Raw genomic sequence first — 56,128 nt, forward strand, 5'->3', positions numbered from 1 at the left:
GCGCCGGACGCCGCGACGCTGGGCGGCTGGATCGTCTACTGGGCGTCGGTCGCAGGTATCCTGCGCTGGCAGAGCCGAAGCCTGCAGGCCCGTCTGGCCTGAGGCCCATCTTACAATTCGCATTTTTTTTGCCCCGGCCGGGATTATTCCCGCGCCGGGGTCGTCTTCTTCCCTACAGGACCCAAACCCGAGAGGAGAGGAAGATGAAACGTTTTCTGCTGACCACTGCCGTTTTGCTGGCCGCGAGCATTGCGCAAGCCGATCCCGCCAGTGTCACCGACACCGCAAAGGGGCCGACGCTCGTCGATTCCGCGGGCATGACGCTCTACACCTTCGCCAAGGACAGTGAGGGGATGTCCGCCTGCACCGGGCCCTGCGCCACGAACTGGCCGCCGCTGATGGCCACCGCCGAAGATCAGGCGATGGGCGACTGGAGCGTGATCACCCGCGACGACGGCACGAAGCAATGGGCTTACAAGGGCCAACCACTCTATACTTGGAAGAATGACACGAAGCCGGGCGACGTAACCGGTGACGGCGTCGCCAACGGCGCGTGGAAAGTCGCTCAGCCCTGACACAATCCCCGGGCGGTATCGCATTGACGCCGCCCGGTCGAACAAGGCCCGCCCATGTGACCCGTCGCACCCGCCACCTGATCGAGGCGCAGATTCCCGCGCTGCGCCGCTTCGCCTTCGCGCTGACCCGCGAGCGCGACGCGGCGGACGATCTTGTGCAGGACTGTCTCGCGCGAGCGCTGACGCGCTGGCACCTGCTGCGTTCGGAAGACCAGTTGCGGGCCTGGCTGTTTCGCATCCTGCGGAACCTTTACCACGATGCGCATCGCCGTCGCATCCGCCGCCCCGAGGGCGGGGCGCTCGATCCCGACGGGCTCGCTGGGCGCGATGCGGATGCCGAAACGGTCGTCTTTCTCGGCGACGTGTTCAGTGCGCTCGCTCGCCTGCCGATCGAGCAGCAGGAGGTACTTCTCTTGGTCGGAGTCGAGGATTTCAGCTACGAGGCGGTCGCCCGGATTCTTGGCCTGCCGAAGGGTACGGTGATGTCGCGCCTCGCCCGGGGACGCGAGGCGCTGCGCGAGATGACTGGCCATGACCGCCCCGATCGCACGCGCCACCCCCATCTGCGGAGGCTCAAATGACCGATCCCCATGCAGATCCCATCATGCGAAACGAGGCGGAGGTGCACGCCTATCTCGATGGCCGGCTCGCTCCCAAAGATCGCGCCCGGATGCAGGCCAAGCTCGCGGCGGATCCGGCCCTGGCGCAGCGGCTGTCCGCGATGCGCGCCGATCGCGACGCGCTGCGCGCAGCCCTCGCGCCGGTCCACGCCGCGCCTATCCCTGCGCGGCTGCGCCTCGCTGCGCCCGTGGGGGCAGGCTGGGTTCCAAGGGTAGCGGCGGCTATCGCGCTCTTCGCAGCGGGGCTTGGCGCCGGTTGGGGACTGGCGCGGCAGGGCGGCGGATCCCCCCGCGCTCCGCTGACCGAACTCGCCCGCGAGGCGCAGGTCGCCCACGCGGTCTATTCGGTGGAGGTCGTCCACCCGGTCGAGGTCGCAGCACAGGAGCGCGCGCACCTGATGGCGTGGTTGTCGAAACGGCTCGACCGCAAGCTGGTCGCCCCGGACCTGTCGGCGCAGGGCTACACACTCGTGGGCGGACGCCTGTTGCCTGCCGATCAGGGTCCCGCCGCGCAGCTGATGTATGAAACCCAAGCAGGCGCGCGCCTGACGCTCTATGTCACCGCGCTTTCCACTGGAGAGACCGCATTTCGCCTGACCGAAGGGGATGGTGTCGCGAGTCTCGTCTGGGTCGACGGCGGCTACGGCTTCGCCCTCTCCGCGCCGCTGAGCAGCGCTGCACTCTGGCCGATGGCCAAGGCCGCCTACCGACAGCTCGCCTTCACCGGATGAACCAACCGTGCGCAAGGGACCGTCCGAGCGCGCCGTTGATCTGCCTCAATGTCGCGAACTCGTCAGAGGTGTATCGAGGCGGAAACGAACCCGTGGAGGCGATTATGACGAAACTTTCTCTTTTCACTGCATTTCTCGCACCCCTTGCCCCGGCCGTGGCTTTCGCCGACGCCCCGAGCGGCTATGGAGAGGGATATTATGGTCATCCCATGATGTGGGGCGACGGTTACGGCTTCTTCGGTGTCGGCATGATGGTGGTATTCTGGGGGGTACTCATTCTCCTTGCCGTACTTGCCGTGCGCTGGTTCACGGAACGCGGACCGGGCCGGAGCCAGAACACCGCGCTCGACATTCTCAAGGAACGTCTTGCGAAGGGGGAAATCGACCCCGAGGAATATCAGGCCCGCCGTAAGGCGCTCGAAGAATGACCGGGCTGCGCGCGGGGATCGCGACGGATCGCATGGAACGCAGGACCGTTTCACGCTATTCCTGAGCCCATGCTCGCCATCCTCGCTGACAGAACTTATCGCCATCTCTTCGCCGCGCAGATCGTTGCGCTTCTGGGCACCGGGCTCGCCACGGTTGCGCTCGGGCTGCTGGCCTATGATCTGGCGGGGGACAAAGCGGGGATGGTGCTGGGCACGGTCTTCACGATCAAGATGGTCGCCTATGTCGGGATCGCGCCGGTGGCAGGCGCCTTCGCCGACAGGGTAAACCGACGGGCGCTTCTGGTCACGCTCGACCTCATCCGGGCCTGCGCGGCGCTGGCGCTGCCGTTCGTGACCGAGGTCTGGCAAGTCTATGTGCTGATCTTCCTTCTCCAATCGGCCTCCGCCGCCTTCACCCCGACATTTCAGGCGACGCTGCCGGATGTGCTGCCGGAAGAAGAGCGCTACACCCGCGCGCTGTCGCTGTCGCGCCTGGCCTATGACCTCGAGAATATCGTCAGCCCAACGCTCGCGGCGCTGCTGCTTGCGGTGATGAGCTATAACAGCCTGTTTCTCGGCACGGTCGCGGGGTTTGCGGGCTCGGCGCTGCTGGTGGTGTCGGTGATCCTGCCGAGCCCGCAGGCAGCAACCCGGCGCGGCATCTATGACCGGACCACGCGCGGCATTCGGATCTACCTTGCGACGCCACGGCTGCGGGGACTTCTGGCGGTGAATCTCGCCGCCGCTGCGGCGGGTGCGATGGTGCTGGTGAACTCGGTTGTGCTCGTACGCGGCGGGCTCCACCTGTCGGACAGCGATCTGGCCTGGACGATGTTCGCCTTTGGGGCGGGGTCGATGCTGGCGGCCCTCGGCCTGCCCCATATCCTTGAAAGCATAGCGGACCGCCCGGTGATGCTGTCGGGCGCAGGCGTGATGATCGGCGCGCTTCTCGGCCTTGCCTTGGCAATCTCGACGGTCGGGCTGAGCTGGCCCCTGCTTCTCGCAGCATGGCTGGCGACGGGCTTGGGCTATTCGGCCGTGCTCACTCCGTCGGGCCGATTGCTGCGACGCTCCGCGCATCCCGAGGACCGCCCGGCCCTCTTTGCGGCGCAATTCGCGCTGAGCCATGCCTGCTGGCTGGTGACCTATCCGCTCTCCGGCTGGCTGATGACGGAGTTCGGCGCGGTCCCGGCATTGCTCGGTCTCTCGGGCGTGGCGATGCTCGGGCTGGCCGTCGCGCTGCGCGTCTGGCCCTCCGGCGATCCGGTCTCGCTGGAGCATCGCCACGACAATCTCGCGCCGGATCACCCGCATCTGCGGGGCCAACGCACCCATCGCCATCCGCTGGTGATCGACGACCTCCACCCGCATTGGGGCAACCGGTTCTGAGGCTCAATCGGCCAGCTTGATCGGCCCGCGCTCGGGATAGAGATCGCCGGGTCCGGGGTTTTCCTCGGAGCTGCGTCCGCCGAGATGCGTCATGATCCCCCACACCGCATTGAGCGATGTCTGCACCGCGCCCTCGACCCAGGCGGGAGTCCAGCTGACACCGTCCCCGGCGAGGAAGACGCCCCTCTGGCTCGCCGCCATGCCTTGTTGCATGAAGTGGCCGTAAATGCGGTGGTTGTAGCGGTAGTGACCCGGCAGCGCGCCCTTGAAAGCCCCGAGGAAGTTTTCGTCCGCTTCCCAGCTCACGCAGATCGGCTGGCCGCGGATATGCGAGGCAATGTCGACGCCGGGGTAGATTTTGCCAAGCGCCTGCAGCGACAGCTCGACCCGGCGCTCCGCACTGAGCGGCAGCACCTTGAGCGCGTCGCTCATCCAGGCGTAGCTGAGGCAGATCACGCCGGGGCGGTCGGGCCCGTTATCAAAGAAATAGGTGCCGCGCGTCAGCCTGTCGGTCAGCGTCATCGACATCAGCGGTTCGCCGGTTTCCGGGTCGATGTCGTTCCAGAACGGCCGGTCGACCATGACGAAGGTCTTCGCGGCCTGCATGTAGCGGGTCCGGTCAAGCGCCATCCACATCTTCTGATCGAACAGGTCCTCTTCGGTCTCGATCGCCGTCGTCAGCAAGTGCGTCTGGCACGTCGCGAGCACCGCGGCATAGTCGTCCTCGTTGCCCCACTGGTCGCGCAGCCGGATCATCTCTCCGGCGCGGCTCAGCGCGGTCGCCCGGCTGCGCGTCGCGCCGCCATGCAGGCTCGCGAGCGTCGTACCCTCGGGCCAATGCGCGCAGGCCGGTGCCGCGTTCCACAGGCGATGCAGGACAGACTCCACCCCTCCCACGATGTAGCGCTGGTCATCGTCGAGCCCGAGCAGATTTACCCGCAGGATCTCCAGCATTGAGTTCGGGAAGTCCGAATCCCAGCCGCCGGTGCCGAACCCGACCTGACCGAAAATCTCACGATGCGAGAAATCGAGCTTTTGGAACGCCTCCGAATGGGCCACGAAATCGTAGAAGGTGCGCTCGTCCCAATCTTTGACAAGCGGATCCCAGATCGCCTTGATCGCGGCCACATCCTTGGCGCGCACCGCGGCTTGCAGGTCGGGGAAGGCCGCCTGACTGCGCAGCGCTTCGTCATAGGCTTGCGCGATCTGGTGGAACCCCTCGGGCAGGTCGTCGAGGCTGCGTGCGAAATGCCGTTCGCCTTCAAGCTCGATGACGGTCGATCCGGCGGCGGGCGTCAGCGGGTTCGGAAAGGGGCGGCTCTCGCATCCGACAAGATCGACGTAATGGTAGAACCCCCGCGAGGACACGGGAAAGCGCATCCCGCCAAGCTCCGCGACGACCCCGTCCGTCCCTTCGAAGCTCTGCGAACGCAACCGCCCGCCGAATTGCGAGGACTCGTAGACCACTGGCCGCAGACCGAGCTTCATCAATTCGTAGGCCGCGATGACCCCGGCCGCCCCGGCGCCGATGATGGCGACCGGCGCGCCCAGCACATCCTTGGGCAGCGTACCGAGACCCGCGGGGTGACTGATCCAGTCCTCGTAGGAAAAGGGAAAATCCGGGCCGAAGGCTGTCAGTTCCTGCATCGCTGTCTCCTGTTGCGCCAAACCTCACCGTCGCCGACCGCAGCGGTAGAGAACACCTCCACGAGAATATCGGCCTGTGCAAGCGAGTAGCAGTTTTTCCGCCGCCCTTGCGAGGACTTCTCGGGGCAGACCTTCAACATCCTGAGATCGGTCGTGCGCGCTCAACCCGGATCGCAGTGTTGCGCCCGGCACAAGATGAAGGGCAGCGCGAGAGGCGTCGCGCTGCCCTATTTCGCATGAGTGGATCGGGGCTGCCCGGAGTGTCAGCCGGGCGGTGCCATTGGGCCTGCGGCCTTGACGGCGGCGATATAGCCGGGCTGCGCCTGCAAGGCGCTCCAGTAGGCGCCGACCTTGGGATGCTCTCCCAGCAGATCGAGCCGCGCCAGCAAGGCGATGACATAGGACATCTGGATATCGGCCAGCATCGCCCTCTCGCCGAAGAGCATTGGCCCGGTACCAATCGTCCGCCCGATGAAATTGAGATGGGAATTGAGCGCCGCCTGCGCCTCTGCGGGCACCGGCTTGCCCCGGAAGGCGGGCAGGACCGCCCGCAGCGCAACCTCGGCAAACGAGCTTTCGACATAATCCAGCAGTTCTTCGTGCTGCCAGAATTCCGGCGTACCACGCGGCGGCGTATGGGTCTCGTCACCGTATTTCGCGACGAGGTAACGCAGGATCGTCGCGGATTCCGCGAGTATCCGGTTGCCGTCCTCGATCACCGGCGACTTGCCCAGCGGGTGAACCCGCGACAGGGCCTCCGGCGCGCGAAAATTCTCGGTGCGCTGATAATCGACCCGGTGGCAGGGCTCGCCCAGATCGGCGAGCAGCCACAGCACCCGGGTCGCGCGGGAATAGTGCAGGGCGTGAAGGGTGATCATGGCAGGAACACCGCTTTTGCGTTGACGAATTCCTTCATGCCGAAGCCGCCATGCTCGCGGCCGTAGCCCGAATCCTTGACGCCTCCGAAGGGCATGTTCGGATCGGCAGTCCCGAAAGAGTTGATCCGCACCATCCCGGTGTCGAAGTGATCGCGAGCGAGCTTGAGCGCACGGTCTTCGTCCTTGCTGAAGATCCCGCCGCCAAGGCCATATCGGCTGTCATTGGCGATGCGCATCGCGTCCTCGTCATCCTTGGCGCGGATCACCGCTGCGACGGGGCCGAATATCTCGTCGTCATAGGCGGGCATCCCGGGAGCCACATCGACCAGCACCGTCGCGGGGTAGTAGGCGCCGGTGATATCCGGGGCCTCGCCGCCGCAAAGCGCCTTCGCCCCTTTGGCGAGGCTCTGTTCCACCTGCTCCTTGACCATCGCGAACTGGTCGTCGCTCGAAAGCGGACCAAGCTGGACGTCGTCCTTGGTGGGATCGCCCATCTTGATCGCCTTCATCTGCTCCACGAAGGCCTCGACAAACGCGTCATAGACCTTGTCCGCGACGATGAACCGTTTCGCCGAGACGCAGGTTTCGCCGTTATTGTACAGCCGCCCCATCACGGAGAATTTCACCGCCGTTTCGATATCGGCATCTTCCAGCACGAGGTAGGCATCGTTGGAGCCCAGCTCCAGCACGGTCTTCTTCAGTGACTTCGAGGCGACGCTTCCGACGTGGCGGCCCGCGTCGTCGCTACCGGTCAGGGTCACGCCGCGCACCTTGGGATGCGCGATCAATTTGTCGCTGGTGTCGTGGTCGATCAAAATGACCTGGAAGAGGTCCTCGGGCAGCCCTGCCTCGATACACAAGTCGCGCAGGCGCAGGCCCGAGCCTGTGCAGATACTGGCATGTTTGAGTACGCAGGCATTGCCCGCCATCAGGTTCGCCGCGAGCACCCGGATCGGCTGGTAAAGCGGGAAGTTCCACGGCTGGATCGAGTAGATCACGCCGATCGGCTGGTAGGTCACGACACCGCGCGATCCCTCTGTGCCGTGGGTACGCTCCTCGTCGGCCAGCGCGTCGGGGCCGGTCTTCGCCGTATAGTCGAGGATCGCGGCACAGATCTCGACTTCGGCCTTGCCGTCCTTCAGCAGCTTGCCGGTCTCGCGCGTCATCAGCGCGGCCAGCTCATCCGCGTTCTCGCGGAGCTTTTCTGCGATCTTGGTCAGGTAGGGCGCGCGCTCGGCGGGCGTCCGCGCGCGCCAATCCAGAAAGGCGGAGTGCGCGGCCTCGACCTTCTCGAAGGCCTCGGCCTCGCTCATCAGAGGATAGGTCTTGATCGTCTCGCCCGTTGCGGGGTTGGTGGTGGTGATCGTTGACATGGGGACTCCTTCGATTTCAAAGGGGCCAACTTTCGCCGCGGGCAGGAGTTCCAGCGCCCGTCGCGGCAGCGCAGGCTTTCGCGGGCCTCACCGGTCAAATCCCCCCGCACAAATGTGCGGGCCACCGATATTCGCCAGTCGCTCGCGGCGATGCCGGACACGCGAACCGACAAGACGTCGCGTCGCACGCGGTCGCCGCGCGGGCGCCCCGCTCTATCTGGCAAGGCAAGCGCGGACGGTGCGGGCGCAATCTCCCGGAGCTCCGTTCGCGACCCGACCCGAGTTTTCACCCCAAATCAGGCATCTGGAGATCGACATGGCGACCACTGGCAAACAACTGTTCACGACGCTGGAGGCGGACGGCACACTCACCGTCGCGATCGAGGACGTGGATTTCCCCGACCCAACCGGCAATCAGGTCCTCGTCAAAATGGAGGCGGCTCCGATCAACCCCTCAGACCTCGCCATCCTCGTGGGCGCGGCGGATATGGAGAACGCCGCGTATTCCCCCGGCAAATTCGTGGCCAAGATGCCCGAGCCGTTCAACGCGGGCTCGAAAGCGCGGCACGGTCTGAAGCTGCCCGCGGGCAACGAGGGCGCAGGCACGGTCGTCGCAACCGGTGACAGCGACGCGGCGAAAGCGCTTATGGGGCAGCGCGTCTCCTGCGTGCCGGGCAACGCCTATAGCCAGTATTGCATCGCCGATGCGGAGATGTGCCTGCCGCTGGGCGATCATTCCTCCGAAGATGGCGCGAGCGCCTTCGTCAATCCGATGACCGCGCTCGGCTTCGTCGAGAACGCCAAGATGGACGGGCAGGATGCGATCCTGCACACGGTTGGCGCGTCGAACCTCGGGCAGATGTTGACGCGCATCTGTCAGGAAGACGGTCTCGGTCTGGTGAATATCGTTCGCAAGGACGATCAGGTCGATCTGCTCAAGAAGATCGGCTCCACCCATGTCGTAAACTCCTCGGATGACGATTTCATGGAACGGCTTCGCGATGCGATCGACGACACCGGAGCCTTCTACGGCTTCGATCCGATCGGCGGCGGCCATGCGGTCGACAACGCCTTCAAGGCGATGGAGCAGGTCGCGGTGAGCCGGATGACGGAATATCCGCGCTACGGCTCGAACCAGCCGAAGCGGATGTTCATTTACGGACGTCTCGACACCGGCCCGACGACCCTCTCGCCGAGCTACGGCTTCGGTTGGACGCTCTCGGGCTGGCTGCTGTTTCCGTTCCTGCAATCGGCCGGGCAAGAGACCGTCGCGCGGATGCGCAAGCGAGTGCGCGACAATCTCACGACCACCTTCGCAAGCCATTACAAGACCCGCGTCAACCTCGACGAGATGCTGACGAAAGAGGCCGTGACCGATTACCGGAAAATGAAGACCGGCGAGAAATACCTCGTGACCCCCTGGTCCTGAGCCTCTAATCCTGACGATGCGTCGCCGGAGTAGCCCTGATCCGATCGGGGTCGCTTCGGCGTCGAACAAATGAGGGTTAGATCGTAATCTGCCTTGCCGCGCGCTCCGCATCAGCTCGAATTGTCTAGAATGTCGCGAGGCAATCCGAGCACGAGCGCGATCGCCGCCAGTTTCAGCGCGCAGGGCACGAGCGCATAGCTGACATTGAGCGCCGAGAGCGCCGCGCCGGTGTTGCCTGAGCCGGGCTCGTATCCGAAATATTGAAGCAGCGGCAACACGGTTCCGGCGGCGATCGCCAAAGTCGCCTTGGCGCTGAAATTCCAGATCCCGAACGCCTGCCCCGCTTGCAGCCCCGCACGCGACAGCGCTGACGCGAAAAGCGCCGATAGGATCACCATATCCGCTCCGAGCGCGACACCGGACCCGATACAGATCGCCGCGAACGGTAAAGCGGCCCCGGTCGGCAGGCTGAAGGCGCCGACGAAGCTCACGATTGCAAGAACCATCGCGACCAGCAGCACCCGGCGGGCGCCGAACCGTCTGGCGAGACGTCCCCATAGAGGGGCACTCGCCCCGGCGGCTATGAAGAACAGGATAAGAAATGGTCCTGCCAAGTCCGGCAAGCCAAGCCGGTCCCCCACGAAGAACAGAAACAGCGTCGATGTCACGGCCACCGGCAGGCTGTTGACGAAGGCCAGCAGCAAGAGCCAACCCGCGCCTGATCCGATGAGTCCCCGCCAGTTCAACCGCGTCGAGGCGAGTTGCGTCTTGCGCCAAAGCGGCCGCGCCAACGCGACCGCGATCAACGACAACAGCGCGATCAGCCAGCCGAAAGGCCGGTAGCCATCCGATTGATCGTGGAGCGTCGAAAGCAGCGCCGGCGCGATCGCGCCGAGCGTCACCCCGATCAGAACGCCGGTTTCGCGCCAGCCGGCGAGGCTCAGCTGCGACTGGGTCCGCCCCGATCCGGCGAAAGCGGCGCTCTGGCCGTAGATCAGGATCGTCCCGAGGCTATACCCCGTGAACGCGACGACAAGCCCCCCGGTCACCCAAAGCGCGGGACTTCCCTGCACGGGCAGAGAAAAGACCGCGACACAGCCCGCCGCCAGCAGCGCCATCGCGAGGGCCGCGAACCCCGAGCGGTACTGCGCCCAGCGGTCTGTCATCCACCCCAAGAGCGGATCCTGCAGAAAATCCACGATACGGATCAGCAGCAGGATCGCCCCGACCTGACCGAGCGACAGGCCAAGTCGCGTGGCCGCAAAACTCGGCAGGTGGATGTAGATCGGGATGCTCGCCGTCGCGAGCGCCATCGCGAGAAACCCCACGCGCCAAAAGTCCCTTGGCTGATCCACCGGCATCACGCTCATCGGGCGCGCGGCCCCGTCAGCCTGACGAAGAGCCAGACGATACCGGGGCGCAGCATCAGAAAGATACGGTAGGCCAGTTCGAGGAGAGTCCTGACAATCGGCCATCTCGCGATGCGCGCCAGACCACGCCAGCGCGGAAGTTGCGCCCAGAGCTCTGCAAACGCGGTGACCCCCGAGACGAGACGCCCATCCCGCGTCCGCACGTGAAACCGCGCCAGCGCGTCGTCCCGGTTCAGAGCGTTGGGCAGAGTCGCGCCCGGGTCGGAGAGATCGACGAACTCCAAAGCGTCCGCCTCCGGCGCTTCGCGATAGAGCCCGATTTCGGCACGACAAAGCGGGCACGCCCCGTCATAGAAGACGGTCGCCTTGCTTGTCGTATTCGTCGCGGATCGGCGCACGTTTCCCTCATCTTCAGCTTCGATGAGTGTTACGCGCCCAGACAGTTCAAGGATCTTTCGCAGCAGGCTCGTTGGTTCCGCGAACGCGCAGGTCCAGCCGAAAGCGCCTCGAGGCAATTCATCGCCCCGCAGCAGAGCCGCCAACGCTCGAAATACGCTCGAAATGCATCCGCCTGCTCAGGTTGCGACGGTCGCGCCCTGAGAACTAAGCTCGAAGGTTATCAGGCGAAGGCCGCGGACCGCGCGTAAAATTGGATCGCGAAGCGACGGCCTGAACGACCTGGAGGACCGCGAACCAACGGTTCTCATTTTGCGCCACACCCGTCGGAAGCCCCGCTTATTCGGCGGGCCTCTCCTCCAGATCCAACCGCATCGTCGCCATGCCCTGACGGCGGGACAGTTCCTCGTAGCCGGCCGAGAGATAGGCGTTGAAGGCCGGCGCGTTATCGAGCTCCACCTTCAGGGTCAGCGACAGCGCGCCGAGGTCTCGCGCCGCCTGTTCCACGTGCCCCGTCAGCTCTGCAGCCGCCCCGCCACGCGCCTCTTCGACGAGATAGACGTAGGTCAGGTGCCGCACCTCCGGCCCGATACCCTCGCGCAGCGCGAAGAAACCGACATCCCGCCCCGTCTCATCCTGAAGGTAGAACGAGACGTCCTGACGTTCTCCAAGCCACTTGCGATGCCATTCCATCTCGTCGAACGGAACTTTCGCATTGGGATTGAGCAGGGGAATTTCGGCGTCCGACAGCATCGCTGCCAAGGGGGCCAGATCGCGGTCGCGGTTGCGGCGCAGGGTGAGTGCCATATGTCCTTCCTTAGGCTGGGCCCGGCGCGCGCGCCGAGGTGGATCATGAAAGGTCGCGTGCCTGACACAGAAGCCCCTTGCGGGTCAACCGCAGCGCTCGCTGGACTAATCGCCGCGGTCACGACCCACGCCACGCAACAGCCGGCACGCGGTCGCCAGTATTCACCGCCATCCAGGTCTCGTCCATCGGCCAGGCTCTCGAGAGCCACGGCACGCCTATATGGCCGTAGAGAAACGAGAGCTGCCAACCCGCCTCGGAAGGCGAACGCTTCTTCTGATGATAAAGGTAAAGCGCGGCAGCGAGCCCGGTGCGATCCGCCCCCGCCTTGCAGTGAACCAGAACGGGCTTGGGCGCCCGCGCCATCGCCACTTCGAGCGCCGCGAGGCGGATCGGGCTGAGGGTTTGATGGTCGGACATCTTGAAGTCGATCAATTCCAATCCAAGCCGTTCTGCCGCAGCCTTCTCCTGATCGTACCACGCCTGTCCCGGATGCGCTCCGCGCAGGTTCAGGACCGATCGTATGCCGTCCTTTTTCTTGTAGGTCTTCAGCCTCGCGGCGGTCGGTTGGTTCGAACGATAGAACTCTCCAGCCACCACGGTGTGGAAATTTCCGGTCACCTGCAAATACCCGAAATAAAGCACCAGCGCCGCGAGCGTCCCGACCAATACGGTGCCCACGATCCGCGCGATTTCGCGAAGTTTCATCGCCTCTGTCTCCGTTGCGGCCCCGGATGCGGGGCCGCTCTGCGATGGTTGGCGATCAATCCGCCTGCTCGGCGCCGCCGGCGTCTTTCTTGACACCCTGCGTCACCGCGGCAGTGCCCGGAAGCTGCAGGCTCACCTCGACCTGTTTCGCGGATTGCGCAGTGGTGTAGATCGAGTTCGGGTTCGCCCGCAGATGCCCCGGCTTGCCGCTGTCATCGACATGGATGCGGGCCGAGCCATTGGCGGGAACGGTCACGTCGGGGTGCAGGATATAGGCCTCCTTCGCGCCGCTATCGGCGTCGGTGATGGTGTAGAAGAGGGTGAAGCCCCTCAGCGGTTTGGCACTGTCATTGACCAGCTGGATCTCGAGGTGATCGGGCGCGTCCGTATGGGTCGCGGGATCGACGTTGTTCTCGACCAGCAACTCTCCGATATGGAACGGCGCGGCAGTGCCACTGGGCTGGATCGGGCTTTGCGCGACCACCGGGTCCTTGTCGGCCAGATCGTTCTGCCCGTCACCATCGGTATCGGGGTTTTGCGGATCGGTGTGCAGCAGCGGTTCGGCCATGTCGGGCACGCCATCCTTGTCGGTATCGGTCTGCGCGGCCTGGGCGCCGCCAGCGGCGAGCATCAGCAGCACGGTGAGGGTGGAAAGCGTCTTGTTCATCGTCAGGTCTCCTTGGTCAGACGGTCGGCACGGATCGGACGCAGCAGGACGAGCCCGCCGAGACCGAGGGTGAAGAGAATGAGGAACCAGGCATCGCCCTTCTTGTCGGCCCAGATCGGCCCGAGCGCTTTGCCGGTGTAGATGTCCTTGATTCCGAGCACCGCGAAGGTGAAGCGCTCGTAATGCTTGGTCACGGACGAGACCTCGATCCCGTTGCGGATGGTTTCGTAGGTGGCGAAGCCCTGCTTGATCTTGGTCTGCTCGGCCTTCGGGATCGAAAGCTGCGCGAAGACGCCGCCTGCGACCTGGTTATCGGGGTCCATAGTATCGCCGATCTGCGGCGCGACGAGGACCACCAGCAGCCACAGCGCGAAGGCGTAGAGCAGCCCGCTCGCCGGGCTTTTCAGCCAGAGGCTCAGCCCGAAGCCCACCGCAAAGATCGCGCTAAGATAGAGCGTCGAAGCCCCCCAGGTGATCGCAAGGCGCAAGAGGTCATTCGCCCCGATCCCGATGCCCGAACCGAGCGCGAGCACCACTGCGCAGAGCGCGAAGACGCAAGCCAGCGCCGCCCCCATCAGCCCGGCCCCGCCCAGCAGCTTCGCGGCGAGGAACTGCCAGTTCGAGAGCGGCCGCGTCAGGATCAGCGCCAACGTCTGGCGTCCGCGCTCTTCGACGGCGGCGCGGTAGCCCGCGATCAGCGCGATCACGGCGCCCATGATCTCAATCTGCTCGATCGTCCCGCGCATCAGCTTCAGCGGATAGAACTCGGGCGCCGCGATCGAACCGAGGCTTTTGCCGAGCGCCAGCAGCTGCTGTTTCGCGGCCATGTAGGTGGCGACATCGGTGCGCATCGCGACCGTCCCGGTGATCAGCGAGATCAGCGCGGCGGCGACGAGCGCCAGAGTCGCGGCGAGCAGGAAACGGTCGCGCAGCGCGATCCGCGCGTCCTTGAGCGCAATGGTGGAGATTGCGGAGAGATCAGGCATCGGGGCCTCCCTTCGTCATGTCGAGCTTGAGGCAGCCGCGCAGCGCATAGAGGCCGGAGCCCGCAGCGAAGAGCATCATCACGACCAGCGGCGGCACGGGACCGCGCGGCGGCAGACCGTCGGGCAGGTAACCCATCAGCTCCGCTCCGAGATACTTGTAGGCTTCGGCCAGCGAGAACGGCCCGAGCAGGTTTGCGGAGAGGTCGAAGATCGCGGATTGCGGGGCGGGTGCGAGGGCCGAGATCGGGTTGATCGCAGCGGTGGGCAGGATGTTTCCGGTCAGCGCAGGCCAGACGAAGGTCAGCACCAGCCACACCACCGTCGGCACCATCAGACCCACGGTTTCGCTGCGCGCCCGCGCCGAAGCACCGATCGCGATCAGCCCGAAGGTCATCATGTAGAGCCAGCCCAGAGAGAAGAACGCAGCCAGCCGCGCCCAATCCCCTGAGGCGAGATGCACCGAAGGCAGGATGACGAGGGTCGCGGCGCCCACTACGCCCGCAAGCGCGGCCAGTCCGCCGACGGCCAGAGCGAGTGCCGAGACCTTGCCTCGCGCGTAATCGAGCCGCTCCAGCGGGCGCGCGCCGATCAGCGGCAGCACGCCGGCCCGGCGGTCGGTCTCGACCATCCGGTAGCCGATCACGATGGCCGAAAAGGCGCCGATCAGGCTGATATAGATCGTGAGGTTGCGCAGCAGCGCCAGCGGTGAGCCTTGCGTAACCGGGTTTGGCGGTACCGGCTTGCCATTGGCTTCGAACCAATGCGTGGCGCTGGCATAAATCGCGTCGACCGTCGAGGTCGCGGACCAGCCGAGATAGGCCGAGACCAGCACCAGCGCGGCGAACAGCGCGGCCACCAGCGCGATCGTCCGCTCGCGTGCAAGCGCGGCAAGCGCGTGGCGGCGCAGGATCGTGGAAGGTGTCATGCCGCGACCTCGCGATCCGGCACCACCGAGAGGTAAAGCTCCTCGAGGGCCTCTTCCGAGCCGTAGCGCGCGTTCACCGTCTCGATCGTGTCGTGGAAGACCAGCTGCCCATGCGAGAGCACGCCGATGGAGGAACACGACCGCGCCACCTCGCTCAGCAGGTGGGTGTTCATGAAGATCGTCATGCCCTGCGCGTTCAGCCGCTCGAGCACCTCGCGCAGCTGGCGCACCCCCATCGGGTCGAGCCCCGAGGTCGGCTCGTCGAGGAACAGGACCTGCGGGCGGTGCACGATGGCCTGGGCCAGTCCGACCCGCTGGCGCATCCCCTTGGAGAAGGTCGCGATCCGGCGGTCGGCGAGATCGGTGATGCCAAGGAACTCCATCACCTCCTCGACGCGGTCGCGGGCATCCTCGATCCGCGAGAGCGCCGCGAAGAAGCGCAGGTTCTCGCGCGTGGTGAGCGTGTCGTAGAGGCGGACGTTCTCGGGCAGGTAGCCGATGGCGCGGCGCAGCGCGATGCGGTTATGCGCGAGGTCACACCCGGCAACGCTCGCCGTGCCGCCGCTGGGCTCCATGAGCGTCGTCAGTAGCCGGATCGTCGTGGTCTTGCCCGCGCCGTTATGGCCGAGAAATCCGAAGATCTCGCCACGTCCGATATCGAGATCGAGCGGCTGGAGCGCGGTGAAATCGCCGTAGCGCAGGGTAAGTCCCCGCGTGCTCACGGCCAGTGTGTCTGTTTGCATCTCTGGGCACCTCCTTTTGATGTTGAGAGGAAATTGCCCGTCGCGATCCGGATCGACTTCGACAGTTTCTTACAAATCGGTGAGAAGCTGGATTACCGGCTTGGCCCAGACGAAAAACCCTCCGCCCCGGACGGACGGGACGGAGGGCCACGCGGCGTACGATCTGGAAAGGGAATCAGATGCGCCTGCGTTTCACGGTCATCGCGGCGACGGTGATTGCGATGACGGCAAGGAAACCGAGGCTGGTGGGAATGGTGCCGAAGCCCAGCCCGCCATAATCGGTCGGTTGCGAGAGAAGATCGCCGAAGGACGCACCCAGCGGGCGGGTGAAGATATAGCAGAGCCAGAACGCCCAGAGCCCGCCCAGATTGAAGGTGACATACCCCACGGTGAGCGACGCGATGATCAACCCGAAGAGGATGCCGGTCGCGAGATAGCCTATCCCGAACTGCTCGGAGATCAGATCGCCGACCGCCGTGCCGAGCGCGAAGGTGAACAGGATCGCGAGCCAGTAGAACCCTTCGCGCCGGGCCGTGTAGATTTGGTGGATCGAGAGCGTGCGCTCGGAGGCGAACCACGCCGCGAAGGTCGCGCCCAGCAGGATCGTGAACCCGATCGTCGAGTCGATCAGCGGAATCCCGAGATTGTCGGTCATGTTGTCGGTGATCAGCGTCCCCACGATCGAGATCAGCACCACCGCCGACCAGTAGACTGCAGGCACGTAGCGGCGCTGCGCGAATTGCCAGCGGATCACCAAGGCGAGGATCGCAGTCATAAGGATCGTCGTCGCGGTCAGGCCGAGACCGAGATTGACGGCCAGAAAGTCGGCCGCCGTCTCGCCCATCGTCACCGCCATCAGTTTGATGAGCCAAAAGCCCGGCGTGACCTCGGGAACGCGGCTGACCGGGTTGGTCAACTCTTCGTCGGGGTAGATGAAAGTCTGTTGATAGCTCATGTTGCGCCTCAGTCGTTCAGCATTGCCAACGCCTGCGCCGAGAACGCATCGGCGCGGGTATCGTCGTCGGCGTTGCAGCGCTCGAGCGCTTTCGCCTGAAGATCGGAGACCGCTTGCGGCGCGGTTTTGCCGCCGAGCGTGTCGCGCAACTGCCCGATCATCGCCTCGCAGGGCAGCGCATGGCCGGTCTTGTCGGTCACCGCGATGCCCGCGACTTTCTGCACAGCCCCGACTTCCGAGGGCACCGGATCGGCAAGCGCGGTCTGCAAGCCGTTAAGGCTCTCCATCACGGTTTTCGAATCTGGCGACTTCGTGCGCAGCGCGGCGAAAGCCTTGTCCGCCGCACCGTCGATCACGCCCCAAGCGGAAGGATCGGCCTTGCGCAGCTTGGCCGCGTTCTTGTCCCAAAGGGTCTCCAGATCGGTGATGCGTTTCTCCGCAGCGGTGAACTCGCCTTTCTTGGCAAGCGTCTGTGTATCGCTCACGATCGTCTCGTAAGGGCTCATATCGCCGAGGCTTGCAGCTTGCGCCGCGGAAGCGCCCGGCCCTCCCGTATTCATGGCCATTTCGACCATTGAAAATGACGCGACCGGCACCGCGATGAGCGCGGCGGAAAGAAGCAGGTTTCGCATAAGGTCCTCATTGCTTGCGATGCATCCGCACCGATGCCGCCAGCAATCGCCTGCAGAAGGACGAAGCGTTTTGCTCCCGTCTTACGAATTTGTAAGAAATCGCACAGGCGTAGCGGGGCCGACCGTGACAATGCCGGTCCGTTATCGAAAGATGGTGCGATGAAGATCCTGATTGCCGAAGACGATGCCGAGACCGGCGACTACCTGCGCAAGGGGCTGACCGGTGAAGGTCATGCCGTCGACCTGCTCCGCGACGGGCGCGAAGCGCTGACCCAAGCCACCGCGCAGAGCTACGACCTGTTCATCTTCGACCGGATGATGCCGGGGCTCGATGGGCTGGCCCTGCTCAAGGCGTTGCGCGCCGCGCAGATCGCCACGCCCGCGATTCTGCTCACCGCGATGGGCAGCGTCGAAGATCGCGTCGCCGGGCTGCGCGCAGGGGCCGATGACTACATGGTCAAGCCTTTCGCTTTCGTCGAACTGCTCGCGCGGATCGACACGATCGCGCGCCGCCCTGCCCTCAAGGCAGAGGTGACCGAACTGGTGCAGGGCGATCTGCGCCTCGACCTGCTCGCCCGGGAGGCGTGGCGCGAAGGCCAGTGCATCGAATTGCAGCCGCGGGAATTCATGCTTCTGAAGCACTTCATGGAACGTCCCGGCCGGGTGCAGACCAAGACGATCCTGCTGGAGGCGATCTGGGACATTCATTTCGACCCGAAAAGCAGCGTCGTCGAGACTCATATCAGCCGTCTGCGCGGCAAGATCGACAAGCCTTTCGCGACCCCCTACCTAACGACGCTGCATGGGATCGGTTACGTGTTCGAGGCCTCGTGATGCGTGCATTCACTTGGTCGATGCGCTTCGCCATCGCGATCTCGACGGTCTTCGCTTTTGCCGCACTGGTCGCGGGCGGGGTCTCCTACACGCTACAATCCAAGGAAATGAGCCGCCGCCTCGAAGGCGAGGTGCGCGCCGATACCGAGGCGCTCGCCCTCTCTGCCCGCGGCGCCGACTTGCAGGACCTGAGCGAGCAGATCTCGGCGCGGATGACGACGAGTCGCGACGGCGCGAATATCGTGACCTTCGTGCCGGCCGATGGCTCCGAACCGCTTGGCAATGTCCGCGTCGCAAGCCAGTTCGAAGGGGCGCGCCATCTCGAACCGGGATCCGACCTAACGCTCCTCGATCCGCCCGGCGCGAATGTCCCGGAGGGCTATGTCACCTTCGGGATGCGGCTCCCCTCGGGCTGGCTGATGACGGGGCGCGACGATGCGTGGCTCCGCGAGCAGGGCGAAATCCTCGCCACCAGTTTCGGCTGGGGCCTCGGGCTCGCGCTTCTGCTGTCGATCAGCTTCGCGGTCTTCATCGCGCGCCGCAACGAGGTGCGCATCGACCGGATGGAGCAGGTCCTGCACGCGGTGGGCGAAGGTCGCCAAGGGTTGCGTATCCGCGACGAAGGCGATGACGACGTGGCGCGTCTTGCGCAAAGCGTGGATCAGGCGCTCGATCAACTGGAGGCGGGGATCGCGTCGATCCGGCAGGTCTCGACCGATGTCGCCCATGACCTGCGCGCGCCGCTCGCCCGACTGCGGCTGCGGCTGGAGCCGGTGGCGCTGGATTCGTCGCTGCCGCTGGCGCAGCGCGGCGAAATCGGAAAAGCGCTGAGCGATCTCGATCAGGTCTCGGAAACCTTCGACGCGATCCTGCGCCTGTCCCGGATGCAAGCCGGAATGGTCGAGATCACGCGCGCCTCGATCGACCTCACGCAGCTCTGTCAGGATGTGGCGGAGATGCTCGGCGCTGGCGCGGAGGATGCAGGGCAGGAACTGGCGCTCGATCTGCCCGAAGACGTCCGGATCGAAGGCGACCGCGAGCTTCTGTTCCAGGCGCTCGTGAACCTCGTGGACAACGCGCTTCGCTACAGCCCGTCCCCGGCACGGGTCTCGATCGGCGTGCATGAGACCCGCCATCACATCACATTGAGCGTCACCGATAACGGCCCCGGTATCCCGGATCGAGATCTGGCACGGGTGCGCGAACGTTTCGTGCGCCTCGACCGGAGCCGAAACACGCAGGGCAGCGGATTGGGCCTGAGCCTCGTCGACGCCATCGCCCAGATTCATGGCGGTGAGCTGCGCCTGCAGAACCTCGAGCGCGGTCTGCGAGTGGACATACGCTTTCCGAAACCTTGATGCCTCTCGCTGCGAGCAAGCTCCGGCCCCCCGGGCAGGCGAAAGGGGCGATCAATCACCCGCTCTCTCGGGCCTCTGAGCGATGAGCGCGCGTGGTTCTGGGAATGGGGTCACGCTCCTATCGCAACTTTATGCCTGCCCGGCAGGACACATATTCAATTTTTGGAACATGAACCGCCCCCCGCGCATTCCTTCCGCAATCCCGAACTGACGGAAATTCGGAGGCAGATGACATGACCATGCGTTTTGAACAGATTCTCGCGGAAGGGATCGCCCAGTGCTCCTACCTGTTGGGCGACACTGGCAGCGGCACCGCCGCCGTCGTCGATCCCCGCCCCGATTGCGATATCTATATCGAGCGCGCGAAGGCGCTCGGACTGACGATCACCCATGTATTCGAGACCCATATCCACGCCGACTTCCTGTCAGGCGCGCGCGAATTGGTGGCGCGGCTGGATGGAGAACCCAAGCTTTGCGTCAGCGTCGAGGGCGGCGCCGAATATGATTTCGAGCATGAGGGCATCCGCGACGGCGACAAGTTCAGCTTCGGGCAACTCACGCTCGAGACGCGGCACACCCCGGGTCACACGCCCGAACACGTCTCCTTCCTGCTCTACGAGAAGGACAATGACGACCCATGGGGCGTGCTCAGCGGGGATTCCTTCTTTGTGGATTCGGTCGGCCGCCCCGACCTCCTGGGCGACGACAAGACCGAGGAACTGACCGAGGCGCTGTTCCGCACCACGCAGGATTTCTACATGCAGCTGCCCGAGGGCGTTCTGGTCTATCCCTGCCACGGCGCGGGCTCGGCCTGCGGGCCGAATATCGGCGACCGGATGTCTACGAGCATCGCCTATGAGAAAGCCCATAACCAATATGCCCGGATCACCGATCTCGAGGCCTTCAAGGAGGCGATGACGAAGGACGCTCCGCCGGTGCCCACGCATTACCCGCGCCTCAAGAAGGTCAATGCGGCGGGCCCCGAGGTAATGCACGGTTTGCCGCGCTGCATCGGCAAGACCCCGGAGGAGTTCGAGGCGCTTATCGCCGACAAGGACGTGCAACTGGTCGATATCCGCGACATGCTCGCCTTTGGCGGCGGCTTCATCGAAGGCTCGCTCAATATCGGGCTGCAGCCGATCCTGTCGGTCTGGGCCGGATGGATGCTCGATCCCGACAAGCCGATTGCGCTTGTTAGCGAAACGAGTGCCGAGATCGACGAGGCCGTGCTGCGGCTCTGGCGCGTCGGCTTCACGAAATTCGCGGGCTATCTAAATGGCGGCATTTCGGCATGGCGCACCTCCGGACGACCGCTCGCGCATATCCCGCAGGTCACCGTGCAGGAACTGAAGGGCAGCGATCTGACCCCGCTCGACGTGCGCAAGGACGAGGAATGGGACGGCGGCCGTATCCCCGGCGCGCTCCACCATTTCCTCGGCACGCTCGAAGACGAGATGGACGAACTCGACCGTTCCACCGACTATGCGGTGTATTGTCAGGGCGGCTACCGCGCCAGCGTCGCTGCGAGCCTGCTGCACCGCGCGGGGTTCAAGAACGTCTCCGCGGTGCCGGGCAGCTTCGGCGCATGGTCCGCGCAGGACTACCCGGTCGAATCCTGAACCGCTCAACATCAGAGGATCCAAGACAATGAGCTACACCATCGACAAACGCCTCACCAATACCACGCTGGAAGAGGCCGACACCCGGACGCGCGAGGCCCTCAAGGAGCAGGGCTTCGGCGTGCTCACCGAAATCGACGTGCAGGCCACGATGAAGAAGAAGCTGGATGAGGACATGGCCGGCTACATGATCCTCGGCGCCTGCAACCCGAAGATGGCGCATCAGGCGATCCAGCTGGAGCCGAACGTCGGCGCGATGCTGCCCTGCAACGTCATTTTGCGGCAGGACGGCGCGGATATCCTCGTCTGCGCGATCGACCCGGCGGCCTCGATGATGGCGATCGACAACCCCCGGTTGAAATCGGTCGCAGGCGACGTGCGCGACATGCTGGCAAAGGCGATCGAGGCGATTTGAGCTGAACCGGCCCGGCGGCGGACCACTGTCCGCTGCCGGAGCTTCGCGTTACGCCCCCCCCGGGGCCCCTTGCATTTCAGGCCCGTTTCGCGGGATACGACGGCCCGACGACCTCGCTGAGAGGTCAAGCCAAGCGAAGGCCAGTATGCCCCGGACCGACCGCCTCAAGACCGACTGTTCCCAATGCGCGGCGCTCTGTTGCGTGGTGCTGTCCTTCGACAAGGGCAAGGATTTCGCCTTCAGCAAGAACCCCGGAGAGCCCTGCCGGAACCTTTGCGGGCACGATTGCTCGATTCACGACAAACTGACCCAGAAAGGCATGGCAGGCTGCGTCGCCTATGATTGCCTCGGCTCCGGCAATCGGGTCGTGCAGGAGGTCTTCGGCGGCCAGTCGTGGCAGGAGGAACCGCGTCTGGCAGCGGTGATGATGGAAGCCTTCTCCGCCATGTGCGAGGTCCACAAGCGGATCGACCTGCTGCGCGCTGCCGAGACCCTGTCGCTGGGACCGGACGAAGAACGCAAACGCCGCGACTTCCTCGACCATCTCGAAGAGCATCAATGGACTGGCCCCGAACTCAACGAATTCGAATTCGGTCTGGCGCTGGAGATTGATCTCTTCGTCCACGGCCTCAGCGCGTGACGCCCGACGAACGGAAACGTCGCCTTCGACCGGTGAGGCGCGAACACCACGCGGACGCCCTCAACTCTCCCTCAGCCTCGACAAATTTTGACTGCCTGAAGAAGCTGTGATCTGATCCGGGACGGGTGACGCGCCCAATCTGTTTGAAGAGGCCGAGCGTGCAGCCTGCCTTTCGCACCGAAGCATTGTCGAAAACCTATGGCGAGGGACCAGCCGCGGTCCACGCCCTCAAAGACGTGACCCTGGAAATTCCGCGCAGCGAGGTCGTCGTGCTGCTCGGACCTTCGGGCAGCGGCAAATCCACCTTTCTCAACATCATCGGCGGGCTCGACAGACCAAGCTCGGGCCAGGCGTGGTTCGGCGATCAGAACCTGACCGAAATGTCCGACCGGGCGCTGACGCAATACCGGCGCAGCCATGTCGGTTTCGTCTTCCAGTTCTACAACCTGATGCCCAGCCTCACCGCGCGCGAGAATGTCGATCTGGTGACCGAGATTTCGCACGATCCGATGGACGCGGGCGAAGCGCTGCGGCTGGTCGGGCTGGAGGGACGACTCGACCATTTCCCGGCGCAGATGTCAGGCGGCGAGCAGCAGCGCGTCGCCATCGCGCGGGCCATCGCGAAGCGTCCGGCGGTGCTGTTTTGCGACGAGCCGACCGGGGCGCTCGACAGTATGACGGGGCGGCGCGTGCTGCAGGTGCTCAACGATGTGAACCGCGAGCTGGGAACGACCGTTCTGATCGTCACCCATGCGGCGGCGACGGCGGCGATGGCGCATCGTGTGCTGCATTTCACCGATGGCCAGCTGCGCGAGACGATCGTCAACGAGACCCGCGCCGATCCCGCCGAGATCGAATGGTAAGCCGATGGCCCTGACCGTTCTCCATCGCAAGCTCTTCCGCGACCTCTGGCGAATCCGGGCGCAGGCGCTGGCGATCTCGGCGGTCGTCGCTCTGGGCGTGATGGTACAGGTGATGATGGCGGGGCTGACGGATACGCTCACCGTCACCCGCGACGCCTATTTCGAGCGGCACCGGCTTGCGCAGGTCTTCGAGCCGCTCACCCGCGCGCCCAGCTCGATGATGGAACAAGTCAACGCGATTCCCGGCGTGCTGGCCGCCGAAGGGCGAGTCAGCGGTTTCGGCCGGATCGATGCGGACGGGGGCGAGCCGATACAGGCGCGTGTCCTGTCGCTACCCGGCCCCGCAGGCCTCAACGGTATCCTGATGACGGCGGGCCGGAAGCCGATCGCGGGGCGCAGCGACGAGGTCGTGCTGCTCGACACATTCGCAGCCGCGCGCGGGATCGCGCTTGGCGATACGCTCGGCGTCACCGTCGAGGGCCGTCACCAGCGCTTGCAGGTCGTCGGTTTCGCCCGCGCGCCGGAGTTCCTGTTCATGCCCGCGCCGGGCGAATTCTTTCCCAACGACGGTCGCTTCGCCGTGATCTGGATGGAGCGCAAGGCAGCGGCCGCCGTGCTCGATCTCGACGGGGCGTTCAACGAGGTGCTGGCGCTCACCACGCGCGAGCGGCCGCGCAAGGCGGTGCTCGCCGATCTCGACAGGCTGATGGCGCCCTATGGCGGCGGCGCGGGCTTCGTTCAGGATCAGCAGACCTCTGCGCGCTTCATCGAGGAAGAACTAAAGGGCCTGCGCCAGTCGCGGCTGTTCCTGCCACCGATCTTTCTCGCAGTTGCGGCCTTCCTGCTCAACGTGACGATCACACGTATCGTGCAGGCCGAGCGGCGCGAGATCGGGCTGATGAAAGCCTTCGGTCACAGCGGGGCGGAGATCGCAGGCCATTACCTCGAAATGGCACTGATGATCGCCTTCGCCGGCGCGCTGCTCGGATCGGCTCTGGGCGTGATGCTTGGGCGGTCTCTGACCGGTCTCTACATGGAATTCTACAAATTCCCCTACCTCGTCTTCTCGATGCATCCCGGCCCCTTCGCCGGGGGCCTCGCCTTCTCGCTGATCGCCGCCGCGCTCGGGGCGGCGATCGCGTTGCGCACGGTGTTCCGCCTGACACCCGCCGAGGCGATGCGCCCCCCGGCCCCGGCCGATTTTACCCATGGCCGGGTCGGCTTCCTCGCGATCGTCACGAAGTTCCTCGACCAGCCTGGGCGGATGATCCTGCGTCAGATCACGCGGCAACCTGTACGCAGCCTCGGCACCATCGCGGGCGTGGCCGCGGGCCTCGCGCTGAACATGGCGATGCTGATGATCTATTCGGGCTTCGATCACACGATGGACGTCACCTTCGGCTTTGCCGACCGCTCCGACGCGACGGTGAGCTTCATCCACCCCGTCTCGCGCGATGTGACACATGAGATTGCGCACCTTCCCGGCGTGCTGGAGGCCGAGCCGACGCGCTACGTGCCGGTCCTCTTCCGCAACGGCGTCATCACCCATCGCGGCGAACTGACCGGCCTGTCGGAGGATGCGCAGCTCAATCGCGCGCTGCGGCCCGATCTGGAGCCGATCGCCCTGCCCGCGCAGGGCGTCGTGATCTCGCGGGGGCTCGCGGATGTGCTGAAACTTCAGCCGGGCGAAAACCTCACCGCCGAAGTCACCGAGGGCCGCAAGCGGACCCTCTCGCTGCCCGTCGCTGCGATCTCCGACACATTGCTGGGCGCTCCGGCCTATATGCGCCTCGACTCGCTGACCCGGGCCGTGGGCGAGGCGGACCGGATCACCTCGGTCTCGATCCGTACCCAAGGTGCACCGTCGCCGGAGCTTCTGCACGAGCTGCGCGCGCGCCCCAAGGTCGCGGGCGTCTCGATAAAATCCGACAGTCTCGCCGCGTTCCGGGAGATTGCCGACGAGGGCGCGGGGCAGATGCGTTTCGTCTTCGGCGCGATCGCCTTCGTGCTGAGCTTCGGCATCGTTTACAACGCCGCGCGCAACGCCTTCTCCGAACGTGCGCATGAGTTGGCGAGCCTGCGGGTACTGGGCTTCACCCGCGGGGAAGTGACGCTGATCCTCGCCGGGGAGATCACTGTACTCGTGGCCTGTGCGCTCCCGGTCGGGATCTGGTTCGGCTGGACACTTGCCCAGTTGATCGCGCGGGTTTTCTCCAATGAACTCTACCGGGTCAGCGTCAGCTTCGATCTACCCAGCATCGCGACCGCGGTGCTGGTCGTAGTCTCGGCGACGCTGGCCTCGATCCTGATGTTGCGCCGCGCGCTGGATCGGTTGAACATGATCTCGGCGCTCAAGGCGAGGGACTGACCCGTGACACCAAAACCCCGAACCAGATGGCTCATTCTCATCCTGATCGGCCTGATCGCGGCGGGCGCTATCGCCGCGCTGCTCTGGCCGCAGCCGCAGACCGTCGACATGGGCGAGGTTACGCGCGGTCCGATGAAGCTCGTCATTGAAGATGATGGCCGGACCCGCGTCAGCGAAAGCTACACGGTCTCGACGCCGGTCAGCGGCAGGCTACAGCGGCTCGATATCCATGTCGGCGATCAGGTCGTCGCGAACGAGACAGTCGTCGCCCGGATGCGCCCCGCCCTGCCCGCCGTTCTGGATGCCCGCAGCCGGGCACAGGCAGAGGCCGCGCTCGCCGAAGCGCAGGCCGCGCTCAGCGCGGCTCAAGGCGATTACCGCGCCGCCGTCGCGATGCGCGAACAGGCCGATAGCGATCTCGCGCGGTCACAGAGGCTCGCGCTTTCCGGCACGATCAGCCAGTCCAAGCTGGACCGCGATCAGATCAACGCCGATTACGCCGCCGCACAGGAAGCCGCCGCGAAAGCCGCCATCGCGATGCGCGAGGCAGCGCTGGCCTCCGCAAAATCCGTGCTGCAGAACGATGCCGCCGCGAGCAACAGCGACGGGGCCGAGCCGATCCCCCTTTATGCCCCCGCGACCGGAACCGTGCTGCAAATCCTGCAGGAAAACGAGACCGTGCTCTCGGCCGGCTCCCCGATCATGGAGATCGGCGACATCTCGGAGGGGCTCGAGGTGGTGGCCGATCTTCTGTCGCGCGATGCGGTGCGCGTACGCCTCGGCGATCCGGTGGAGATCACCGATTGGGGCGGGCCGGACGTGCTCGAAGGCAAGGTGGTCCGCATCGACCCGTCAGGCACCACGAAGGTGTCGGCCTTGGGCGTCGAGGAACAACGGGTGGGCGTGGTCATCGCCTTCACCGGCGATGCCGCGCAACGGGCGGGGCTGGGCCATGGTTTTCAGGTGACCGCGCGGATCGTCGTCTGGCAGAACCCCGATGCGCTGCGGGTGCCGTCGAGTGCGCTATTCCGGCGCGGCACCGGCTGGGCTGTCTTCAAGGTCGAAGACGGGCGCGCGCGGGAAGTGAACGTGGAAGTCGGGACCGATAACGGCACCTATGCCGAGCTTCAGGACGGTCTGAGCGAAGGCGACCGTGTCGTGCTCTATCCGGTCGAAACGCTGGAAGATGGCGCGCCGGTGGAGGCAAGGTCCGGCGGCTGACGTCTCCGTAGCGGACCATTGATTCCCTCGCGCGACCGACCGGATGGCCGGCCAGCCATTCAACTGCCCTGTCTCATCCCAGCGCCGCGATTCCTGCGAGCTTTCGCATGTGCCACGCAAGCGCCTGGTTCGAACTGAGCACCGGCGTCCCGAGCTCCGCTCTCAACCCCGGCAAGATCCCCTGCGTGCGCAGGTTGGTGCAGGACAGGAAAATCCCGTCCAGACGCGCCTGCCCCGCAAGGCTCCGCGCAGCCTCCGCGATAGAGGCTGGGTCGATCCGCGCCACCCGCGCTTCCGCTTCCTCGCCGAAAGACAGCGTCGCGGGGACGGTGATCCCTTCAGCGACGAAGGCCGCCCGCAAAGGCTCCGCGACCGAAGCGACATAGGGCGAGACGATCCCCACCCGCTCCAGCCCCAGATCCGCAATCGCGGCCAACGCGGCGCTCAGCGGATCGGTCACATGCCGCGTCGTGACGCCCGCCATGACATTCGCCCGCACTTCGCCCGGCCCAATCAGCGCCGCGCCAGAGGTGCAGCCATAACCCACCACGTCGAACTTCGCCGCAGGTGGCAGCAGCGCCGCAGCACCGCTCAGAGCGCGCTCCATCTCGGCAATGCTCGACGGGGTCAGGTCGTCGCCGGAATGAACGCGCGTGACATGCATCCGCGCGTCGTCCGGCGGGATGTAGCGGCGGAACTCGTCCTCGATGGTCTCGTCCACGCGCAGCACGATCAGCCCCATCGTGGGCGTGGCGTCTTCGCGAAGACGATAGGGGAAATTGGCCATCAGCTCAGCTCCGGCAGGGTTTCGGGCGCGCGCGGCGACAGCAGCTCCGCCCCGGTCGCGCGCAGGACGATGTTTTCCTCATGGACCAACAGGCGGCGCGGGCCCTGCGCAGGCTCGACCCACGCGCCGGGTTCTAGCGTCAGCACCATGCCCTCGCGCAGTTCGGTGTCGTCGCGCGGGGTGAAGGAGGGCCATTCGGTCAGCGTGATCCCCAGCCCGTGGCCCAGGCGTCCGCTGCCCGCCTCAATACCGCGCGCCGCCAGCCCCTCGACCAGCAGACGATGCGCATCATGCGCCCGCATGCCGGGCCGCAGCAGCGCCATCGCCGCCTCGGTCACCTCCCAGAGCGCGGCATGGGTGCGCCGCACCGGATCCGACGCCGGACCGACCGAGAAATTGCGATCGAAATCGCAGAAATACCCGTCGCGCACCGCGCCGGTATCCAGCATCAGCACATCGCCCGCTTGCAGCGGCGCGGGCCCGGCAGGCGAGATCACATCGTCATAGCCCGACGGTCCCGACGCCCCGGCGACATAGCTGACCCAATCGGCTCCTTCCTCCAGCAGCGCGGACTGGAAGGCGCGGAATATCCCGTCGAGCGGCCGCCCCCGCCCCGCGAATTCCGGCACACGGGCGAAAGCGCGACCCGCGATGGCGCAGGCCCTGCGGATCTTCTCGATCTCCGCCGCGCTCTTGATTTCACGCACCCGCTGGATCGCGGCGGTGCCGTCGATGAAGCGGCGCGGCGCGATACGCTCCCCAAGCCGCGTGAAATCCGCGAGCGGCATCCGCAGCTGCGTCTCCAACCCCATCGGCACGCCGATCCGCGCGCTCTCGGGCAGCAGATCGCAGAACGTCTCGGCAAGCAGGCTCACGCCGTCATCCCTCGGATCGGGTGCATCCCATGACCGGATCTGCGTCATCCAGGTGCGGCCCATCAGTTCCGCCCCGATCGAGGGGATCACCGCGACCGGCGCACCGCTGGCCGGAACGATCACGAACCACGGGCGCGCGGGGCTTTCCCAGAACCGAGTCAGAAAGCCTGTGACGTAGAAGATATCCGCAGCCGAGGTCAGGAACAGCGCATCCAGATCCTGTGCGCTCATCTCGGCCTGAAGGCGAGCGACGCGGGTGCGAAACTCCTCGGCCGGGAAGATGAGCGAGCGCTCAGCCATCTTCGGGGCCTTCGCTGAGGATCGCGAGAACGCGCGCCTCCGGTCCCAGCGACAGCCCGGCAAGCAGAGCCGCCAGCCCGGCCCCGCCCGAAGGCGTCGTGGCCAGCCCGTGCGCGGCGAGGATATCGACGCCGGACTGCGCCTCGGCTTCGGTGATCGTGGCGAAGCCATCCGCATCGCGCGACAAACCCGCCAGCGCCACCATCGAAGGTGTCTTGCAATCGAGCCGCCCCATCGCAGAGACCGGCCCTTGCGTGGTCACCAGATGGCCTGCGCGAATGCTCTCGACCAGCGCGGGGGCCGCGTCGGGTTCGACCACGATAATCTGAGGCGCATCGCCCCAGACCATCCGCGCATGAGCCGCGACGGCTGCCGCGAGACCACCAACGCCCGCCTGCAGCAGAATATGGGTGGGCGGCGCTTGGATCTGCGCGACGGCCTCCGCCGCAAGCTGGGTGTAACCCTCCATCACCCGCAGCGGCAGATCGACATAGCCCTCCCACGAGCTGTCCGACAAAAGGGTCCAGCCATTCTCGGCAGCCGCCTGCTCGGCGGCTTGCATGCTGGCCTCGTATTCCGCACCCGCCCGGACGACCTCCGCCCCGCGTGCCTCCAACCGCGCGGCGAAGGCCTCAGGCACGGTCTCGGCGAGATAGATGATCGCGCGGGCGCCGAATATCCGCGCTCCTGCCGCGACTGACAGGCCATGATTGCCTGCGCTGGCCGCGACATAGGTCTCGCCGGCGAGAGCTGTCTGAAGATCGTCGCTCTCCGCTCGCGCCGCAGCCTCCCGGGCGATCGCATGGACCGCGCCCAGCGCTTTGAAGCTGCCGAGCCCCATGCGCTCACGCTCGTCCTTGATCCAGACCTCACCGACCCCGGCAAGCCGCGCGATCTCGGGCGCCGCGCGCAGCGGGGTCTCGTGATGTGCCGGACAGCGCGCAAGCAGGCTGGCCACGCCCGCCGCATCGGCAATTGGCATGACGCCGTCCGGGTCGAGCCCGTCGCCGCGCCAAGGGTTGTCTATCGTGATCGGCATGTCGGACCCTCGCTGCGATGGAACCACGCCCATAAGGCAACGAGACGTCCGCGCACGCAATGGCCATTTCAGAAAGACCATTGCGCGACATCGTGAGGCGCGTCAGTCCGCCTCTTTCACCGCCGAGAGGAATTGCTGCGTGCGCTCTTTCTGCGGATTGCCGAACAAATCGTCGGGGGCGCCCTGCTCTTCGATCTTGCCGTCATAGAAGAAGCAGACCCGATCCGAGATGTCCTTCGCGAAGCCCATCTGGTGCGTCACCATCAGCATCGTCAGATTGTGCTTCTCCACCAGCGAGCGGATCACGTTCGTCACCTCGCCGATCACCTCCGGGTCGAGCGCGGAGGTCACCTCGTCGAACAGCATCACCTTGGGCCGCATTGCCAGCGCGCGTGCGATCGCGACGCGCTGCTGTTGACCGCCCGAGAGCCGCGAGGGGTGCTGGTCGCGCTTGTCGGACATGCCCACAAGCTCCAGCAGTTCCTCGGCCCGTTCCCGCGCCTCGGCCTTCTTCATGCCCAGCACCTGCACCGGGCCTTCCATGCAATTCTCCAGCGCGGTCATATGCGGGAAGAGATTGAAATGCTGGAAGCACATGCCGATCTGACTGCGGGCCTTGCGCAGATACTTGCGGTCCGCGGGCACCAGCTTCCCGTTCTTCTCCATATGGGTCAGCGGCTTGCCGTCCACGTAGATCACGCCCTCGTTGATCGTCTCGAGCGTCATCAGCATCCGCAGCACGGTCGTCTTGCCCGAGCCGGAGGGGCCGATGATCGTGACCATTTCCCCCTCGGCCACATCGAGATCGAGCTGGTCGAGCACCACCAGATCGCCATAGCGCTTGGTGACTTTCAGGAACCGCACCATCGGCACGTCGTCGCCCGTCAGTTCGAGCGGATAGTTCGAAAGATTTTCCATCATTTCAATCCGAGTTTACGCCGCACGCGATCCTCGAAGACGCGGATCAGGGCAGCGGTGGGAAGCGAGATGGCGAGGAAGATAACCCCCACCAGCGTATAGGGTTCGAGATAGCGATAGCTCGACGAGCCGATCGCGTTCGCTGTGTGCATCAGTTCGGCCACCCCGATCACCGAGAGCATCGGCGTGTCCTTGAAGATCCCCACGAGGTAGTTGCCCATCCCCGCCAGCGCGGGCGGGATGGCCTGTGGGATCACGATCCGCCAATAGGTATCGCGTGTCGACATGTTCAGCGCGGTGCAGGCCTCCCATTGGCCCTTCGGCACCGCGTCGAGACCGCCGCGATAGACCTCCGACAGGTAAGCCGAATAGTGCAGACCGATCGCGATCATGCCCGCCGTCCACGGCCCCAGCTTCAGGCCGAATTGCGGACCGACGTAATAGACGAAGAAGATCTGCAGGATCAGCGGGGTCGAGCGGATGAACTCGATGAATTCGCGAACGACCTTGGTCAGCGCCCAGTAGGGCGTCCGCTGCGCCAGCGCGAAGACCATGCCCAGCACAACCGCGATCGCATAGCCCAGCCCCGCCGCCATCAGCGTGTTGAGCGTCGCATGCATCAGCTTGGGCAGGATTTCCCAAGTGAATTCCCAGTTCCAGTTGAACCCCATGGATCAGGCCCTCCCCAGCTTGCGCCGCATGACCAGCTCGAGCCAGCGCATGAACGGCGTCACGATGAAGCGCGCGAAGATGTAGTACACGATCAGTGCCGTCCCGAAGGTCTGCGCCGAGAGGAAGGTCGAGCCATTGATCTGCTTCGCCTCGAACATCAGGTCCGACACGGAGATCAGCGCGACCAGCGCGGTGTTTTTCAGCAGCTCGATCAGCAGGTTGCCCCACGGCGGCAGCATGTTGACGAACGCCTGCGGCAGGATGATCCGCCACATCCGCTTCATCGGGCTCATCGACAGCGCATAGGCCGCCTCCCATTGCCCTTTCGGTACGGATTGGATGCCGCCGCGCACCAGCTCGGCGCCGTATGCCCCGAGGTTCATCCCCACCGCGACGAAGCCCGCGGTGAATTTCGGCAGCGTCAGCCCGAACAGCGGCAGCACGAAGAAGATCCAGTAGAGCTGGACCAGCAGCGAGGTGCCGCGAAAAATTTCGATATAAACGACGGCGATGCCCCGGATCAGCCCGTTGCGCGAGAGCTTCATCAGCCCTGCGACGAGCGCGATGACGATCGCCAGAGCGGAGGCCAGGAAGAACTGCCCCGCCGTTACGAGCGTGCCGTCCCAGAAGCGCGGCCCGTACTCTTTCAAGAATTCTATGTAGCTCATTCCCGTCCCGCCCCGGCGGTGAATGTCAAAATGGACGGGCCATGCACAGGCCCGTCCATGTCTTCAGCATTTGCGCTTAGCGCATCTTGCAGACTTCAGCCGAGGTCTTGTCGCCCGGCAGGTTGCCTTTCGAGTAGCCGTACTCGCCGACCGCTTTCATCATCGCGTCCGAACCGAGATACTTCTTCTGGGCTTCGTTGAACTTGTCGACGAAGTCCTGATCCGCTTTGCGGAAGCCGATGCCGACCCAGTTCTGGGTCCATTCAGGCAGCTGGCTCACGTCCGACACCTCGACCGCGCCGTCCGATTGATCGGCAAGGTTCTGCGCGGTGAAGTAGGTCACGCCACCTGCATCCGCGCGGCCCGCTTTCACGGCGGCGAGGATTTCGGTCGGGCCCGGCACGGTCATCACGTTGCTATCCGGGATACCGCCCTTCTTGGCGGACTCCACCTGGTTATAGCCCGCGCCCGTCACGAAGGTCGCGCCAGCCTTGGCGATCTGTTCGTAGTTGTTCAGGTTCTTCGGGTTGCCCTTGGGCACGATGAACGCATCGCCAACTTTCGCCATCGGCTCGGAGAAGGCAACGTTCTGGCAGCGCGAGTTGAGGATGTAGAGACCGCCGGTGACCATGTCGAAGCGGTTCGCGTTGAGGCCCGGGATCAACCCGCCCCAATCGGTCACGACGGGGGTGATGTTGTCATAGCCCATCTCGTGGAGCACACCCAGAACATAGGCGTTCACGAAGCCCAGCGGCTTGTTGTTTTCGCCCGGGTAGGCCCACGGAACTTCGTTCGCGAAGCCGATGCGGATCGGCTCGCCCGAATTGATACGGTCCATCAGGGGGCCAGCGAGTGCGGCGCTTGCGCTCAGCGCGATGCCGATGCCGGCGGCGGCGACAGATTTCAAGATCGATTTCATGCGTCTCTCCCGTTGGTTCTTGTTGACGGGAAGCCCAAGCCTCCCGCGATTGATGTACACAACACCTATGAGTTTCTCCGGAGTGTCAAGCAGATCGCATTGATTATACTGGGGCAAAAAGCAGATGTCGTAGGCCGATAAAGAGCTAAACGCATATGTTGTGCACCAATGCCGGAGCTTTGAGCATTGAACGCGCATGTGTGTGCGCCGGTTCCGCCGAAGGCCGTCGTTTCCTGCCGATTGCGCCGCCCGGCTCTCCGCAATATCTGCGGCTGAAACGCTCCATGGGGGAGGACGCGGCCAAGCGGATTGACCTGCGCGCCTCCGCCGCCGATCATGGCTTTGCGCGAACAGACGACAGAACTCTATGGACGACATCTCCATGATCCCCCGGCAAACCGATCCGGAGCGGCTCCGCGCCCGCGACCGCTACGATCTCATTCACGACGAAATTCGCAGCCGCATCTGCCTGCTCGATTACCCGCCGGGAATGCGCTTGTCGGAGACCGCGCTCGCGTCAGAATTCGGCATCTCGCGGACTCCGCTGCGTCGCGTGCTGGCGCGGCTCGAGGACGAGGGGATGCTGCGCTCCATGCATGGGGTCGGCACCTTCGTCACCGATGTTGACTACACCGAGCTTGGGCAGGTCTTCCGGCTGCGGCGCGAACTCGCCGTGCTGCAGACGAGCCTCGATCCGGTGCCGCCCAGCGCCGCGCTGATCGCGCGTTTCGTCACCTTTCAGGAGCGCGGCCGCGAACTGGTCGATGCACCCACCGCCCGGGCCTTTTCGGAGCTCGACCGCGATACCTTCCTCGCCTTGTTGGAGCTGACCGCGAATGCACCGCTCCGGACGATGTCGGCGGCGCTGTATTTCCGCACGGCGCGGATCTGGCTACAGCAGGTCACGGCTTCGCAGATCGACCTGATGCAGGAGATCGAGATCTACAACAACGAGCTGCGCGACATGCTCCGCGCGCTGCGGCTCGGCGATCTCGACGCGCTCGGCCATATGAGGCGCGGCCACATCTCGATGAGCTTCGCGCGGATGCCGGCATTGGTCAAAGCGTCCTGACGGATCGCGCCCTTTCACTGCGACGTGACGCGGGCGAAGGAAACCGGGCAGACGGTCCGGGGTTCGGGTTCTGAAGGCCAGCCCGACAGGACCGTCAATGCTGAAACGATTGCTCGAACGCCATCGCGCGCCCCATCGCCTGCCGGAGCTTCCGGGCCTTCGGCAAGTTCTGGCCACGACGGCGGGTAGCTTCCTCGGCATCGCCATCCTTGCCGGGCTCACCCGTCACGCCGGGGTCGACCTGCTGATGGCGCCCTTCGGCGCGACCTGTGTGCTGCTCTTCGCGACGCCCGACACGGCGCTCGCCCAACCGCGCAACGTCATCGGCGGGCATGTTCTCGCAAGCGCCATCGGGCTTGCGGCGCAGCACCTTGCCGATCCGCACGGGGCGATCGGTCTGGCAGCCGTGGTGACGATCGCCATCGTCGCGATGCAACTGACCCGCACAGTCCACGCACCCGCAGGGGCCGATCCGCTGGTCATCCTTCTCAAGGGCCACACGCTCGGCTGGAGCTTTCTTCTGACGCCGGTGCTGACGGGCGCCGTGATCCTCGTGCTTCTGGCCTACCTCGTGAACAATGCGCGCAACACCGAGAAATGGCCCCGCTACTGGATCTGAGCGGCGCGAGAGCACACGCACGCACACGGTTTTTTCAAGGAACTGGGGGGCGGCGCGTCCGTTCGATCCCTGAGAGGGGCGCGATATATCTCCGGGGCGACGCCCGGAAAACCGTCAAAGGACAGGCATTGCATGACCGAACGCACCGATCCCGATTCCGGCACATCCTCGAAGACCCAGCCCGATCCGAACAGCCCGCCGCTGCGCTTTCTGGAGGGCCGGCGCGGCTATCTCCCGATTGCCGATTACGCGGTGATCGGGGATACGCGCACGGCGGCGCTGGTGGCCCGGGACGGCGCGATCGACTGGTTCTGCGGGCCGGATTTCGACGGCGACCCGCTCTTCGGGCGGCTGCTCGACCAGTTTCGCGGCGGGACCTTCTATGTCGGTCCGGTGCCGGATCCAGATCGTCAGACGACCGCCCGACGCGTCTATGAAGATTACGGCCCGATCCTGACCACCACCCACGCGTCCGAGGCGGGCGGCCTCAAGGTCACCGACTTCATGAACCTGCCGGACTCGCTCGAAGAAGCGGCGAGCTTCGGGCGCTCGGTCGTGCGTCTTTTCGAGGCCCCCGAAGGCGCGGCAGACGTCGAAATCTGCATCGCCCCGCGCTGCAACTACGCGCTGAGCACACCCGAGTTCATCCGGCGCGGCCCGGGCAGCTGGCAGTTTACCCAAGACGGCGACATCATCCTGATCGACAGCTCGATAGAACTGGAGATCGAAGGCTCCGGCCGGTTGAACGGGCGCGGTACCCTCGCCACCGGGGAACGCGGCTATGTTACCCTCACCGTCACGCAAGGCGGGCACGGCCATGTCGGCGGAATGCAGGCGGCGCAAGAGGCGCTCGCCTCAACTCGTGAGGCTTGGCGCAAGCGGCAGTCCAAGACGGATTTCGGCGACGGGCCTTTTTCCGGAGCGCTCAAACGCTCGCTACTGGCGCTGCAGCTTCTGATCCACGCCCCCACCGGCGCGGTGATCGCCTCGCCGACGATGGGGCTGCCGGAAGTGATCGGCGGCATCCGCAATTACGACTACCGCTATTGCTGGCTGCGCGACGCCTATTTCGTGCTGCACGCCTTTCTCGATCAGGGCCTCACCGACGAGGCCGACGCCTTCTTCCGCTGGCTGATGGCGGCAACACGCGAAACGGCGCCGGAACTTGGGACGCTCTACACGGTGCGGGGCGACAGCAACGTCTCGATCTCGAGCTTGCAGACGCTCGAGGGTTATCGCCGCTCGGCCCCGGTGCAGCTGGGTAACGGCGCGGCGACACAGCTGCAACTCGACGCCTATGGCTCGATGATCATGGCCGCGCGCGCCTATGTCGAGGCTGGCGGCGAGCTTCATCCGGGCGAGGGCATCCGGCTCGCGAATTTCGCCGATGTCGTGGTCTCGCAATGGACACGGCCCGATAACGGAATCTGGGAAATGCCCAATCCGCGCCGACACCACACTTATTCCAAGGCGATGTGCTGGGGCGCGCTGGATGGGGTGATCTCGCTGGCCGAGAACGGCGTGATCAATGCCGACACGCGGCTGTGGAAGGCGGAGCGCGCCGCGATCGAAGCCCTGATCCGGGAAGAGGCCTGGAACGAGGAGATCGGCGCTTTCACCGGTGCGATCGGCGAGGATTGGCTCGATTCAAGCGTTTTGCTGATGCCGCGTATCGGGGTGATCCCCGCAGACGACCCGAAGATGGCGGCGACCTACACCGCGATCCGTGAGCGGCTTGGCACGGGCGTTCATCTGCGGCGCTACGACGCGCAGGAAGACGGGATGCCCGGCATTGAGGGCCATTTCAACGTCTGCGGGTTCTGGGCCGCCGACTACCTCGTGAGGGCCGGGCGGCTTGATGACGCGCGGAGCCAGATCGAGGGGATGCTGAAGGCCACGACCGATCTCGGACTGATGTCGGAAGAGCACGACCCGGAGAGCGGCGCCCAGCTTGGCAACTTCCCGCAAGGGCTGTCCCATGCCGGGATGATCGCGGCGATTACCGCATATCGGGGCGCGGTGAAGGACTGATCTCGCTGCCACCTACACAAGAACAAAAACGCGCGCCACCCGGGCGCGCGTTTCTCGTTTCCTTGTCGCGATCGTCAGGCCCGCTGACGGGAGACCGCGAAGATCGCTCCCAGCATCAGCCCGGCGACGAGCGCCGCGCCGCCGCCCGCGACAAGCCGCGAGCCGCCATGCTCGGACAGCGCCATCGCGGGGGAACTGTCGCTCGCCTCGTCGGAGAAGCGCCCCCGCGCCGCCCAGTCACCGTCGACGCTGTCATAGAGATTGTCGGCCCGATCAGGATCGGCAGCCTCGCCCGTCTGCTGCCCGGACACCGCCGTGCGCGCGAGGTAGAGATCGCCCAGTTCCGGCGCGAGCTTCTCCGACAGGATCGCCTTCACCGCCGAGAAGCCCAGCCAGTATTCCCGCTTCGGATGGTAGGCCGCGTGATGGATGCCGTCGGCGATCAGCTCCGGCTCGAAGACCGGCGCGACCGGGCGCGGGCGGTTCGGCAGCTTGCTGCGGGCCCAGTCGAATTGCGGCGTATTGACCGCCGGCAGATGGCAGACGGTGATCTTCACGTCGGAATTCTCGTGGATCAGCTCGGTGCGCAGACTGTCGGTGAAGCCCACGATCGCCGCCTTCGCCGCGCAATAGGCCGACTGCAGCGGCACCGCACGATAGGCGAGCGCCGAGCCAGTCTGCACGATCGTGCCCCAGCCCTGCTGGCGGAACCGCTTCAGCGCAGAGAGCGTGCCGTTGACCGTGCCGAGATAAGTCACTTCGGTCACGCGGCGATACTCTTCCGGGGTCATCTGCGACACAGGCGAGAGTACCGTCACCATCGCGACGTTGATCCAGACGTCGATCGGACCGAAGGCACTTTCAGCGGCGACCGCCGCGGCCTCGACCGCATCGGCATCTGCGACGTCGAGCGGCTGCACGAGCGCCTCGCCGCCCTTCTCGCGAATTTCCTGCGCCGCCGTCTCGAGCCGCGCCTTGTTGCGGGCTATCAGGGTGATGCGGTTGCCCTTGGCAGCGAAGCGGCGAGCGACGGCGCGCCCCACGCCCGCGGATGCGCCGGTAATCACGATATTCGTCATGTGCGGCTCCTTCGTTGTGAACGGTTTCGTCAGTCTGTCTCAGAGGAAGAACCGGCACGGGCGAGATCGGGTTGCAGGAGCGCGACTTCACATTCTGGTGCGTTGCGGCGGGCATCGCCTGCGCAAAGGCACATGCGGCAAAGGAAAAGGCGACCCCGTCTGCCGGGGCCGCCTTTCTCGAGAAATAGCTTTGAACGGGCCGTTACGCCGCGAGCGTCTCCGTCGAGGAGAAGAACATCGCCTGGCTGACCGCCGACTGCACCTGGCTCTCGGTGTAGGGCTTGGTGATCAGGAAGGCCGGTTCGGGCCGCTCGCCGGTCAGCAGGCGCTCCGGGAAGGCGGTGATGAAGACCACGGGCAATTCGTTGCCGAACTGCGCGAGAATGTCGTTCACCGCATCGATCCCCGAGGAATTGTCCGCCAGCTGGATGTCGGCGAGGATCAGGTCCGGTTTGTCGGTCGCGGCAAGCTCCACAGCCTCGGTGCGGGTGCGGGCGATGCCGGTGATCTGGTGGCCCATATCCTCGACGATGGCGCGAATATCCATTGCGATGATCGCTTCGTCCTCGATGATCATCACTTTACCCGCGACGGACGTTTCCATCTCGCGGATCGCGATGTCGATCAGTTCTTTCGCCTCTTCGGCATCGACCTGCATGATCGTGCCGATTTCCTCGATGCGGAACCCTTCGATCGAATGCAGCAGAAGCGCCTCACGGGTGTTCGGCGTCAGCGTCGACATGTGGTCCTGCGCGCGGGCCGAAAGCCGGTTGTCCGGCTCCCCCAGCGGCGCCCCCGCGGAGGCCCAGACCAGGTGGAAGGCGTGGAACAATGCGAGCTTCGGATCGTTGTTCTCGAAAGGCGACGTATCTTCGAGTATGGCCTCGAGCGTAGCCGCGGCGTAACGGTCGCCGCTGTCCTGGCTGCCGGTAAGCGCTCGGGCATAACGCCGTAAATACGGCAGGTTGGCTCCGATGGTGCCGGCGATGTCTTCGGACATGAAAACCCCCTTTTGCGTTTTTTCGGGAACCAAACTCTCTGGCCCCGCGTTCGGTTCCGTGCAAAATGAGTGGGATCGAAACCGGATGTATAGTGATATGGCAGACGAAAAGCCTAAGTCCAGTATCAGGGACCAGATCAATCAAAACCTGAAGAAGGTTTACGAGGAGGCGCTTCAGGAAGAAGTGCCGGATCGGTTCAAGGATTTGCTGGCGCAACTCAAGGCGAAGGAGGGCGGAAAATGACTTCGCCCTCCAACACCAATTCGTCCAAAGCCAATGCCTCCAGCGAAGCCCGCGATCCGCGTGAGGAGCTGCCCGATCACCTCGGGGCCCTGCGTGCCTTCGCGCTGTCGCTGACCCGGAACTCGGCCTCGGCCGACGACCTCGTGCAGGACACGATCGTCAAGGCGTGGTCGAATATCGAAAAGTTCGAACGCGGTACCAATTTGCGCGCATGGCTCTTCACGATCCTGCGCAACACCTTCTATTCGGACCGTCGCAAGCGCAAGCGCGAGGTCGCTGACCCTGAAGGGATTCACGCCGCATCGCTCTATGAGAAACCTGCGCATGACGGACGTCTCGCGATGAATGATTTCGTCGAGGCCTTCGATCAGCTCAGCCCGGAACATCGCGAGGTGCTGACCCTCGTCGGCGCATCTGGCTTCTCTTACGAAGAAGCTGCCGGCATGATGGGCGTCGCCGTGGGCACGGTGAAAAGCCGCGCCAACCGCGCACGCGCCCGGCTTGCGGAAATGCTCGGGCTCGAGGAAGGTGAAGATATCCTGTCCGGCACGGATCGAAATTCCCTCGCCGTGATGGGCAAATCCGGAGTTGCCGCCGCATGAATTCGGAAGCCGCGAAAGCGGCAGACGACGAGCACTACAGTGATCACGCCCCGTTCCGAGCCAGGAAACGGGGCGTCATTCCGTTTTTCGACGGGCTTGGCGTGCGCCTCGCCTTCATGTTGGCGGTTGCTCTCTTCCCTCTGCTGATCATCGCCGTGCTGCAATCGACCTCGGTCGTGCGCGAAGCGCAGGCGCGGTCCGAAGCCGCCCTCATGGGCGAGACGATGCGCGCCGTCGCCGGTGAGACGCGGGTGATCCAGCACGCGCAGGACGCCGCGCGCGTCCTCGCCAGCACGGTCCAGCCGCTCGTGGGCAATGCCGAGGCCTGCTCGAACTGGATGCGGCAGATCTCAGGGGCCTTTCCGGAGTTCTCGCTCGTCTCCTTCATCCCAGACAGCGGCAAGATGACCTGCTCGAATTCGGGCAAGAGTTACGACTTCAAGAACCAGGACGTCTTCGAGAAGATGCTGACTGCGGACCGCACCAGCTTCTACGTCAACCGCGATGCGCCGGTGTCGGGTACCTCCGTGCTCGGCGTGGCCCATCCGGTCTACAACGCGGCGGGCGATCATATCGGGATCATCGCGATCTCGATGAGCCACTCCTCGCTCTCGCTGGCCAAGGATGGACCGAAGCTCGCCGATGACCGGCCGCTGGTGATCATGACCTTCGACCGCGAAGGCACGATCCTGACCTCCTCGGACGGGCTTTCGAACACCCAGTCGCACCTGCCGGTGGACCGCTCTCTGAAACTGCTGGCGGGCAATGGCGCGGTGACTTTCTCGGGGGACTCCAACCTCGGAATAGAACGGGTCTATTCCGTCGTCGAACTGGTGCCCAACCAGCTCTACGCGCTTGGCAGCTGGCCCGCACAGGCGGCCTCGGCGCTTAGTCCCTTCGCTGATATTTCGCCTGTGCTGTTCCCGGCCCTGATGTGGATGGCGAGCCTGCTGGTCGCCTACTTCGCAATGCAGAAGCTGGTGATCGGCCATGTCCGCAAACTGTCGAGCGCGATCTCCAGCTTCGCCACCGGCAGCCGGATCGTGGGCAATCTCAACCTGTCGACCGCACCGTCGGAAATCCGCGACCTCGCCGAGGCCTATGACCGGATGACAGAAACCATCCTGCATGACGAGGCCGAGCTCGAGGACATGGTGCACCACAAGGAAGTGCTGCTCCGCGAGGTCCACCATCGGGTGAAGAACAACCTCCAGCTCATCGCCTCGATCATCAACATGCAGATGCGGCAGGCGCGCACGCCCGAAGCCAAGGGGCTTATGAAATCGCTCCAGGAGCGGGTCATCTCGCTCGCCACGATCCACCGCGGGCTCTACCAGACCTCAGGCCTCACCGACATTCAGGCGCAGGAACTGCTGCCCGACATCGTGCGCCAGATCACCCGGCTCGCGACCGGGCCGGGCCGCCATATCGCGGTCGATTGCAATATCGACGACATCCACCTGACCCCCGATCAGGCTGTGCCCCTCTCGCTTCTGCTGACCGAAGCGATGACAAACGCGATGAAATACGCCTCTGCCCGCGACGGCAAACCGCAGCTCGACATCTCGCTGCGCAGACTCGAAGGGATGCAGGCGCGGCTCTGCGTGCGCAATACCGTCGATAGGGATGCCCCGCCGCTGGAGGCCGTCGAAGGCACCGGGCTCGGTTCGCAACTGCTGAACGCCTTCGTGCAGCAGCTGGGCGGCTCGATCGAGATCCAGACCGACGAAGACGAGTATATGCTCAGCGCCGCGTTCGCACTGCGCCCCCTCGTCGAGAGCGAATTGCGTCACGAAGAACGCTTGAAATCCGAGACGCCCGAAACAGTTTCTGATGAGAGCCATTGAATGAGATACCAGCCGCGGCGACCACAGGTCACCCTCGCGGCCGTTCAACCCAACGAGCCGCATGGAACGTCTTAAACAAGCCGGAGTTCACGCCGAGAGCCGCGTAAAGCTGCTTTTGACCGCAGCAGAGGCCTATCCCGTGCTCGAGGATGCCTTTCTCGACGCGCGTCATTCCATTCATTGCTCATTCCGCGTCTTCGACCTCAACACCACACTGAAATCCGACCGCGGGCGCGCGATCGGCAAGACGTGGTTCGACCTGATCATTCACATGCTGAAGCGCGGCGTGAGGATACAGATCGACCTGACCGATTTCGATCCCTGCGCAAAGCCGGATCTTCACCGGATGACATGGTCGTCGATCCGCATGTTCTGCGCCGCGCGCGAACTGGCGGGCGGTCCCAAGGCGAAGCTGAAATTGCGCGCGCTGATGCACCCGGCACAATCGGGCATCGTGCCGCGTACGATCTTCTGGCCCTATGTCTATCACAAGCTCGGGCAGCACACGTCGTGGCTCAACGACATGGACGAGGCCAAGCGGCTGACCGCGATGCGCGACATGCCGGGTCTGCGGGAATATCTCGAGGCCGGATCGGATTGCAAAATCCGCCGCAAGTTCGTCGCGACGCCGCCGAAGCTGTTCCCGGCGACACACCACCAGAAGCTCGCCGTGTTCGACGACAAGAAGCTCTATATCGGCGGGCTGGATCTCGACAACCGGCGCTTCGACACCCCCGTGCACGAGCGCGACGGCGAGATGACATGGCACGATGTGCAGCTCATGATGACCGGCCCCGTCGTCGCCGAGGCGAAGGCCCATCTCGAGAGCTTCCACGAAAGCTGCTCCGGCGAAAACCGCGCCAAACCGCCGCGCCGCCTGCTGCGCACCCTGTCGCAGCGGCGCAAATTCGCGACCTTCCGCATCGGGCCGAAGTTCTATCGGACCGAGATCGAGAACGCGCATGAGATGCTGATCGCGCGGGCGCAGAAGCTGATCTATCTCGAGAGCCAGTTCTTCCGCTCGCGCACTCTGGCGCACCACCTGGCCCGGGCGGCGCGGGAGAACCCCAATCTCAACCTGATCCTGATCCTGCCCGCCGCGCCCGAAACGCTGATGCTGGCCGATCGCCCGACCAGCGACGTGCGCTATGGCGAATATCTTCAGGTGCGCGCGCTGGATACGCTCCGCGAAGCCTTCGGCAATCGCCTGTTCATCGGCTGCCCGGCAGAGCCCTGCCTTGCCGACCCCGGTGATGAGGGGGCGCTGCGCACCGGCGGCGCGCCGCTGATCTACGTCCATGCGAAGGTCTCGATTTTCGACGAGGACGCCGCGCTGATCACCTCGGCCAATCTCAACGCGCGGTCGCTGCATTGGGACAGCGAGGCGGGTGTCTATCTGCGCCGCAACGACGGCATCCCGGCCATGCGTCGCCGCCTGATGCGCCATTGGCTGCCGCCCGCGCCCGAAGAGGCCTTCTTCGACCCGACGCGCGCAGTCTCTGCCTGGGCGGAGCTGGCCCGCGCGAATGCCACGAAAGCCCCCGAGGATCGCGAGGGCTTCGTGCTCCCCTATGACGTGGAGGCCGCGCGCAAGATCGCGCGCAAACTGCCGTTCATTCCGGAAGAAATGGTCTGATCCGTCGCCGCGACCCGCCGGTTCAGTCGGCTTCGAGCTTCTGCTCCGGCTCGGATTTCGGGTCGGGCAAGCTGTTCGTCAGCACCAGCGCCCAAAGCAGCAGCGGGATCGCCACGATCCCGCCCAGCGGCCCCCAGAGCCAGATCCCGAAGGTCAGCGACAGGAACACCAGAAGCGGATTGAGGCGCATCTGCCGCCCGATCGCGGCAGGGGTCACGAACTGGGCTTCGGTCGCGTTCAGCACGATATAGATCAGCGGCGGCAGGATCACGCGCACCCCGTCGAACGTGGCCACGCCTGCGAATCCTAGCGCGATGATGAGCGCCGCGGGGCCGAGATAAAGGATGTAGTTGATGAGGAAGGCCACAAGCCCCCAAAGCGGCGCGTTCGGGAGCCCGATCAGCTGCATCGCGACGCCCACCGCCAGCCCGAGACCGCCATTCACCACCGTGATCGTGAGGAAGTAGCGCGACACCCGTGTCTCCGCCTTGCGCAACCGCGCAGCCGTAGCGCCGCGGCTCGAAGGCTCCGCGAGGTGCTTCGCGATCCAGTTGTAGATTTCGCCGCGCGAAAGCTGGAAGAAGAACAGCGCCCCGACATAGATCAGCGCCTGTGCGATGATGGACGGCGCCAGCATCACGAGATCCTTGGCATCCGGCACGGCGCTCTTGTCGCCATTGCCGCCGCCATCCTTGGCGCCATCCGTCGCCGGCGTGATCGCGTCGCTGACCTCTTTCGAGGCGTCCTGGATGCCTTGGAACATGTGGCGCATATGAATGATGGTGGAGCGCATGTCGTCCATCACCTTCGGCGCCTGTCGCATCAGTTCGGAGACGACCGGCTGGATCACGAGGACCAGCAGCACGGCGATCATCAGCGAGATCACGAGCGAGGTAAGCGCCCCCCAGACAGGCGACAGACCTCTTTTCTCCCATGCATCGGAAATCGGTGAAAGCACGATCCCCACGACGAGCGCGAGCACGACGGGCGCGAGTAGGCTTTCCACCTGGCTCAGCGCAGCCACGACAGCGATTACAGCGATCACGATCATGGCGATGCGCGACAGGGTCTCCAGGCGATGCATTTCGAGAATTACTTCCCTCTTGGTTTCGCGATCTAACGCCGTCGGACGATAGCGGGTTCCCTGTTTTTGTGCTGCCGTGCAGAGGAACATCGCCCCCGGCGAAACGTTGACGAAAGACGCCTGAACCCGCGTCTTCATCTTGAAAGGAGCGACGCCATGAATTGGGATCAAATAAAAGGCAACTGGAACGAAATGAAGGGCAAGGCCCGCGAGAACTGGGGCGAATTGACCGACGACGAACTTCAGGAGGCCGCAGGTCATCGCGAGCAGATGGTCGGCCTGATCCAGAAGAAATACGGTAAGACCAAGGAAGACGCCGAGCGCGAAGTCGACACCTGGTCCAGCTCGATCTGATCTTCAGAAACAGACCCTGTTTCAGCGTAAAACATGCAAACCGGCGCCGTAGAGATCGCGGCGCCGGTTTTCTTTTGGGTGTCGGTCTCGCATCCCCACCGATAACCGCGCAAAGAAAAAGGCCGGGCGCGATGCCCGGCCTTTCTGCATACTGCCCAACCGTTCAGTGGGTGGCCTTCGAACTTGACGACGACGCGCTGCCCCCGCCGGTCGAGCCGGCGCCGGACGAGCCGGAACCAGTCGACGAGGTGCTCGACGAAGAGGACGAAGAATGGTTCGCCTTCACCTTCTCGGCCGCTTCGTGGGTCTTCGCCTCGGCCTTGGACGCCACATCCTCGGCTTTTGCCCGCGCGGCATCCTTGGCTTCTTGGGCCCCGGCGCGGACCTCGTCTTCGCCTTTCTGCAGCGACTGACCGACATCGCGCAGCGCGCGATTGGCTTCCTCCGCCAACTGGCGCGAGAGGCGGTCGATCAGCTGCTCTCCGGCAGCCATCGCCTGATCGCCGAAATCGCGTGCGGCGCTGCGCGCCTCGTCACCGGCCGAGCTCATCACCGAGCGGGCGGTCCGCTTCAGTTCATCGGTGAACTGGTCGGCCACCTTGCCCGCACGACGCTTCTCGTCGCGGTACAGACGCTCTGCCTCGTTGAACAGGCGGTTGGCGCGCGGCCCGAAGCTGCGGCGGCTGACATTGACGTCCGGCTTGGGCACCGCGTTGAAGATCGCGGCCCCGACGGCGAAGCCGATGGCGGCAGCGATCAGCGGGTGATCCTTGACCATCTGCTTGCTGGTCGACCCGGCATGGGTCGCCCCGTCGTGCAGGCGAATCCGGGCGGAATAGGCTCTTTCGCGGGCCCGCACCACGCGATCGCGCGCGTCCTCGTTGAGGTCGCTCAGACCCGAGGACAGCGTATTGCGCAGGTCGCTCGCGAATTTCTGCATCACCTCGGAGCGCTCCTTGACGAAGTCGCGCGCCTTGTCGGTCGAGCTGCGCTGCTCGGCTTCGAGATCTTCGAGACGGACCGAGGCGTCATGGCGCAGCGTGTCGATCTCGTCGATCCAGCCGTCGGCACCCGCGTCGCTCGGCATCACGAGCGGATCGGCATCGGCCACCAGATCTTCTTCCTCGATGCTCTCCGAGTTGCGCTGGCGCAGCAGGAACCATGCGATACCGGCGCCGGCGAGGGCGAAGGCCACCGGATTCTTGCGCACGGCCTGTTCGGCGCTGCGGGCGGCAGGCGCGGCGTAATCGCGCACGGCCTGCGACACCTGCTCGGAGAGGTAATCCGGCGCGATACGCGCGGTCAGATCGCCGAGCGTCGATGCGAGATCGGCGCGGTCTTGGCGCAGTCGGTTCTCGATGTCCTGAATGGTTCTCTTCTCGGTCATTTGAAGCTCTCCTTTAGCGCCTGCGCGTCAGCAGACAGGTTTTCCTTGAGACGGGTGGGCGGGCTCGACACTTTGCGCAGCTTCGACGCGGCGATCAGCGCCGCGAGGATGGCGAGGATCAGTAGCACCGCGCCGACGATCAGCGTCGCGGGGCCCCGATCGAGGCCGGCCCATTCCAGCCCGTAGATGGCGGATTGCGTCAGGGGGAAGATCGCGCCGAGGGCGAAAACCAGGGCGACCCCACCGAGAATCGCGGCATTGCGTGCCAGACCAGCCCGGTGGGCCGCTTCAGCGCGCACCAATTCCGCTTCGGTCCGTGCGATCTCGCGCGTTTGCTCGATCACGCGGTTCAGCAAATCGCTCACCGTCCCGCGGCCTTCGTGGCCGTCAGAATTCTCGGTATCGTGGTAATTCATCGACCTCTCCCAAACATGTCGCGACTTCTCGCCGCGATTTCTGTGGTTCCAACGCGGGTTGCGGAATGCGGTTCCGTGACGGCCGCTGCCTCCACCACCCCCGATTTCGTCATTTCGAAGCGCGCGGCCCGGCCACCAGCCAGATCAGGAAACCGATCAGAGGCAGGAAGAAGACAAGAAGCGCCCAGAGCACTTTCTTCCCGGTGCTGGAATTCGACCCGATGATCGAAACGAGCGCCCAGATATCGAGTGCCAGTAGGACGATACCCCAAAAGCCACCGAGGCCAGTCATATTCATTTCCATGTCGCCATCTCCCTTTTTCGTGAGCTCATGAATCGCGCCCCAAACGCCGGAAAGCGTTGGATGTTCCTCGGAATCACTGACCCAGGGTAATGGAACTTTCGTGAAATGCGCACGTTTGGATGCCATGAAGGCGCAGCACTCAGCGCTAATGTACGCAACATCCGAAGGAGAATACCCATGCTTGGTTGGGCTCTGACTTTTCTCGTTATTGCGCTGATTGCCGCAGCGCTCGGTTTTGGCGGCATCGCAGGCGCATCTGCCGGGATCGCACAGATCCTCTTCGTGGTTTTCCTGATCCTGTTCGTGGTGGCCATGGTCGCCCGTGCGGTAAAAGGCAAACCGCCGGTGTAAGTGCGAAGACGCTAGGAATATTTCAGGCCGCTCCCACCGGGGGCGGCCTTTTTCATGCGCCGCGCGCCGCGCTCGCGCGCGCCTGCGCCAGCATCGCGTCGAGATTGTCGGCGATGACGCGGGATATCTGCGCGGTTTCCGATTCGCCGATCTCCGTCCAGCCCGTCTTTCGGCGCACGATTTCCGCGCCGAGCCGGAAATAGAGGACCTGACCGCTCATCGCAAAAACCCTGAGCGCCGCGTCAGCGAGGCCCCGAAAAAGCAAGCCGCACGGGCGACCCATGCGGCTTGGCTTCACGTGGATCAGAAGGGACCCGATCAGAACGGGAACGTCACCCGACGGGTCAGCATCAACGAGACCGAACTCTGTTCGCGCGAGCCCTGCTGCACGATCGGGCTGTTCGCCGCATCGCCCTGCAGGCGGTCGTAGTTCAGCTTGCCTTCCACCGCCCAATTATTGCCGAGCTGATAGGTCGCCGACAGTTCCAGACCGGTCGATACGAGGCCGCCATCCGGCGAATAGGCTGCCAGACCGCTCGCCGTCGATTCCGACGGGCTGATGCCGAAATAGGTGCGGTTGTAGAGCCCGGAGCCATAGAAGATGCGCGGGCCGATGCTCAGCTTGAAATTGTCGGTCTTGATCGGCTTCCAATCGGCGCCGATTTCCGCGACGACGGCGTTATGCCCGACCACGCCGTAGCGCATATCCGCGAAAGCGCCCCATTGCGGCGCCTGGTAGCCAAGCCCGAGACCCAGTTCGAGCGAGGTGTCGACATCGTCGAGACCCGCGATTTCGGAATAATCGCTGGAATTGCGCCCGCCGACGAGCCGGAAGGAGCCATGCACGTTCGGGCCCAGCTTTTCGTAATTCGGATCGTCCGAGCCGAACCGCATCCCCTGCAGCGTGAAGCTGTTGAGCTTCACCTTCGCGGTGGGCTTGGTGTCGTAGTGATCCGCGCCGAAATAGGACGGCGCATAGCGCGCGCCCGCACCGATGGTGAAGGTCACGCCACTTTCTGCCTGCGCGCTCGCGGCGGTGCAGACAGCAGCGACCGCAATGGCGGCGCTTGCGGAAAGTTGGCGGATGACTTTTGCCATGGTGGCGCTCCCGAAAAAATGTCCCGATTTGTGCGAACACTGCCAATTGACGGCGAAAAACGCAATCGGCCGGCGCAGATTGCTGCCGATTAGCGGCGCTTATACCACGGCTGGGCGATTTCCTCGATGCCTGTCGGCTGATCCTGCTCCAGTTCACGCCAGACCGTGCCGTCGACCGGGGCGATGGTCGCATCGCGGCCTTGGGTGAAACTCTGGTCACGCACGATCATCCGGTAGGCTGCGTTCAGCGCATCGGCACGCTCCGGCGAAGGCAGGATCAGCGGGGCGATATCCTCGGCCAGCGCCGCCTCTTTCTCGGGCGGCAGCTTGCCTGCTTTCAGCCACGCCTCGATCACTTCGGCATTGGCGCGGAACTCGTCCCCTGCCCTGTTGCTCTTCAGGTAATGGGCGTAATCGCCGCTGCCGTCGGCGCGCGTTCGGTCGGGGGTGCCCGCGAGTCCCTTCTGCGTCCAGTGATACCAGCCGCCGCGATAGGACTCCTTGCCCAGCTTGCGGGCGAAGGCGAAGGTGGAGTCGTCGTTCACGCCCAGCGTGCCGTGACAGCCGACGCAGAACACGGTCTCCTCGAAGCTCTGCGGGCGCAGATCGCCCGTCGCATCCTCGATGAAACCCTGCAGCCGCCAGCCGAACGTGTTGGGCACGCCGGTTTCGGAACTGCCGAAGAACTGCTTGGTGCGATCCGGAAAGGCGTTGTCTTCCTTCAGCTCGGCCAACGCGGTCTCTTCCAGATCGGCATAGGTTTCCCAATCAGTCTTGACCATGTAGCGGAGCTCTTTCAGCCGCGCGGCCATCTGGATGCCCTCGAGGGTCGGGTCGATATAGCGCACGGAATGCACGAATTCGGTGCCCTCCGGGTAAAGCCCGGCGGCAAGCTCGGCGCCGTCCACGCCCGCGCGCCCCGCCCAATGCATCGTGATCCCGTCGAGCGGCGCGAAGGCGAATTTCACCACCTCCGCCTGCCCCATCTTACCGTCGCGGTCCAGATCGACGCCCATCGCGGCCTCATCTGTCGGCTCGATCGCGACATCGGCACGGGTGATGAGCGCCTGCACGATCGCGAGGTTGGTCTTGTAGGTGGCAATATCCTCGACCCCGTCGGCATTCTGACGGAACACCTCCGGCAGACGGATCATCACGTCGTCTGTCGAGCCGTTGGTCGGCCAGAACGTGCCGGGCAGCGGCTGATAGGCGAAGGCGCGCCAGCCGGTCAGGCTACCGTCGGGCCTGCGGTCAAAGCCCTCGTCGTCGAAGGCGAATTGCACGTCGGGGATATAGCCGTCCCACGCCCCGTTGCCATTCACGTCCCAATCCGCGGGCGGATCGGCGAGCTTGGCGGCCAGGGCGATCCCGCCCGCCGCATCGTGGTAATTGTCCTGCCGCACATAGGCGCGGATTTCCGCGCTGTTCGTCGCGGCCAACTCGGCGCGGCGATCTACGAAGAGGTTGCGCCACGGGTTCTCTAGCGCCGGGCCCGGAAACGCATATTCGGTCTGCAGATCGGCATCGCGCACGTAATTCGGATGGCGGGGATAGGTGTGACAGGTCTGGCACGGGTTATGCACCGCGCCCGCCTTGTCTTCCGTCTTGGTATAGCATTGCGGAGGAATATAGGCTGTCGGATTGCCCAGCACCGTGGTCTTCAGATCGACCGCCCCCGCCATCGTGGTCATGCTCAACAGCGCCAGTATCGAAATCCGCAGCATCCGTCAGTCCTCAGTCTTGAAAGAAAGGCGAGGCCCGGGTTGCCGCCGGGCCTCGCCAGAAGTGTCTCGCGAGCGCCCGTTACTGGGTCTTCACGGTGTCATCCATTTGCGGGAACGGGCCGACATAGCCGACATAGGCACGAGCCTGCGCCGGGTCGGTCAGCTTGTCTTCGTCGCTCTCGCCGTAGGGGTGCTGGATCACCGCCATCAGGTAGCCGTGGCCGTTGACGTTCGGGTACCAGTAGGTGGAGGTGGTTTCCGAACCGTAGGGCGTCGACAGGATGCGGGTAAGCTCCTTGGTGTCGGTGTTCATTGCCCAGATCACGTCGTTCTGGTGGCCCGAGCCGGTGTCCTCACCGATGATCAGCGTGTTGTAGCCCGGCATGTAGGTGATGTTGTCCGGGTTCGCGATGCCGTCGATATCGCAGCTGTTGTTCTCGGTCTTCTTCGGCATGCCCGAGATGAAGCCCGAGATTTTCGTCGCGTCGTAGTTGTCGTCGAGCGACAGCGCGTAGACCGTGCCGCACTTGTTCTGCGGCAGGCGGATCGCGTTCATCCCGCCCATGTCCTGCTTAGCGCCATCTTCCATGCCTTTCTCGACCGAGGACATCGAGAGGTACATCTGGTGCTTGTCGGAGTCGTAGGTGATGCCTTCCATCTTCCGGAACTCGGTCGTGGCGCCCTTCATCGAGGCGTAGCGACGGGTTTCCAGACGCGAGGCGATCGCATCCATACCGTCCTTGACCTTCAGGCACTCGGCATTGCCTTCGGCGTTCCCGGCCGAGAAGCCCGCCGGGCAAGAGCCGTCCTCACCGATTTCGGCGGTCTCGAAGAGGTCCGAGAACCGGGTGCCGGCTTCGATCGCCTTCTGGATCGTCGCATCGTCGGCATGGCCCAGATCGACCCATTCCAGATCGGCAGCGCCGCCATCCTGATCCGAGGTCTGGTTCCACTTGGCCGCGTAGAGCGTACCGGCGCTCAGGTCGCCTGCCTTGTCGGCTTCAAAGCGGAACAGGCCGACATTGGTGCCGTCATCCGAGATGTAGGCGGTTTTCTGGTCGGGCATGACATAGGCCAGCTCGACAGCCACGCGGCCCATTGCGAAATGCTTGTCGGCCTTGGCCGACCCGTCTTCCGAGACGGTGATCTCGGTCGGATAGCCGTAGCGATAGGGCTTGTAGGCGTCGCGGAACTGCTCGAGCGACATGCCCTCGGGGTTCACGCCCGCATAGCGCACCATCGGGAAGTCGTAGTCGTCGATTTCGTCGAGCGAGGTCGCCGCTTCGATCGCGCGTGCATCGGCCGGGTATTCTTCCGAACCCAGATGCGTCTCCCACGGCGTCACCGAACCCGCGCAGGGCACCCAGAGACCGTGATATTCAGAGAAGTCGATCGGCTTGGTGGAGACCAGCTTCAGGTTGCCATCGGCATCCTGGCTGACTTCGCTGAGATACATCGCACCGGGGCGCGACTCGAAATGCGTCACCGAGTAGAGCTTGTCGCCCTGACGGATGAGCGAGGTGAAATCGGCGGATTCGGAGATGTGCTCGGAGCCGTCGGCCGACTTGACCGGCTTGCCGTCCTTGTCGGTCAGCAGCGCGAAGGTGTTGTCACCGATCTTGTCGCCCGAGCGCGCCATCACGTGATAGCCGATCTTGTAGTCCTTGCCGTTGACGGTGACCGTGTCGGAGGCGATCGCCTCACGCTTGGCCGCGTCGTCCGTGGCGAAAGGAACGGACGAGAAGGAGATATCGCCGGCATGCGCCGCGAGCGGCAGCACGGCAATTGCGGTGGCTTGGAGGAGGGTGGTGCGAAGCGACATGGCTGATCCCTTGGCTAGTTGCGTTCACGACGCTCCTAACGGCGAAGTGATTCCCTTTTGTGACAATGTCGCGTTTGCGTGAACGGGCGCGCCGCCATTCGCCGGGGGCGCGCGGGGCGCCAGCAGCACCGGCGGCCCCTGCTCCAAAACAGACCCTATTCCAGCCTGTTTTCCGCATTTCGCCTCCCCCTCGCCCTAGGCATGCCCCGCCCGCCCGACGCCAAGCGCCTGTGGCGCAACAGCTTTCAGCAAAGCGCGGGCCGCGCGTTGCGATCACGCGGGGCTTGCGCGATGGTGGGTGAAACGAGGAGTGGCGCGTGAGAGAAACGGCGAAATTCGCGGTCAGCCTGTTCGGGCGGCTTTTCGAGTCGAATATCACCCTCGTCTCGGCGGGGGTCGCCTTCTATTCCATGCTCGCGATCTTCCCCGGCATCTCCGCAACGATCGCATTGTGGAGCGCCTTTGCCGATCCGACGGTAATCCGCACCTATCTAAACGTGGCCGACGATTTCATACCGCCCGAAGCCTATGGGCTGCTCAACGAGCAGATCCAGAGTTGGCTGATCGGGCCGCGTGCATCAATCGGATTGGGCGTCGTGCTCTCGGCCGCCGTGACCCTGTTCTCCGCCCGCGCGGGCGTCGCGGCTTTGGTGCTTTCGCTCAACGTAATTCACGGCACGCGGCCCCGCGCGACGATCTGGAGCTTCATCATGGGCTACCTGATGACGATCGCGCTTGTCGGCGTGATGCTGGCCGCGATGGCAACGGTCGTAGTCGTGCCCATCGTCATCAATTTCCTGCCGTTCCACGAATATTCAAAGATCCTGCTCTCGGGCTTGCCCTGGGCGGCGATGCTTTTGCTGATGCTCACAGCGCTTGGCATCCTCTATCGCTACGGTCCCAATACGGTGGGCAAGCGCGATCCGATCCTGACGCTCGGCGCGGTGTTGGCGACGGCGCTCTGGGGGCTGAGTTCGATCGGGCTGACCTTCTACCTGTCGAATTTCGGCAATTACAACAAGATCTACGGCTCGATCGGGGCGGTGATCGCCTTGCTCATCTGGCTCTATCTGAGCGCCTTTTCGGTGCTGATGGGGGCTGCGCTGAACGCCGAACTCGCCGCCTTCCGCAAGCGCCGCACGCAGGAAAAATTGCGCGACGCGATCGAAGGCGACGCCGAGCCCGGGGGCGAGTAGTCATGGGTTTCACTTATGTCCCGGGGCGGAAATGAAGCGAAACTTATCGCTCAGTAGTTCTTCTCGAAATAGAGGCCGATCCCGCTCTTGCCGTCGGAGCCGACGGTGCCGCGCGCGGTGAGGCTTTTGGTGACATCGAGATTCAGGTTGATCTGCGAGGTGCCGTCGCCGCCCACCGTGACATCGGTATAAATATTGTCCGACAGGTATTTCCCGACCTTGAGCTGGGTATTGCCCTGCGCATCGGTCGAGACGTCGAAATCGTCCAGCCCGAAATTCTTCCGCAGCTTGCCGATGATCCCCTCGCCACCTTTGCCGGCGAGCGTCGCGACCGCCGAGGCCAGTTGCGCCGCCTGCAGAGGCGAGAGATTGTCGATCGAGCGTCCGAAGATAAGCCGTGCCAAAACCTCATCCTGCGGCAGCTCCGGAGAGGAGGTGAAGGTCACCTTCGGCTCGTTCGCCTGGCCCTGAATGTTGATCGAGATCGTGTAGTCGTTTTGCGTCGTGGTCGCGGTGAAGTCGATATAGGGCACCAGCGCGCCCTGCAGCGCGATCCGGCCCTGATCGAGCGTGAAGCGTTGCCCGAGAATGTCGAGCCGTCCGCGCACGAGCGAGAACTGCCCGATCGGGATCACGTTCGACGTGGTGCCGGAGACCCGCAGCGAGCCGCCAAGTTCCGCATCCAGACCGCGGCCGCGCACGAAGATGCCGCGCTCCGAGGCAATGGTGACGTCGAGCGGATAGGACGGGCCCGAAGCCTTGGCGCCGCCGCTCGCATCGCTCTGGCCGTTGTTCAGCAGGTTGGCGCGCTTGAGCGTCTGGCGCACCGCGCCGCTTTCGCCGACATGCTCGATCCCGGCGGGGACCGAGGCGCCGCCGCCGACGCCCGAAGACGGCACCCGCAATTCGGTATCGCTCAGCGTGATGCGCCCGGCGATCTTCGCACCGCCCGCAAGCGGCCCGTCCATCGTGATCGTGCCCGACGCGCGCGTGTCGTAAAGCTCCGGATCCTTCAACCGCGCGCGGTCGAAACGGATCGTCAGGTTGCCGTTGTAGGGCGCCGACAGGTTAATCGGCCCGTTGACCGTGATCTGCCCGCCCGTGCCGAGCCGCCCGGTCAAACCGAGCTGCGCGGCGCCGTTCGACAGCTGCACCTGGGTATTCACATCCTCCAGCACCATCCCGAGGTTCGGAGCAACGACCTTCGTGCCATTCGCCGAGACCGTGCCCGACAGCGCCGACAGCCCCGGCTTGCCGTTCAGCCGCAGATCGAAGCTGAGCGGGCCCTGCACCGAGCGCGGCTCGATAAAGCTGTTGGCGAGCGCGGTCTGTGCCTGTCCGGTTATCGAAAGATCGGCATCGCCGAAATTCGACGCCACGCGGCCGGAGACTTTCGCATCGGTGCCACCCGGGCCGGTGCCCGAAAGGTTCAGCTGATAGCCGCTGCCGTCATCGACCACCGTGCCCGACACCGTCACCGGCCCCGGAAAGCCCGGCGCGAACAGGGCTGCATTCGCCAGACGTGCGTTCAGGTCGATCTTGCGCGACCTCTCGCCCGCCGTCCCTTTCGCCGAGACGTCGAGCTGCGGGTTGCTCAGTTTGAGGCTTTGCACCTCGACCGAGCCGTTGGCGTAGCTCGCCTGCAGGTCGAGATTGGTGGTGCCGGCCAGAAGCTTGTCGGCCTCGGGCTGCCCGATCGCGAGGGATTTGCCGGTGCCCTTCAGCGTCACCCCGTAGCGCTCGCCGTTCAGCGTCACCGTCGCATCGGCCGCCAGCGCGCCGCGATAGCCGCCGCCCAGCACCGAAAGATCGTTGGTGTCGAGCGTGGCAGTCAGCTTGCCGTCCTGGCTGGCCAGCGTGCCCTGTGCCTGAAGCGTGCCCGCCCGCGTCTGCACGTTAAGCGAATCCAGCGTCACCCCGGTCTCGTCGCGCTTGGCCGAGATCGCGATCTCCGACCGACCCGCCAGCGCACGATCCGCCTGCGGCTGGTCGATCGAGACGTCCTGACCGACGAGGTTGAGATTGGCGTCGAAGGCGCCGCTGAGGACGGTGTATTTCCCCGCGACCGTCATCCGCGCCGAACCGCCGAGCTTGCGCCCCGCCAGATCGGACAGCATCGCGAGGTTGGAATGGTCGATCTGCGCCGCGCCCTCGACGGTGATACCTTCGCTGATATTGTCGATCGTCAGGTTCGAATTCAGGCTGTAACCGGTGCCTTTCAGCGCCAGTTGCGACAAGCGCAGAGGCTTGTCCTGCTGCCACGAGAACACGGTGCGCAGGGTTACGGCGCTGCCTGCCGCCGCGCTCAGCTTCGGGTCGGAAAGCTCCAGCCCGTTGATTCCCAGCAGAACCGTGCCACCGACCGAGGGTGGCGAGGCCTGTCGGATACGGCCCGAGCCCGAGAGATTCGCGGTCAGCATCTTTGTGCCATCTTCGCGGCGCAGCTGGTTCAGGCGGCCCGAGAGTTTCCAGCCGTCGCCCTCTGCCTTGTCATAGCCGAGGTCCAGCTTGCCCGATTGCACGTAGGTTTTCGGCCCAGAGATCGGAAGCAGCACTTCCTGCCCGTTGCCCAGTCCGAGGTCAGCCTTCAGGTCGAATTTCACCGGCATGTTGGTCGCGCCGATCTGCGCCGAGCCGTTCAGCTGCAGCGCGCGCGATTTAAGATCGAGCGTGTTGAGCGTGGTCTGCCCCGAAGCCGTGCGGGTGCCATCCGCGACCAGCGCAACCTCGTTGCCGAAGAACTCGTGGTAATCGGGTGGCAGAAGCGGGCGGATATCGCCGCCCAGCGCGACGGAGAATGTCGTGACCGGCGGACTGCCCGCCGGAGCGCCGTCGGGCGTTTTGCTGCCTATGGAGACCTGCCCCGCCAGACGCTGCTGGCCATCGGTGCTCAGCACGATGTCGGAGGTGAAATCGTCGAGCGGCCCGCTTCCGGACACTGCAAGCGTCATCGCCGGATTGCCCGGCAGGCCGATCTTCTGGACGATGATCCCGTTCTTGCCCTCATCCACCAGCAGATCGAGGCCTAGATCGCGGGTGCCGTTGTCGTAAGACGCGGTGAGGGAGAATTTGCCCTTCTTGGTGTCGATCCGGGTGATATCGAGCTTCGCCTTGCCTTCGCCGCCTGCGAGCGACATCGACCCGGTGACTTTCACCGTCGCCTCCTGCCCGAGGATTGGCTCGCCGAGGATCACCTTCTGCGCGTCGATCTTGCCGATCTTCACCGAGACCGGGAGGTCGGGAAGCTGGAAGGGCTTGGCCTCCGGGCTGGGGGCGGTCGAACTGCTCTGGGATGTCGGCAGGCGTGGCAGGTCGATCTCGGCGGCGGAGAGCTCATCGATCTCGATCTTGCCGGTCAGCAGCGCCGAGCGGTTCCATTGGATCGCGCCATCCTTGATCGTGATCCATGCGCCATCCTTGTCGGAAATCGTCAACTGATCGAAGGTCGCGCGCGAACTCAGCGCGCCCGAAAACCCGTCGAGCCGCACGGTGCGCCCGGCGCCCGAGAG

The 56,128-nt window shown here is 64.7% G+C and carries 55 protein-coding genes (1 of these 55 cut by a window edge); 24 read left to right on the forward strand and 31 right to left on the reverse strand.

What is annotated here, in order from left to right; translation table 11 throughout:
* The first annotated feature begins 203 nt into the window (after positions 1-203).
* The 5 genes from B6V76_RS11320 to B6V76_RS11340 all read left to right on the forward strand — a co-directional run bounded on the left by B6V76_RS11320 (position 204) and on the right by B6V76_RS11340 (position 3,743).
* Entirely contained in the window at positions 204-575 is a 372-nt protein-coding gene (locus B6V76_RS11320) for a hypothetical protein (protein WP_075777578.1), read from the forward strand.
* Positions 576-631: 56 nt separating this feature from the next.
* A complete protein-coding gene (locus B6V76_RS11325; protein ID WP_233243071.1) occupies positions 632-1,156 on the forward strand; it encodes a sigma-70 family RNA polymerase sigma factor in 525 nt (174 codons plus the stop codon).
* Complete coding sequence (locus tag B6V76_RS11330; RefSeq protein ID WP_199224651.1) at positions 1,153-1,926, forward strand: anti-sigma factor; 774 nt, start codon at positions 1,153-1,155, stop codon at positions 1,924-1,926. Before B6V76_RS11325 ends, B6V76_RS11330 begins: the two co-directional genes overlap by 4 nt.
* Positions 1,927-2,030: 104 nt before the next feature.
* A complete protein-coding gene (locus B6V76_RS11335; protein WP_075777576.1) occupies positions 2,031-2,354 on the forward strand; it encodes an SHOCT domain-containing protein in 324 nt (107 codons plus the stop codon).
* A 69-nt stretch (positions 2,355-2,423) separates the two neighbouring features.
* A complete protein-coding gene (locus B6V76_RS11340; protein ID WP_088727479.1) occupies positions 2,424-3,743 on the forward strand; it encodes an MFS transporter in 1,320 nt (439 codons plus the stop codon).
* A 3-nt stretch (positions 3,744-3,746) separates the two neighbouring features.
* Here the strand turns inward: B6V76_RS11340 and B6V76_RS11345 are convergent, their stop codons facing one another.
* The 3 genes from B6V76_RS11345 to B6V76_RS11355 all read right to left on the reverse strand — a co-directional run bounded on the left by B6V76_RS11345 (position 3,747) and on the right by B6V76_RS11355 (position 7,641).
* Positions 3,747-5,390 carry an NAD(P)/FAD-dependent oxidoreductase gene (locus B6V76_RS11345; RefSeq protein ID WP_088727480.1) on the reverse strand — a complete coding sequence of 548 codons (1,644 nt, stop codon included), beginning with the start codon at positions 5,388-5,390 and terminating at the stop codon, positions 3,747-3,749.
* Positions 5,391-5,653: 263 nt separating this feature from the next.
* Complete coding sequence (locus B6V76_RS11350; protein WP_075777573.1) at positions 5,654-6,268, reverse strand: glutathione S-transferase; 615 nt, start codon at positions 6,266-6,268, stop codon at positions 5,654-5,656.
* Entirely contained in the window at positions 6,265-7,641 is a 1,377-nt protein-coding gene (locus tag B6V76_RS11355; RefSeq protein WP_088720021.1) for an NAD-dependent succinate-semialdehyde dehydrogenase, read from the reverse strand. Before B6V76_RS11355 ends, B6V76_RS11350 begins: the two co-directional genes overlap by 4 nt.
* Before the next feature lie 316 nt (positions 7,642-7,957).
* Here B6V76_RS11355 and B6V76_RS11360 point away from each other — a divergent pair, with 316 nt between their 5' ends.
* The gene (locus B6V76_RS11360; protein ID WP_088727481.1) at positions 7,958-9,070 is read left to right on the forward strand and encodes a zinc-binding dehydrogenase; all 1,113 of its coding nucleotides are present in this window, start codon (positions 7,958-7,960) and stop codon (positions 9,068-9,070) included.
* A 110-nt stretch (positions 9,071-9,180) separates the two neighbouring features.
* On the opposite strand, the gene B6V76_RS11365 is transcribed toward B6V76_RS11360, so the two are convergent.
* The 10 genes from B6V76_RS11365 to B6V76_RS11410 form a co-directional block, all read right to left on the reverse strand.
* Entirely contained in the window at positions 9,181-10,440 is a 1,260-nt protein-coding gene (locus B6V76_RS11365; protein WP_240497850.1) for an MFS transporter, read from the reverse strand.
* Positions 10,437-10,982 (reverse strand): DUF393 domain-containing protein, encoded by a 546-nt coding sequence (locus B6V76_RS11370; RefSeq protein WP_206184210.1) that lies wholly within the window; start codon positions 10,980-10,982, stop codon positions 10,437-10,439. The genes B6V76_RS11365 and B6V76_RS11370 overlap by 4 nt, the downstream gene beginning before the upstream one ends.
* A gap of 193 nt (positions 10,983-11,175) precedes the next feature.
* Positions 11,176-11,643, reverse strand: coding sequence for a GNAT family N-acetyltransferase (locus tag B6V76_RS11375; RefSeq protein ID WP_088727482.1), 468 nt, complete (start codon positions 11,641-11,643; stop codon positions 11,176-11,178).
* Positions 11,644-11,761: 118 nt separating this feature from the next.
* A complete protein-coding gene (locus B6V76_RS11380) occupies positions 11,762-12,349 on the reverse strand; it encodes a tyrosine-protein phosphatase (protein ID WP_088727483.1) in 588 nt (195 codons plus the stop codon).
* A gap of 55 nt (positions 12,350-12,404) precedes the next feature.
* Complete coding sequence (locus tag B6V76_RS11385) at positions 12,405-13,016, reverse strand: hypothetical protein (RefSeq protein ID WP_088727484.1); 612 nt, start codon at positions 13,014-13,016, stop codon at positions 12,405-12,407.
* A gap of 2 nt (positions 13,017-13,018) precedes the next feature.
* Positions 13,019-14,002 (reverse strand): ABC transporter permease, encoded by a 984-nt coding sequence (locus B6V76_RS11390; protein WP_088727485.1) that lies wholly within the window; start codon positions 14,000-14,002, stop codon positions 13,019-13,021.
* Positions 13,995-14,927, reverse strand: coding sequence for an ABC transporter permease subunit (locus B6V76_RS11395; protein WP_088723544.1), 933 nt, complete (start codon positions 14,925-14,927; stop codon positions 13,995-13,997). The genes B6V76_RS11390 and B6V76_RS11395 overlap by 8 nt, the downstream gene beginning before the upstream one ends.
* Positions 14,924-15,670 (reverse strand): ABC transporter ATP-binding protein, encoded by a 747-nt coding sequence (locus tag B6V76_RS11400; RefSeq protein ID WP_077701418.1) that lies wholly within the window; start codon positions 15,668-15,670, stop codon positions 14,924-14,926. Before B6V76_RS11400 ends, B6V76_RS11395 begins: the two co-directional genes overlap by 4 nt.
* A 175-nt stretch (positions 15,671-15,845) precedes the next feature.
* Complete coding sequence (locus B6V76_RS11405) at positions 15,846-16,625, reverse strand: hypothetical protein (protein ID WP_088727486.1); 780 nt, start codon at positions 16,623-16,625, stop codon at positions 15,846-15,848.
* An 8-nt stretch (positions 16,626-16,633) separates the two neighbouring features.
* Positions 16,634-17,110 carry a hypothetical protein gene (locus tag B6V76_RS11410; RefSeq protein WP_141104914.1) on the reverse strand — a complete coding sequence of 159 codons (477 nt, stop codon included), beginning with the start codon at positions 17,108-17,110 and terminating at the stop codon, positions 16,634-16,636.
* A gap of 306 nt (positions 17,111-17,416) precedes the next feature.
* Between B6V76_RS11410 and B6V76_RS11415 the strand changes: the two genes are divergently transcribed.
* The 8 genes from B6V76_RS11415 (at position 17,417) to B6V76_RS11450 (ending at position 26,575) form a co-directional block, all read left to right on the forward strand.
* Positions 17,417-18,091: a response regulator transcription factor gene (locus tag B6V76_RS11415; RefSeq protein WP_075776632.1), complete on the forward strand. Its 675-nt coding sequence runs from the start codon at positions 17,417-17,419 to the stop codon at positions 18,089-18,091.
* On the forward strand, positions 18,091-19,449 hold the full coding sequence (locus B6V76_RS11420) for a HAMP domain-containing sensor histidine kinase (protein ID WP_088727488.1): 1,359 nt from the start codon (positions 18,091-18,093) through the stop codon (positions 19,447-19,449). The genes B6V76_RS11415 and B6V76_RS11420 overlap by 1 nt, the downstream gene beginning before the upstream one ends.
* A 233-nt stretch (positions 19,450-19,682) precedes the next feature.
* Positions 19,683-21,068, forward strand: coding sequence for an MBL fold metallo-hydrolase (locus B6V76_RS11425; RefSeq protein ID WP_088727489.1), 1,386 nt, complete (start codon positions 19,683-19,685; stop codon positions 21,066-21,068).
* 28 nt (positions 21,069-21,096) lie between these two features.
* Complete coding sequence (locus B6V76_RS11430; protein ID WP_075776635.1) at positions 21,097-21,483, forward strand: DUF302 domain-containing protein; 387 nt, start codon at positions 21,097-21,099, stop codon at positions 21,481-21,483.
* Between the two features lie 145 nt (positions 21,484-21,628).
* The gene (locus tag B6V76_RS11435) at positions 21,629-22,123 is read left to right on the forward strand and encodes a hypothetical protein (protein WP_088727490.1); all 495 of its coding nucleotides are present in this window, start codon (positions 21,629-21,631) and stop codon (positions 22,121-22,123) included.
* A gap of 158 nt (positions 22,124-22,281) precedes the next feature.
* Complete coding sequence (locus B6V76_RS11440; RefSeq protein ID WP_088720011.1) at positions 22,282-22,986, forward strand: ABC transporter ATP-binding protein; 705 nt, start codon at positions 22,282-22,284, stop codon at positions 22,984-22,986.
* Between the two features lie 4 nt (positions 22,987-22,990).
* Positions 22,991-25,354 carry an FtsX-like permease family protein gene (locus B6V76_RS11445; RefSeq protein ID WP_166504587.1) on the forward strand — a complete coding sequence of 788 codons (2,364 nt, stop codon included), beginning with the start codon at positions 22,991-22,993 and terminating at the stop codon, positions 25,352-25,354.
* A 3-nt stretch (positions 25,355-25,357) separates the two neighbouring features.
* A complete protein-coding gene (locus B6V76_RS11450; protein ID WP_088727492.1) occupies positions 25,358-26,575 on the forward strand; it encodes an HlyD family efflux transporter periplasmic adaptor subunit in 1,218 nt (405 codons plus the stop codon).
* 73 nt (positions 26,576-26,648) lie between these two features.
* Here B6V76_RS11450 and B6V76_RS11455 read toward each other — a convergent pair whose 3' ends face one another.
* The 7 genes from B6V76_RS11455 to ehuB form a co-directional block, all read right to left on the reverse strand.
* Entirely contained in the window at positions 26,649-27,362 is a 714-nt protein-coding gene (locus tag B6V76_RS11455; protein ID WP_088727493.1) for an aspartate/glutamate racemase family protein, read from the reverse strand.
* A complete protein-coding gene (locus B6V76_RS11460; RefSeq protein ID WP_088727494.1) occupies positions 27,362-28,537 on the reverse strand; it encodes a Xaa-Pro peptidase family protein in 1,176 nt (391 codons plus the stop codon). Before B6V76_RS11460 ends, B6V76_RS11455 begins: the two co-directional genes overlap by 1 nt.
* Entirely contained in the window at positions 28,530-29,576 is a 1,047-nt protein-coding gene (locus B6V76_RS11465; RefSeq protein WP_088727495.1) for a pyridoxal-phosphate dependent enzyme, read from the reverse strand. The genes B6V76_RS11460 and B6V76_RS11465 overlap by 8 nt, the downstream gene beginning before the upstream one ends.
* A 102-nt stretch (positions 29,577-29,678) precedes the next feature.
* Positions 29,679-30,494: an ectoine/hydroxyectoine ABC transporter ATP-binding protein EhuA gene (gene ehuA / locus B6V76_RS11470; protein WP_088727496.1), complete on the reverse strand. Its 816-nt coding sequence runs from the start codon at positions 30,492-30,494 to the stop codon at positions 29,679-29,681.
* The gene (gene ehuD / locus B6V76_RS11475) at positions 30,494-31,165 is read right to left on the reverse strand and encodes an ectoine/hydroxyectoine ABC transporter permease subunit EhuD (RefSeq protein WP_075776644.1); all 672 of its coding nucleotides are present in this window, start codon (positions 31,163-31,165) and stop codon (positions 30,494-30,496) included. The genes ehuA and ehuD overlap by 1 nt, the downstream gene beginning before the upstream one ends.
* A 3-nt stretch (positions 31,166-31,168) precedes the next feature.
* Positions 31,169-31,834, reverse strand: a complete 666-nt coding sequence (gene ehuC, locus B6V76_RS11480) for an ectoine/hydroxyectoine ABC transporter permease subunit EhuC (protein ID WP_075776645.1) — start codon at positions 31,832-31,834, stop codon at positions 31,169-31,171.
* A 76-nt stretch (positions 31,835-31,910) separates the two neighbouring features.
* Positions 31,911-32,753, reverse strand: a complete 843-nt coding sequence (gene ehuB / locus B6V76_RS11485) for an ectoine/hydroxyectoine ABC transporter substrate-binding protein EhuB (protein WP_075776646.1) — start codon at positions 32,751-32,753, stop codon at positions 31,911-31,913.
* A gap of 367 nt (positions 32,754-33,120) precedes the next feature.
* On the opposite strand from ehuB, the gene B6V76_RS11490 reads away from it, so the two are divergent.
* The 3 genes from B6V76_RS11490 to B6V76_RS11500 all read left to right on the forward strand — a co-directional run bounded on the left by B6V76_RS11490 (position 33,121) and on the right by B6V76_RS11500 (position 36,475).
* Positions 33,121-33,825, forward strand: a complete 705-nt coding sequence (locus B6V76_RS11490) for a GntR family transcriptional regulator (protein WP_233243069.1) — start codon at positions 33,121-33,123, stop codon at positions 33,823-33,825.
* Positions 33,826-33,922: 97 nt separating this feature from the next.
* Positions 33,923-34,444, forward strand: a complete 522-nt coding sequence (locus B6V76_RS11495) for an HPP family protein (protein WP_088725343.1) — start codon at positions 33,923-33,925, stop codon at positions 34,442-34,444.
* A 132-nt stretch (positions 34,445-34,576) separates the two neighbouring features.
* The gene (locus B6V76_RS11500; RefSeq protein ID WP_088727497.1) at positions 34,577-36,475 is read left to right on the forward strand and encodes a glycoside hydrolase family 15 protein; all 1,899 of its coding nucleotides are present in this window, start codon (positions 34,577-34,579) and stop codon (positions 36,473-36,475) included.
* Positions 36,476-36,549: 74 nt separating this feature from the next.
* On the opposite strand, the gene B6V76_RS11505 is transcribed toward B6V76_RS11500, so the two are convergent.
* Positions 36,550-37,554 carry an SDR family oxidoreductase gene (locus B6V76_RS11505; RefSeq protein ID WP_075776648.1) on the reverse strand — a complete coding sequence of 335 codons (1,005 nt, stop codon included), beginning with the start codon at positions 37,552-37,554 and terminating at the stop codon, positions 36,550-36,552.
* Between the two features lie 202 nt (positions 37,555-37,756).
* Complete coding sequence (locus tag B6V76_RS11510; protein WP_075776649.1) at positions 37,757-38,554, reverse strand: response regulator; 798 nt, start codon at positions 38,552-38,554, stop codon at positions 37,757-37,759.
* A gap of 97 nt (positions 38,555-38,651) precedes the next feature.
* Between B6V76_RS11510 and B6V76_RS11515 the strand changes: the two genes are divergently transcribed.
* The 4 genes from B6V76_RS11515 (at position 38,652) to B6V76_RS11530 (ending at position 42,883) form a co-directional block, all read left to right on the forward strand.
* Positions 38,652-38,798, forward strand: coding sequence for a NepR family anti-sigma factor (locus tag B6V76_RS11515; RefSeq protein ID WP_075776759.1), 147 nt, complete (start codon positions 38,652-38,654; stop codon positions 38,796-38,798).
* Entirely contained in the window at positions 38,795-39,400 is a 606-nt protein-coding gene (locus B6V76_RS11520; protein ID WP_075776650.1) for an RNA polymerase sigma factor, read from the forward strand. The genes B6V76_RS11515 and B6V76_RS11520 overlap by 4 nt, the downstream gene beginning before the upstream one ends.
* A complete protein-coding gene (locus B6V76_RS11525; protein ID WP_077701063.1) occupies positions 39,397-41,247 on the forward strand; it encodes a sensor histidine kinase in 1,851 nt (616 codons plus the stop codon). The genes B6V76_RS11520 and B6V76_RS11525 overlap by 4 nt, the downstream gene beginning before the upstream one ends.
* Positions 41,248-41,308: 61 nt before the next feature.
* Positions 41,309-42,883, forward strand: a complete 1,575-nt coding sequence (locus B6V76_RS11530; protein ID WP_088720003.1) for a phospholipase D-like domain-containing protein — start codon at positions 41,309-41,311, stop codon at positions 42,881-42,883.
* 22 nt (positions 42,884-42,905) lie between these two features.
* Here B6V76_RS11530 and B6V76_RS11535 read toward each other — a convergent pair whose 3' ends face one another.
* Positions 42,906-43,967, reverse strand: a complete 1,062-nt coding sequence (locus tag B6V76_RS11535; protein ID WP_158275111.1) for an AI-2E family transporter — start codon at positions 43,965-43,967, stop codon at positions 42,906-42,908.
* Positions 43,968-44,123: 156 nt separating this feature from the next.
* Here B6V76_RS11535 and B6V76_RS11540 point away from each other — a divergent pair, with 156 nt between their 5' ends.
* The gene (locus B6V76_RS11540; protein WP_075776653.1) at positions 44,124-44,321 is read left to right on the forward strand and encodes a CsbD family protein; all 198 of its coding nucleotides are present in this window, start codon (positions 44,124-44,126) and stop codon (positions 44,319-44,321) included.
* Positions 44,322-44,484: 163 nt separating this feature from the next.
* Here the strand turns inward: B6V76_RS11540 and B6V76_RS11545 are convergent, their stop codons facing one another.
* From B6V76_RS11545 to B6V76_RS11555, 3 genes are all read right to left on the reverse strand, one after another.
* Positions 44,485-45,708, reverse strand: a complete 1,224-nt coding sequence (locus B6V76_RS11545) for a hypothetical protein (protein WP_088727499.1) — start codon at positions 45,706-45,708, stop codon at positions 44,485-44,487.
* Entirely contained in the window at positions 45,705-46,124 is a 420-nt protein-coding gene (locus tag B6V76_RS11550; RefSeq protein ID WP_088720000.1) for a phage holin family protein, read from the reverse strand. The genes B6V76_RS11545 and B6V76_RS11550 overlap by 4 nt, the downstream gene beginning before the upstream one ends.
* 109 nt (positions 46,125-46,233) lie before the next feature.
* Complete coding sequence (locus B6V76_RS11555; RefSeq protein ID WP_088719999.1) at positions 46,234-46,428, reverse strand: PLD nuclease N-terminal domain-containing protein; 195 nt, start codon at positions 46,426-46,428, stop codon at positions 46,234-46,236.
* 177 nt (positions 46,429-46,605) lie between these two features.
* On the opposite strand from B6V76_RS11555, the gene B6V76_RS11560 reads away from it, so the two are divergent.
* Positions 46,606-46,779 carry a DUF1328 domain-containing protein gene (locus tag B6V76_RS11560; RefSeq protein WP_075776656.1) on the forward strand — a complete coding sequence of 58 codons (174 nt, stop codon included), beginning with the start codon at positions 46,606-46,608 and terminating at the stop codon, positions 46,777-46,779.
* Positions 46,780-46,831: 52 nt separating this feature from the next.
* Here B6V76_RS11560 and B6V76_RS11565 read toward each other — a convergent pair whose 3' ends face one another.
* From B6V76_RS11565 to B6V76_RS11580, 4 genes are all read right to left on the reverse strand, one after another.
* Complete coding sequence (locus B6V76_RS11565; RefSeq protein ID WP_088727500.1) at positions 46,832-47,062, reverse strand: CerR family C-terminal domain-containing protein; 231 nt, start codon at positions 47,060-47,062, stop codon at positions 46,832-46,834.
* A gap of 35 nt (positions 47,063-47,097) precedes the next feature.
* Positions 47,098-47,877: a MipA/OmpV family protein gene (locus B6V76_RS11570; protein ID WP_075776657.1), complete on the reverse strand. Its 780-nt coding sequence runs from the start codon at positions 47,875-47,877 to the stop codon at positions 47,098-47,100.
* Positions 47,878-47,966: 89 nt separating this feature from the next.
* On the reverse strand, positions 47,967-49,601 hold the full coding sequence (locus B6V76_RS11575; protein WP_088727501.1) for a hypothetical protein: 1,635 nt from the start codon (positions 49,599-49,601) through the stop codon (positions 47,967-47,969).
* 79 nt (positions 49,602-49,680) lie between these two features.
* Positions 49,681-51,423 carry an alkaline phosphatase PhoX gene (locus tag B6V76_RS11580; RefSeq protein ID WP_088727502.1) on the reverse strand — a complete coding sequence of 581 codons (1,743 nt, stop codon included), beginning with the start codon at positions 51,421-51,423 and terminating at the stop codon, positions 49,681-49,683.
* Between the two features lie 317 nt (positions 51,424-51,740).
* Here B6V76_RS11580 and B6V76_RS11585 point away from each other — a divergent pair, with 317 nt between their 5' ends.
* Entirely contained in the window at positions 51,741-52,619 is an 879-nt protein-coding gene (locus B6V76_RS11585; protein WP_075776660.1) for a YihY/virulence factor BrkB family protein, read from the forward strand.
* A 50-nt stretch (positions 52,620-52,669) separates the two neighbouring features.
* Here B6V76_RS11585 and B6V76_RS11590 read toward each other — a convergent pair whose 3' ends face one another.
* Positions 52,670-56,128, reverse strand: partial view of a translocation/assembly module TamB domain-containing protein gene (locus B6V76_RS11590; RefSeq protein ID WP_088727503.1) — the 3' portion only. It continues 156 nt past the right edge of the window; 3,459 of the gene's 3,615 nt are visible here — the last part of the coding sequence; its start codon lies beyond the right edge, outside the window; the stop codon is at positions 52,670-52,672.

The organism is Thioclava sp. IC9 (genome assembly GCF_002213225.1).
In the GTDB taxonomy this organism is placed as follows: Bacteria; Pseudomonadota; Alphaproteobacteria; order Rhodobacterales; family Rhodobacteraceae; genus Thioclava; species Thioclava nitratireducens.

Bases quoted from the DNA above. Each gene is read 5' to 3' on its own strand.
- B6V76_RS11320 (WP_075777578.1), top strand. From the start codon at position 204: ATGAAACGTTTTCTGCTGACCACTGCCGTTTTGCTGGCCGCGAGCATT.
- B6V76_RS11330 (WP_199224651.1), top strand. From the start codon at position 1,153: ATGACCGATCCCCATGCAGATCCCATCATGCGAAACGAGGCGGAGGTG.
- B6V76_RS11335 (WP_075777576.1), top strand. From the start codon at position 2,031: ATGACGAAACTTTCTCTTTTCACTGCATTTCTCGCACCCCTTGCCCCG.
- B6V76_RS11340 (WP_088727479.1), top strand. From the start codon at position 2,424: ATGCTCGCCATCCTCGCTGACAGAACTTATCGCCATCTCTTCGCCGCG.
- B6V76_RS11345 (WP_088727480.1), bottom strand. From the start codon at position 5,390: ATGCAGGAACTGACAGCCTTCGGCCCGGATTTTCCCTTTTCCTACGAG.
- B6V76_RS11350 (WP_075777573.1), bottom strand. From the start codon at position 6,268: ATGATCACCCTTCACGCCCTGCACTATTCCCGCGCGACCCGGGTGCTG.
- B6V76_RS11355 (WP_088720021.1), bottom strand. From the start codon at position 7,641: ATGTCAACGATCACCACCACCAACCCCGCAACGGGCGAGACGATCAAG.
- B6V76_RS11360 (WP_088727481.1), top strand. From the start codon at position 7,958: ATGGCGACCACTGGCAAACAACTGTTCACGACGCTGGAGGCGGACGGC.
- B6V76_RS11365 (WP_240497850.1), bottom strand. From the start codon at position 10,440: ATGAGCGTGATGCCGGTGGATCAGCCAAGGGACTTTTGGCGCGTGGGG.
- B6V76_RS11375 (WP_088727482.1), bottom strand. From the start codon at position 11,643: ATGGCACTCACCCTGCGCCGCAACCGCGACCGCGATCTGGCCCCCTTG.
- B6V76_RS11380 (WP_088727483.1), bottom strand. From the start codon at position 12,349: ATGAAACTTCGCGAAATCGCGCGGATCGTGGGCACCGTATTGGTCGGG.
- B6V76_RS11385 (WP_088727484.1), bottom strand. From the start codon at position 13,016: ATGAACAAGACGCTTTCCACCCTCACCGTGCTGCTGATGCTCGCCGCT.
- B6V76_RS11390 (WP_088727485.1), bottom strand. From the start codon at position 14,002: ATGCCTGATCTCTCCGCAATCTCCACCATTGCGCTCAAGGACGCGCGG.
- B6V76_RS11395 (WP_088723544.1), bottom strand. From the start codon at position 14,927: ATGACACCTTCCACGATCCTGCGCCGCCACGCGCTTGCCGCGCTTGCA.
- B6V76_RS11400 (WP_077701418.1), bottom strand. From the start codon at position 15,670: ATGCAAACAGACACACTGGCCGTGAGCACGCGGGGACTTACCCTGCGC.
- B6V76_RS11405 (WP_088727486.1), bottom strand. From the start codon at position 16,625: ATGAGCTATCAACAGACTTTCATCTACCCCGACGAAGAGTTGACCAAC.
- B6V76_RS11415 (WP_075776632.1), top strand. From the start codon at position 17,417: ATGAAGATCCTGATTGCCGAAGACGATGCCGAGACCGGCGACTACCTG.
- B6V76_RS11420 (WP_088727488.1), top strand. From the start codon at position 18,091: ATGCGTGCATTCACTTGGTCGATGCGCTTCGCCATCGCGATCTCGACG.
- B6V76_RS11425 (WP_088727489.1), top strand. From the start codon at position 19,683: ATGACCATGCGTTTTGAACAGATTCTCGCGGAAGGGATCGCCCAGTGC.
- B6V76_RS11430 (WP_075776635.1), top strand. From the start codon at position 21,097: ATGAGCTACACCATCGACAAACGCCTCACCAATACCACGCTGGAAGAG.
- B6V76_RS11435 (WP_088727490.1), top strand. From the start codon at position 21,629: ATGCCCCGGACCGACCGCCTCAAGACCGACTGTTCCCAATGCGCGGCG.
- B6V76_RS11445 (WP_166504587.1), top strand. From the start codon at position 22,991: ATGGCCCTGACCGTTCTCCATCGCAAGCTCTTCCGCGACCTCTGGCGA.
- B6V76_RS11455 (WP_088727493.1), bottom strand. From the start codon at position 27,362: ATGGCCAATTTCCCCTATCGTCTTCGCGAAGACGCCACGCCCACGATG.
- B6V76_RS11460 (WP_088727494.1), bottom strand. From the start codon at position 28,537: ATGGCTGAGCGCTCGCTCATCTTCCCGGCCGAGGAGTTTCGCACCCGC.
- B6V76_RS11465 (WP_088727495.1), bottom strand. From the start codon at position 29,576: ATGCCGATCACGATAGACAACCCTTGGCGCGGCGACGGGCTCGACCCG.
- ehuA (WP_088727496.1), bottom strand. From the start codon at position 30,494: ATGGAAAATCTTTCGAACTATCCGCTCGAACTGACGGGCGACGACGTG.
- ehuD (WP_075776644.1), bottom strand. From the start codon at position 31,165: ATGGGGTTCAACTGGAACTGGGAATTCACTTGGGAAATCCTGCCCAAG.
- ehuC (WP_075776645.1), bottom strand. From the start codon at position 31,834: ATGAGCTACATAGAATTCTTGAAAGAGTACGGGCCGCGCTTCTGGGAC.
- ehuB (WP_075776646.1), bottom strand. From the start codon at position 32,753: ATGAAATCGATCTTGAAATCTGTCGCCGCCGCCGGCATCGGCATCGCG.
- B6V76_RS11490 (WP_233243069.1), top strand. From the start codon at position 33,121: ATGGACGACATCTCCATGATCCCCCGGCAAACCGATCCGGAGCGGCTC.
- B6V76_RS11495 (WP_088725343.1), top strand. From the start codon at position 33,923: ATGCTGAAACGATTGCTCGAACGCCATCGCGCGCCCCATCGCCTGCCG.
- B6V76_RS11500 (WP_088727497.1), top strand. From the start codon at position 34,577: ATGACCGAACGCACCGATCCCGATTCCGGCACATCCTCGAAGACCCAG.
- B6V76_RS11505 (WP_075776648.1), bottom strand. From the start codon at position 37,554: ATGACGAATATCGTGATTACCGGCGCATCCGCGGGCGTGGGGCGCGCC.
- B6V76_RS11510 (WP_075776649.1), bottom strand. From the start codon at position 38,554: ATGTCCGAAGACATCGCCGGCACCATCGGAGCCAACCTGCCGTATTTA.
- B6V76_RS11515 (WP_075776759.1), top strand. From the start codon at position 38,652: ATGGCAGACGAAAAGCCTAAGTCCAGTATCAGGGACCAGATCAATCAA.
- B6V76_RS11520 (WP_075776650.1), top strand. From the start codon at position 38,795: ATGACTTCGCCCTCCAACACCAATTCGTCCAAAGCCAATGCCTCCAGC.
- B6V76_RS11525 (WP_077701063.1), top strand. From the start codon at position 39,397: ATGAATTCGGAAGCCGCGAAAGCGGCAGACGACGAGCACTACAGTGAT.
- B6V76_RS11530 (WP_088720003.1), top strand. From the start codon at position 41,309: ATGGAACGTCTTAAACAAGCCGGAGTTCACGCCGAGAGCCGCGTAAAG.
- B6V76_RS11535 (WP_158275111.1), bottom strand. From the start codon at position 43,967: ATGCATCGCCTGGAGACCCTGTCGCGCATCGCCATGATCGTGATCGCT.
- B6V76_RS11540 (WP_075776653.1), top strand. From the start codon at position 44,124: ATGAATTGGGATCAAATAAAAGGCAACTGGAACGAAATGAAGGGCAAG.
- B6V76_RS11545 (WP_088727499.1), bottom strand. From the start codon at position 45,708: ATGACCGAGAAGAGAACCATTCAGGACATCGAGAACCGACTGCGCCAA.
- B6V76_RS11550 (WP_088720000.1), bottom strand. From the start codon at position 46,124: ATGAATTACCACGATACCGAGAATTCTGACGGCCACGAAGGCCGCGGG.
- B6V76_RS11555 (WP_088719999.1), bottom strand. From the start codon at position 46,428: ATGGAAATGAATATGACTGGCCTCGGTGGCTTTTGGGGTATCGTCCTA.
- B6V76_RS11560 (WP_075776656.1), top strand. From the start codon at position 46,606: ATGCTTGGTTGGGCTCTGACTTTTCTCGTTATTGCGCTGATTGCCGCA.
- B6V76_RS11565 (WP_088727500.1), bottom strand. From the start codon at position 47,062: ATGGGTCGCCCGTGCGGCTTGCTTTTTCGGGGCCTCGCTGACGCGGCG.
- B6V76_RS11570 (WP_075776657.1), bottom strand. From the start codon at position 47,877: ATGGCAAAAGTCATCCGCCAACTTTCCGCAAGCGCCGCCATTGCGGTC.
- B6V76_RS11575 (WP_088727501.1), bottom strand. From the start codon at position 49,601: ATGCTGCGGATTTCGATACTGGCGCTGTTGAGCATGACCACGATGGCG.
- B6V76_RS11580 (WP_088727502.1), bottom strand. From the start codon at position 51,423: ATGTCGCTTCGCACCACCCTCCTCCAAGCCACCGCAATTGCCGTGCTG.